This is a genomic window from Sphingomonas yabuuchiae (assembly GCF_001477495.1).
In the GTDB taxonomy this organism is placed as follows: Bacteria; Pseudomonadota; Alphaproteobacteria; order Sphingomonadales; family Sphingomonadaceae; genus Sphingomonas; species Sphingomonas yabuuchiae_A.
In genome coordinates this window covers 1-46832 of record NZ_LDTF01000097.1, presented here as the reverse complement: position 1 = coordinate 46832, position 46832 = coordinate 1, and the positions used below count along the sequence as shown (strand labels likewise).

Annotated in this window: 39 protein-coding genes, 1 tRNA gene and 2 pseudogenes; 13 read left to right on the top strand and 29 right to left on the bottom strand. The window is 63.0% G+C overall.

All coding sequences use genetic code 11. The features are described 5' to 3' along the window. Positions 1-120: 120 nt before the first annotated feature. On the bottom strand, positions 121-1551 hold the full coding sequence (locus NS355_RS15650; RefSeq protein ID WP_058746532.1) for a pyruvate dehydrogenase complex E1 component subunit beta: 1431 nt from the start codon (positions 1549-1551) through the stop codon (positions 121-123). Position 1552: 1 nt separating this feature from the next. Further along, the gene (gene pdhA, locus NS355_RS15645; RefSeq protein WP_056432896.1) at positions 1553-2596 is read right to left on the bottom strand and encodes a pyruvate dehydrogenase (acetyl-transferring) E1 component subunit alpha; all 1044 of its coding nucleotides are present in this window, start codon (positions 2594-2596) and stop codon (positions 1553-1555) included. A 171-nt stretch (positions 2597-2767) separates the two neighbouring features. On the opposite strand from pdhA, the gene NS355_RS15640 reads away from it, so the two are divergent. The 3 genes from NS355_RS15640 to NS355_RS15630 are packed head-to-tail and all read left to right on the top strand — an operon-like array spanning position 2768 to position 6317. Continuing rightward, positions 2768-4120 (top strand): MFS transporter, encoded by a 1353-nt coding sequence (locus tag NS355_RS15640; protein ID WP_058746531.1) that lies wholly within the window; start codon positions 2768-2770, stop codon positions 4118-4120. Then, positions 4117-5037, top strand: a complete 921-nt coding sequence (gene cysK, locus NS355_RS15635) for a cysteine synthase A (RefSeq protein ID WP_058746530.1) — start codon at positions 4117-4119, stop codon at positions 5035-5037. The genes NS355_RS15640 and cysK overlap by 4 nt, the downstream gene beginning before the upstream one ends. Continuing rightward, positions 5034-6317: a cell wall hydrolase gene (locus NS355_RS15630; protein WP_058746529.1), complete on the top strand. Its 1284-nt coding sequence runs from the start codon at positions 5034-5036 to the stop codon at positions 6315-6317. The genes cysK and NS355_RS15630 overlap by 4 nt, the downstream gene beginning before the upstream one ends. A 163-nt stretch (positions 6318-6480) precedes the next feature. Here NS355_RS15630 and NS355_RS15625 read toward each other — a convergent pair whose 3' ends face one another. The 4 genes from NS355_RS15625 to NS355_RS15610 all read right to left on the bottom strand — a co-directional run bounded on the left by NS355_RS15625 (position 6481) and on the right by NS355_RS15610 (position 8124). Next, a complete protein-coding gene (locus tag NS355_RS15625; RefSeq protein ID WP_058746528.1) occupies positions 6481-6891 on the bottom strand; it encodes a MerR family transcriptional regulator in 411 nt (136 codons plus the stop codon). A gap of 33 nt (positions 6892-6924) precedes the next feature. Continuing rightward, complete coding sequence (locus NS355_RS15620; RefSeq protein WP_244489709.1) at positions 6925-7425, bottom strand: hypothetical protein; 501 nt, start codon at positions 7423-7425, stop codon at positions 6925-6927. Further along, complete coding sequence (gene hisI, locus NS355_RS15615; protein WP_058746527.1) at positions 7422-7784, bottom strand: phosphoribosyl-AMP cyclohydrolase; 363 nt, start codon at positions 7782-7784, stop codon at positions 7422-7424. The genes NS355_RS15620 and hisI overlap by 4 nt, the downstream gene beginning before the upstream one ends. Positions 7785-7872: 88 nt before the next feature. Next, on the bottom strand, positions 7873-8124 hold the full coding sequence (locus tag NS355_RS15610; RefSeq protein WP_058746526.1) for a DUF7218 family protein: 252 nt from the start codon (positions 8122-8124) through the stop codon (positions 7873-7875). Between the two features lie 144 nt (positions 8125-8268). Here NS355_RS15610 and purF point away from each other — a divergent pair, with 144 nt between their 5' ends. Together purF and NS355_RS15600 are read left to right on the top strand one after the other, a co-directional pair. After that, positions 8269-9720 carry an amidophosphoribosyltransferase gene (gene purF, locus NS355_RS15605; protein WP_172839649.1) on the top strand — a complete coding sequence of 484 codons (1452 nt, stop codon included), beginning with the start codon at positions 8269-8271 and terminating at the stop codon, positions 9718-9720. Beyond that, positions 9720-10430 carry an SDR family NAD(P)-dependent oxidoreductase gene (locus tag NS355_RS15600; RefSeq protein ID WP_058746525.1) on the top strand — a complete coding sequence of 237 codons (711 nt, stop codon included), beginning with the start codon at positions 9720-9722 and terminating at the stop codon, positions 10428-10430. The genes purF and NS355_RS15600 overlap by 1 nt, the downstream gene beginning before the upstream one ends. A 123-nt stretch (positions 10431-10553) precedes the next feature. Here the strand turns inward: NS355_RS15600 and NS355_RS15595 are convergent, their stop codons facing one another. The 4 genes from NS355_RS15595 to NS355_RS15580 are packed head-to-tail and all read right to left on the bottom strand — an operon-like array spanning position 10554 to position 14444. Beyond that, a complete protein-coding gene (locus NS355_RS15595) occupies positions 10554-11528 on the bottom strand; it encodes an AAA family ATPase (RefSeq protein WP_058746524.1) in 975 nt (324 codons plus the stop codon). Positions 11529-11535: 7 nt separating this feature from the next. Continuing rightward, positions 11536-12708: a D-alanyl-D-alanine carboxypeptidase family protein gene (locus NS355_RS15590; RefSeq protein ID WP_058746523.1), complete on the bottom strand. Its 1173-nt coding sequence runs from the start codon at positions 12706-12708 to the stop codon at positions 11536-11538. A 31-nt stretch (positions 12709-12739) separates the two neighbouring features. Next, a complete protein-coding gene (locus NS355_RS15585; protein ID WP_084788022.1) occupies positions 12740-13417 on the bottom strand; it encodes a septal ring lytic transglycosylase RlpA family protein in 678 nt (225 codons plus the stop codon). Beyond that, complete coding sequence (locus tag NS355_RS15580; protein WP_058746521.1) at positions 13401-14444, bottom strand: lytic murein transglycosylase; 1044 nt, start codon at positions 14442-14444, stop codon at positions 13401-13403. Before NS355_RS15580 ends, NS355_RS15585 begins: the two co-directional genes overlap by 17 nt. A gap of 141 nt (positions 14445-14585) precedes the next feature. On the opposite strand from NS355_RS15580, the gene NS355_RS15575 reads away from it, so the two are divergent. Then, positions 14586-14675: transfer RNA gene (locus tag NS355_RS15575), tRNA-Ser, on the top strand. Between the two features lie 727 nt (positions 14676-15402). Here NS355_RS15575 and NS355_RS15570 read toward each other — a convergent pair. The 10 genes and pseudogenes from NS355_RS15570 to NS355_RS15525 all read right to left on the bottom strand — a co-directional run bounded on the left by NS355_RS15570 (position 15403) and on the right by NS355_RS15525 (position 24910). After that, a pseudogene (locus NS355_RS15570) lies at positions 15403-16502 on the bottom strand (IS3 family transposase). Between the two features lie 58 nt (positions 16503-16560). After that, a pseudogene (locus NS355_RS18410) lies at positions 16561-16710 on the bottom strand (transposase); the annotation flags it as partial. Between the two features lie 417 nt (positions 16711-17127). After that, the gene (locus NS355_RS15560; protein WP_084788020.1) at positions 17128-19593 is read right to left on the bottom strand and encodes a TonB-dependent receptor plug domain-containing protein; all 2466 of its coding nucleotides are present in this window, start codon (positions 19591-19593) and stop codon (positions 17128-17130) included. A gap of 50 nt (positions 19594-19643) precedes the next feature. Beyond that, a complete protein-coding gene (locus NS355_RS15555; RefSeq protein ID WP_242122336.1) occupies positions 19644-21074 on the bottom strand; it encodes an amidohydrolase family protein in 1431 nt (476 codons plus the stop codon). Positions 21075-21159: 85 nt separating this feature from the next. Beyond that, positions 21160-21669: an arsinothricin resistance N-acetyltransferase ArsN1 family B gene (locus NS355_RS15550; protein ID WP_058746517.1), complete on the bottom strand. Its 510-nt coding sequence runs from the start codon at positions 21667-21669 to the stop codon at positions 21160-21162. Further along, a complete protein-coding gene (arsH, locus tag NS355_RS15545; RefSeq protein ID WP_058746516.1) occupies positions 21666-22421 on the bottom strand; it encodes an arsenical resistance protein ArsH in 756 nt (251 codons plus the stop codon). The genes NS355_RS15550 and arsH overlap by 4 nt, the downstream gene beginning before the upstream one ends. Continuing rightward, positions 22421-22855 (bottom strand): arsenic resistance N-acetyltransferase ArsN2, encoded by a 435-nt coding sequence (arsN2, locus tag NS355_RS15540; RefSeq protein WP_058746515.1) that lies wholly within the window; start codon positions 22853-22855, stop codon positions 22421-22423. The genes arsH and arsN2 overlap by 1 nt, the downstream gene beginning before the upstream one ends. Then, the gene (locus NS355_RS15535) at positions 22852-24138 is read right to left on the bottom strand and encodes an arsenic transporter (protein WP_058746514.1); all 1287 of its coding nucleotides are present in this window, start codon (positions 24136-24138) and stop codon (positions 22852-22854) included. Before NS355_RS15535 ends, arsN2 begins: the two co-directional genes overlap by 4 nt. Then, positions 24138-24566, bottom strand: coding sequence for an arsenate reductase (glutaredoxin) (arsC, locus tag NS355_RS15530; protein ID WP_058746513.1), 429 nt, complete (start codon positions 24564-24566; stop codon positions 24138-24140). The genes NS355_RS15535 and arsC overlap by 1 nt, the downstream gene beginning before the upstream one ends. A gap of 11 nt (positions 24567-24577) precedes the next feature. Next, the gene (locus NS355_RS15525) at positions 24578-24910 is read right to left on the bottom strand and encodes an ArsR/SmtB family transcription factor (protein ID WP_058746512.1); all 333 of its coding nucleotides are present in this window, start codon (positions 24908-24910) and stop codon (positions 24578-24580) included. Positions 24911-25155: 245 nt separating this feature from the next. Here NS355_RS15525 and NS355_RS15520 point away from each other — a divergent pair, with 245 nt between their 5' ends. The 3 genes from NS355_RS15520 to NS355_RS15510 all read left to right on the top strand — a co-directional run bounded on the left by NS355_RS15520 (position 25156) and on the right by NS355_RS15510 (position 27387). Then, positions 25156-25638 carry a MarR family winged helix-turn-helix transcriptional regulator gene (locus tag NS355_RS15520; RefSeq protein ID WP_058746511.1) on the top strand — a complete coding sequence of 161 codons (483 nt, stop codon included), beginning with the start codon at positions 25156-25158 and terminating at the stop codon, positions 25636-25638. 13 nt (positions 25639-25651) lie between these two features. After that, entirely contained in the window at positions 25652-26509 is an 858-nt protein-coding gene (locus NS355_RS15515) for an SDR family oxidoreductase (RefSeq protein ID WP_058746510.1), read from the top strand. A 65-nt stretch (positions 26510-26574) separates the two neighbouring features. Next, positions 26575-27387: an SDR family oxidoreductase gene (locus tag NS355_RS15510; RefSeq protein ID WP_058736488.1), complete on the top strand. Its 813-nt coding sequence runs from the start codon at positions 26575-26577 to the stop codon at positions 27385-27387. Positions 27388-27490: 103 nt separating this feature from the next. Here NS355_RS15510 and NS355_RS15505 read toward each other — a convergent pair whose 3' ends face one another. Then, positions 27491-28009 carry a TetR/AcrR family transcriptional regulator gene (locus NS355_RS15505; RefSeq protein WP_167345474.1) on the bottom strand — a complete coding sequence of 173 codons (519 nt, stop codon included), beginning with the start codon at positions 28007-28009 and terminating at the stop codon, positions 27491-27493. A gap of 156 nt (positions 28010-28165) precedes the next feature. On the opposite strand from NS355_RS15505, the gene NS355_RS15500 reads away from it, so the two are divergent. The 3 genes from NS355_RS15500 to NS355_RS15485 all read left to right on the top strand — a co-directional run bounded on the left by NS355_RS15500 (position 28166) and on the right by NS355_RS15485 (position 34528). Continuing rightward, on the top strand, positions 28166-29155 hold the full coding sequence (locus NS355_RS15500; RefSeq protein ID WP_153008249.1) for an inositol monophosphatase family protein: 990 nt from the start codon (positions 28166-28168) through the stop codon (positions 29153-29155). Positions 29156-29847: 692 nt separating this feature from the next. Then, positions 29848-31668 carry a sensor domain-containing diguanylate cyclase gene (locus tag NS355_RS15490; RefSeq protein WP_084788018.1) on the top strand — a complete coding sequence of 607 codons (1821 nt, stop codon included), beginning with the start codon at positions 29848-29850 and terminating at the stop codon, positions 31666-31668. Between the two features lie 262 nt (positions 31669-31930). Further along, positions 31931-34528, top strand: coding sequence for a glycosyl hydrolase 115 family protein (locus NS355_RS15485; protein ID WP_153008248.1), 2598 nt, complete (start codon positions 31931-31933; stop codon positions 34526-34528). Between the two features lie 241 nt (positions 34529-34769). Here the strand turns inward: NS355_RS15485 and NS355_RS15480 are convergent, their stop codons facing one another. The 6 genes from NS355_RS15480 to NS355_RS15460 form a co-directional block, all read right to left on the bottom strand. After that, the gene (locus NS355_RS15480; RefSeq protein ID WP_058746505.1) at positions 34770-35219 is read right to left on the bottom strand and encodes a hypothetical protein; all 450 of its coding nucleotides are present in this window, start codon (positions 35217-35219) and stop codon (positions 34770-34772) included. 178 nt (positions 35220-35397) lie between these two features. Continuing rightward, entirely contained in the window at positions 35398-36387 is a 990-nt protein-coding gene (locus NS355_RS15475; protein WP_058746504.1) for an amidohydrolase family protein, read from the bottom strand. Positions 36388-36429: 42 nt separating this feature from the next. Further along, positions 36430-38796 (bottom strand): membrane-bound PQQ-dependent dehydrogenase, glucose/quinate/shikimate family, encoded by a 2367-nt coding sequence (locus tag NS355_RS15470; protein ID WP_058746534.1) that lies wholly within the window; start codon positions 38794-38796, stop codon positions 36430-36432. A gap of 425 nt (positions 38797-39221) precedes the next feature. After that, positions 39222-40175: a hypothetical protein gene (locus NS355_RS18795; RefSeq protein WP_153008247.1), complete on the bottom strand. Its 954-nt coding sequence runs from the start codon at positions 40173-40175 to the stop codon at positions 39222-39224. A 507-nt stretch (positions 40176-40682) separates the two neighbouring features. Continuing rightward, positions 40683-41792: an alkene reductase gene (locus NS355_RS15465; protein WP_058746503.1), complete on the bottom strand. Its 1110-nt coding sequence runs from the start codon at positions 41790-41792 to the stop codon at positions 40683-40685. Positions 41793-42063: 271 nt separating this feature from the next. Beyond that, entirely contained in the window at positions 42064-42789 is a 726-nt protein-coding gene (locus tag NS355_RS15460) for an SDR family oxidoreductase (protein ID WP_058746502.1), read from the bottom strand. A gap of 149 nt (positions 42790-42938) precedes the next feature. Here NS355_RS15460 and NS355_RS15455 point away from each other — a divergent pair, with 149 nt between their 5' ends. Then, positions 42939-43835 (top strand): AraC family transcriptional regulator, encoded by an 897-nt coding sequence (locus NS355_RS15455; protein ID WP_058746501.1) that lies wholly within the window; start codon positions 42939-42941, stop codon positions 43833-43835. A gap of 289 nt (positions 43836-44124) precedes the next feature. On the opposite strand, the gene NS355_RS15450 is transcribed toward NS355_RS15455, so the two are convergent. Both NS355_RS15450 and NS355_RS15445 read right to left on the bottom strand, forming a co-directional pair. Beyond that, the gene (locus NS355_RS15450; RefSeq protein ID WP_084788016.1) at positions 44125-46101 is read right to left on the bottom strand and encodes an alpha/beta hydrolase family protein; all 1977 of its coding nucleotides are present in this window, start codon (positions 46099-46101) and stop codon (positions 44125-44127) included. Between the two features lie 398 nt (positions 46102-46499). Next, on the bottom strand, positions 46500-46832 hold a 333-nt coding region (locus NS355_RS15445; RefSeq protein ID WP_153008246.1), incomplete at its 5' end, for an IS5 family transposase.

Below are 46832 nucleotides of genomic sequence, written 5' to 3'. Positions count from 1 at the left end.
GGGGCGGGGCGGCGGCGGAAGCGTCGGTCATCCCCTGCCCTTCGCACAGGTAGCGCCCATGAAAAAGGGCCTCCCGGTTTCCCGGAAGGCCCCTTTCAAACCAGAAGGTTACCCGATGGCTTAGCCGCGATAGGTCACCTTCTTGACCGCCGCGACGACCTTGTTCGCGTCGACCAGCGCCAGCTTTTCGAGGTTGGCGGCATAAGGCAGCGGCACGTCCTCGTTGGTCACGCGCAGCACCGGTGCGTCGAGGTCGTCGAACCCTTCCTCCATCACCACGGCGGTGATTTCCGATGCGATCGAGCAGGTCGGCCAACCTTCCTCGACCACGACCAGGCGATTGGTCTTGGCGAGCGACTTCAGCACCGTCTTGGTGTCGAGCGGACGCAGCGTGCGCAGGTCGATGACCTCCGCGTCGATGCCCTCGGCGGCCAGCTTCTCGGCGGCTTCGAGCGCGACGCCCACGCCGATCGAGTAGGAGACGAGCGTCACGTCCTTGCCCTCGCGCATGATCCGCGCCTTGCCGATCGGCAGGACGAAATCGTCGAGCTTGGGCACGTCGAACGAACGGCCGTACATCAGCTCGTTCTCGAGGAACACGACCGGATCTTCCGAACGGATCGCGGCCTTCAGCAGGCCCTTGGCATCGGCCGCGTCATAGGGCGCGATCACGATCAGGCCGGGGACCGAGGCGTACCACGGACCATAGTTCTGCGAGTGCTGCGCGCCGACGCGGCTGGCGGCACCGTTGGGGCCACGGAACACGATCGGGCAGCGCATCTGGCCGCCGGACATATAGTTGGTCTTGGCGGCCGAGTTGATGATGTGGTCGATCGCCTGCATGGCGAAGTTGAACGTCATGAACTCGATGACCGGGCGCAGGCCGCCCATGGCGGCACCGGTGCCGACACCGGCAAAGCCGTATTCGGTGATCGGCGTGTCGATGACGCGGCGGTCGCCGAACTCGTCCAGCAGGCCCTGCGTGACCTTGTACGCGCCTTGATACTGGGCGACTTCCTCGCCCATCACGAAGACGCGATCGTCGGCGCGCATTTCCTCGGCCATCGCATCGCGCAGCGCTTCGCGGACGGTGAGCTTCACCATCTCGGTGCCTTCCGGGATTTCCGGCGAGGCGGGCGCTTCCTGCTCGGCGGCGGCGACCAGCTTCTGCGTGCCGCTTTCCTGCTCCGCCGCAGCCGCGCCTTCCGGCATCGGCGGGGCGTTGTGGTCGGTCGCCTCGTTCTTCGGCGCGGCATTGGCCGCATCGCCCGACCGCGAGCCCGAAGCGGCGGCGGACGCGACGTCCTCGCCCTCTTCGGCCAACAGCGCGATGGCGGTGCCGACCTTCACATTGTCGGTGCCCTCGGCGACGATGATCTTGGCGATCACGCCCTCATCGACGGCTTCGAATTCCATCGTCGCCTTGTCGGTCTCGATCTCGGCCATGATGTCGCCGGACTTGACCGTATCGCCTTCCTTCACGAGCCACTTGGCGAGCGTGCCCTCTTCCATGGTCGGGGAAAGGGCCGGCATCTTGATCTCGATCGCCATCTCAGTAACGCTCCACCAGCACTTCAGTGTAGAGTTCAGCCACATCGGGCTCGGGGGTCTGCTCGGCGAAGTCCGCCGCTTCGTTGACCTGCTTGCGAATGTCCTGCTCCAGGACCTTCAGATCGGCCTCGGTCACGCCCTGCTCTTCGAGCAGACGCTTCACGTGATCGATCGGATCGGACTTGTCGCGCACGCCCTGCACTTCCTCGCGGCTGCGATACTTGGCGGGGTCGGACATGGAGTGACCGCGATAGCGATAGGTCTTCATCTCCAGGATGACCGGACCCTTGCCCGCACGGACCCAGGCCAGCGCCTCTTCGGCCGCGCCACGGCACGCCAGCACGTCCATGCCGTCGACCTGGATGCCGGGGATGCGGAAGCTCTCGCCACGGCGATACAGTTGGTCCTCGGACGAGGCGCGGTTGACCGCGGTGCCCATGGCGTACTGGTTGTTCTCGATCACGAAGATGATCGGGAGCTTCCACAGCTCGGCCATGTTAAAGCTTTCGTACACCTGGCCCTGATTGGCCGCGCCGTCGCCGAAATAGGCGAGGCAGACGCCGCCGTCATTGCTGTACTTGTGCCCGAACGCCAGGCCGGTGCCCAGCGACACCTGCGCGCCCACGATGCCGTGGCCGCCGTAGAACTTATGCTCGGTCGAGAACATGTGCATCGACCCGCCCTTGCCCTTGGAGATGCCGGCGGCACGCCCCGTAAGCTCGGCCATGATGACCTTGGGATCGATGCCATAGGCCAGCATATGACCATGGTCGCGATATCCGGTGATGACCGAATCCTTGTCGCCGTCGAGCGCCGACTGGAGACCCACCGCCACGGCTTCCTGGCCGATATACAGGTGACAGAAACCGCCGATCAGGCCGAGGCCATAGAGCTGACCCGCCTTTTCTTCAAAGCGGCGGATCAGGAGCATCTGCTTGTAGAAATCCAGCAACTGTTCCTTGGTAGCCTGGAACGGTTGCGGTTCGGCGGGACGCTCCCGATTGGGAATGGGGGGCTCGCTGGTACGGCTTGGAGCTTTTGCCACAGTCGGGAACACCTTTGTTTCCGTTAGGGAAGGATGCGAGCCTATTGGCGCGCTTTGTCACGAAACTCAATTCCCCCTTTAAATTCCCATCGGGACAGCGGGAATTTAGGGGTGAATAGCTTTGCCTCGGTTGCCTTGTCGGCGAACCACAGCCTACAACGCGCGTCAACCATGGACAAACCCCTACATCCGTTTCGCATCGCCAATTTCCGCAGCTATTGGCTGTCGCGGTTCAGCGGAACGATCGCCGTATCCGCCATGTCGATCGTGATCGGATGGCAGGTGTACAATCTGGCGCGCGAGACCATGGACGTGCGCCAGGCCGCGTTCATGCTGGGCATGATCGGCTTTGCGCAGTTCGTGCCGCTGTTCCTGCTGACCCCGATCACCGGGCTGGTCGCCGACAGCGTCGACCGCCGCTGGATCGTGCGGGCCACGACGACGCTCCTGGTCCTCACCGCCGCCGCGCTCTGGTTCCTGACATGGTCGGGGCATCTGACGCTGGGTGCGCTGTTCACCGCCGCCGTCGCCTTCGGCATTGCGCGGGCCTTTTCGGGACCGGCCTATTCCTCGCTTGCCCCCAATCTGGTGCCGCGTGAAAGCCTGCCGACCGCCATCGCGGTCAGTTCGATCGCGTGGCAGGTCGGCACCATCGCCGGACCCAGCGTCGGTGGCCTGCTCTATGCGGTGCATCCCGAATTCGCGTACGGCGTCGCGACCCTGTTGTTCGCGATCGCGCTGTTCTGCATCTTCCTGATCGGCCCGGTGCCGCAGCCGCCCGCGCAGACCGACCGTCGCCCGCTGACCCGAATCGTCGAGGGGTTCAGCTATGTCCGCCGCAATCGGCTGGTGCAGGCGGCGATCACCCTCGACCTGTTCGCCGTGCTGCTGGCGGGCGCGACCTCGCTGCTGCCGGTCTATGCGCGCGATATCCTGCATGTCGGATCGCAGGGGCTGGGCGTGCTGGCGGCAGGCATGGGGATCGGCGCGGCGACCACCGCCATCTGGTTCTCGTTCAAGCCGATGACGCAGAATGTCGGGGTCAAGATGCTGATCGCCGTCATCGTGTTCGGGCTGTCGATCCTGACCTTCGGCATCGCCAGCCATATCACCGGCGCGCTGGGTCTGGGCACGGGGACGCTGGCGCTGGGCGGCTTCAACATCTTCATCCACCCCGCCTTCCTGCTCAGCCTGATCGCGCTGATCTGCGCGGGCGGCGCCGACATGGTGTCGGTCTATGTCCGCCAGTCGCTGATCCAGCTTCATACCCCCGACGAAATGCGCGGACGGGTGAGCGCGGTGTCGCAGCTGACCATCTCGGCCTCCAACGAACTGGGCGAGTTCGAGAGCGGGGTCATGGCCTCGATCCTCGGCCCGGTCGGCGCGGTGGTGTTCGGCGGGCTGGGCGCGATCGGCGTCACCCTGCTCTGGTCGCGGCTGTTCCCGGAACTCCGGCGCGCGCGAACCTTTGATCCGCCTGAAATCCTTGCAACCGAACCTAGCCACGGAGAAGCCAAGCCATGAAGGCCAACACCATCCTGGAAACGATCGGCAATACGCCGCACATCAAGCTCCAGCGGCTGTTCCCCGGATCGGAGGTCTGGATCAAGTCGGAACGCTCCAACCCCGGCGGGTCGATCAAGGACCGCATCGCGCTGGCGATGATCGAGGCGGCGGAGGCCAAGGGTGATCTGAAGCCCGGCGGCACCATCGTCGAGCCGACCAGCGGCAATACCGGCGTCGGCTTGGCGATGGTCGCGGCGGTCAAGGGTTACAAGCTGATCCTGGTCATGCCCGAATCCATGTCGATCGAGCGTCGCCGCCTGATGCTGGCTTACGGCGCGACCTTCGACCTGACGCCGCGTGAAAAGGGCATGAAGGGCGCGATCGAACGCGCGCTGGAGATCGTGCGTGAGACGCCCGGCGCCTGGATGCCGCAGCAGTTCGAGAATCCGGCCAATATCGATGTGCATGTCCGCACGACCGCGCAGGAAATCCTGAACGACTTCCGCGATTCGCCGATCGACGTCATCATCACCGGCGTCGGCACCGGCGGCCATATCACCGGCGTTGCCGAGACGCTGAAGAAGGAATGGCCCGGCCTGAAGGTCTATGCGGTCGAGCCCGCCGCCTCGCCGGTGATCCAGGGCGGCCAGCCCGGTCCGCACCCGATCCAGGGCATCGGCGCAGGCTTCATTCCCGCCAATCTCCACACCCAGGCGATCGACGGGGTGATCGAGGTCGATGCCAATGTCGCCAAGGACATGGCGCGCCGCTCGGCCACCGAAGAGGGCATTCTCGTCGGCATTTCGTCCGGCGCGACGCTGGCCGCGATCCTGCAGAAGCTGCCCGACCTGCCCGAGGGCGTCCGCGTGCTCGGCTTCAACTATGACACGGGCGAGCGTTATCTGTCGGTGCCGGACTTCCTGCCCGAACAGTGAACGACACGTCCCGGCGGCGCGGCGGCATCCGCGCGGCGCTGTTCGCCATCGCCGGTACGGCCAGCGTCGTACCGGCTTTGCTCGTGGCGAATGCGCCCGACATTCCCCGCACCCAGCACGGGTCAGGACAGCGCACCCGACCGGTGCCGCGCGTCGTCCCTCCAGCCGAGCTGCCCCCGGTCGAGCCGGTCGCGTTCGTCGACATGAGCCCGGACGAGGCGCGCGCCTATAATGCGGGGGTGCCCTTCTCGACCGATCCCAATCCGGCCGCCCGGCCCTTTCTCTATCGCGGATCGGCGGAGGACAAGGCGCGCGCGCTCGACTGTCTGGCGGCGGGTGTGCTGTACGAGGCGGGCGATGACGCCAAGGGTGAACAGGCCGTGGCGCAGGTCGTGCTCAACCGGCTTCGCCATCCCGCCTTCCCCAAGACGGTGTGCGGCGTGGTGTTCGAGGGGCAGGAGCGCAGCACCGGCTGCCAGTTCACCTTCAGCTGCGACGGGGCGCTGACCAAGTGGCAGCCGCCCGAAGCCGCCTGGACCCGCGCGCGCCAGATCGCGGCGATGGCGCTGAACGGCAAGGTCGTCCCCGCGGTCGGCCATGCGACCCATTATCATACCGATTGGGTCGTGCCCTATTGGCAGGCGAGCCTGGACAAGGTGGCGCGGGTCGGCAGCCACCTGTTCTTCCGCTGGTCCGGCTGGTGGGGCACGCCCCCCGCCTTCAACCGGCATATGGTGGCGGGGGAACCGGTGATCACCCAGCTGGCCCCCTTCTCGCCCGCGCACCGGGCGGGGACCGATGCCAGCGACGATGCCGGGGCCGCGCTGGCCGAAGGGGCCGCCGCGACGGGGACCATGGCGCCACTGGCCAGCGAACCCGACACCTTCCTCATCACCCTGCCCGCCGGACTGTTGCCGGACGGCTTCCCGGCGCTGGCGACGACCCTGTGCGGGGCACGCAAGCATTGCACGGTCATGGCTTGGCGCGATGCCGCCGAGACGGCCTTCTCGGTGCCGCTCAATCCGGTCCAGATGGAGACCATGGCGTTCAGCTATTTCCGCGACGCCGGCATCGGGCTGGAGCGGACCTTGTGGAATTGCGGCGTCTATCCGGCGTTCAAGGGCGCGCGCTGCATGAAGCGCATGTCGATGACCATCGTCCCGTTGGCTGCTCCCACGCCGCAGCCCAGCCCGACCCCAACCCCCACCGGCGAACTGTCCGGCGTCCGCCGCGCCAGTACGCCGCCGATCGAGTCCAAGCCGAAAACGCCCCTGCTATAGGGGTTTCCCAACCCCAACAACTTATGACCACGCCGGCGAAGGCCGGGGTCCAGGTGCGAGACGATGGCAGGGTTCTCTCCCCTCACCCCACTGGATCCCGGCCTTCGCCAAGATGGACGGATGAGGCTTTCAGGATGGTTTTGCCGCTGTGACGCGCGTGTTCCTAACCCCGGTGCGATTCGACCAGCGCGACGAACTCGGTCAGCTCGGCGATCGCCGCGTCGATGTCCCGCTTCTGTGCCTGAAGCGCCTCGATCTTGGCGGTGCAGCGCTCCAGCGTCACCTCGCGCTGAAGACGACGGCCGTCACCCAGATCGTACAGATCGATCATCTCGCGAATATCGGCCAGACTGAACCCGACCCGCTTGCCCCGCAGGATCCAGGCGAGCCGCGCGCGATCGCGTTGCGAATAGATACGCTGCGTGCCCCGCCGCTGCGGCGAGATGAGCCCCTCATCCTCGTAGAAGCGGAGGGCGCGGGCGGTGACGCCGAACTCGGCGCACAGCTCCGTGATCGAATAATCGTCGCGATCGGCACTGGGCAGCGGTTCGGCGGAGGCGGCGACCTGGATCATGACACCGAAGGCTAAATGCCCTTTACGTGAACGTCAATCTGCACAAAGCGCGGTGCCGTTCGCACTGCGCAAGGCCTGCGCTTCGGCGACCGAGGCGCTGATCCGCTCGACATTCAGTGCCGAAAGCGTCGCCCGGCCGGTGCAGAACGCATTGCAGGTCGAGGGCAATGTCGCGGGGAATTGGATGGCGTCCCCGTCGAACCGCGCGGTGAAGCGGCATGACCCGAGCGTCAGCTTCAACGCCGAACCCGATCTCTCCATGGTGCCGATGGCGGTGCAGCCCTGCCCTTCGCCGTAATCCACCACCACGCCGACCCGGCGGGCCGGCCCCGTTCCGGCAGGCAGGATGCACATGCGATCCGTGTCCCGCGACCAGATGCCGTCCAGCGGTGCGGCAGCCGGATCGGCGACCAGCCCGGCGGCGATGCTCGCCGCCTCCAGCCTTTCGCCTGCCCCGTCGTCCGCGCCCTCGCCCGCTTGCCCACAGGCGGTCAGCAGCAACAGGGACGCCAGCGCGACTCTCCGCCGGATCACGCGACCGGCGCCAGCCCGTCCCCCTCGATCCGGCGATAGAAGCAGCTGCGCGCCCCGGTATGGCAGGCAGGCCCCGCCGGATCGCAGATCAGCCAGATGGCGTCCTGATCGCAGTCGATCCGCATCTCGACCACGCGCAACACATTGTTCGAGCTTTCGCCCTTCTTCCAGAGTCGCTCCCGACTGCGCGACCAGAAATGCGCCTCGCCGGTCGTGCGCGTCGCCTCCAGCGCCTCGGCATTCATATGCGCGACCATCAGCAACTCGCCGGTCGCACGGTCGGTGGCGATGGCAGTCAGCAAGCCATTGCTGTCGAATTTGGGATCGAGCGTCAGCCCGGTGTCGCGGTGATCGGCCATGCGGCGGGGTTAGAGCGGAATGCGGCCAAAGTCATCCGTTGCGAATGGTAGTCGACCCTCCACCGTCTTGAGCGATGATGGAGGGGCGTCACCCGTGCCCACGAATCGCCTCGATCAGCGCATCCTTGTTCATCTTCGACCGTCCCGCGATCCCAATCCTGCGGGCCTCGGCCAGCAGATCGTCCTTGGTCCGATCCTCCAGATGGGTGGCATTGTGGTCCAGACTGCCCTTCGCCTTGGCATTGGCGATACGCGCCGCCTTTTCCTTGGATTGACCCTGCTTGCGCAGCTCCTCGTACAGGGCATCATCCTTGATCTGGGCGCCGTGATCGCGTGCCATATGGCATCTCCTGCTTTCGGTCCCGAAACGCAGTCTTGGCGAAAATGATCCCGTGGATGATGACAAACAGGCGACAAACGCGGACGACATTCCTATATGCGCCCCGTCTGCCCCTTAGTTGCGAACGTTGCGAGCGCCTCTCCCATGCTGACCACCAACCCCTTCGACGACGATAAACTCCGCGAGGAATGCGGTATTTTCGGTGTGACCGGCGCCGATGGCGCAGCCGCGCTGACCGCGCTCGGCCTGCATGCGCTCCAGCATCGCGGGCAGGAAGCGGCGGGCATCACCAGCTTCGACGGCACGCTGTTCCATACCCACCGCGCGATGGGCCATGTCGCGGGCAATTTCGACCGTGACGACGTGATCCGTGGCCTGCCGGGCGAAGTCGCCTGCGGCCATGTCCGTTATTCGACGACCGGCGACACGTCGCTGCGCAATGTCCAGCCGCTTTATGCCGACCTGTCGACCGGCGGCTTCGCCATCGCGCATAACGGCAATATTTCCAATGCGATGAAGCTGCGTCGTGAGCTCGTCCGTCGCGGTTCGATCTTCCAGTCGACCAGCGATACCGAGACGATCATCCATCTGGTCGCGACCTCCAACTACCGCACCCTGCTCGACCGTTTCATCGACGCGCTGAAGCAGGTCGAGGGCGGCTATGCACTGATCGTGATGACGCCCGAGGGCATGATCGCCTGCCGCGATCCGCTGGGCATCCGTCCGCTGGTCATGGGTCGCCTGGACGGCGCGGTGATCTTCGCGTCGGAAACCGTCGCGCTGGACGTGTGCGGCGCGACCTTCGAGCGTGCGGTCGAGCCGGGCGAGTTGGTCATCGTGCAGGGCACCGAGATCCGCTCGATCCGTCCCTTCCAGGCGGTCGATCCGCGTCCCTGCATCTTCGAATGGGTCTATTTCAGCCGCCCCGATTCGATCGCGGGCGACCAGTCGGTCTATTCGGTGCGCAAGGAAATCGGCGCGCAGCTGGCGCATGAGTCGCCGGTCGAGGCCGATCTGGTCATCCCGGTGCCCGATTCGGGCGTCCCCGCCGCGATCGGCTATGCCCAGGCTTCGGGCATCCCGTTCGAGTTGGGCATCATCCGCTCGCACTATGTCGGCCGAACCTTCATCCAGCCGGGCGACAAGGTCCGCCATCTGGGCGTCAAGCTGAAGCACAATGCCAATCGCGCGCTGATCCAGGGCAAGCGGATCATCCTGGTCGACGATTCGATCGTGCGTGGCACCACCAGCCTCAAGATCGTGCAGATGATGCGCGAAGCGGGCGCGGCCGAGGTGCATATGCGCATCGCATCGCCGCCCACGCGCCACTCCTGCTTCTATGGCGTCGACACGCCCGAGCGTGCCAAGCTGCTGGCGGCCAAGCTCGACCTGGGCGGCATGACCGACTTCATCCATGCCGACAGCCTGTCCTTCGTGTCGATCGAGGGGCTGTACAAGGCGCTGAACGCATCGCGCGGCGACAAGCCCAGCTATTGCGATGCCTGCTTCACCGGCGATTATCCGACCACGCTGACCGACCATGACGAGACCGCGTCGGTCGACCAGTTCGCGATGCTGGCCGAGCGGGTCGCCTGATGGCGGGTGCACTCGACGGCAAGCTGGCGCTGGTCACGGGTGCCAGCCGGGGCATCGGCGCGGCGACCGCCATTGCGCTGGGCGCGGCGGGCGCGCATGTCATCCTGACCGCGCGCACGCCGAAGGGGTTGGAAGAGGTCGAGGAGACGATCTTCAACGCCGGGGGATCGGCCACCATCGCGCCGCTCGATCTGGCCGAGAATGAGTCGATCGGGCGGCTCGCGACGGCGATCGGTGAACGCTGGCAGGCGCTGGACGTGCTGGTGTTGAACGCCGGGATGCTGGGCTCGCTGGCCGCCGTTCCTGCGATCGATGCCAAGGAATTCGCGCGGGTCCTGACCCTGAACGTCAGTGCGCAGGCGGCGATGATCGCCGCGTTCGACCCGATGCTTCGCCGGTCGGGCGGTGCTCGGGTGATCGGCGTCACCTCCTCGGTCGGGCGCAAACCGCGGGCCTATTGGGGTGCGTATGGCGCGTCCAAGGCGGCGTTCGAGACGCTGCTCGGCGCCTATGGCGACGAGACGTCCGAGATCAGCGCGATCCGTACCGCCATCGTCGATCCTGGCGCGACCCGGACCCAGATGCGTGCCAAGGCCTATCCGGGTGAGGACCCGGCCTCGGTCAAGGCGCCGGAAGTGGTGGCGGAGCGGATCGCCACGCTGGCGATCGAAGGCTTCGCGCCTGGGCATTTCGAGCGGGTAGGTCTGTAACGGGCTGTTCGGTTGGCGGCAGGGCGTGGCCTTCGACTTCGCGCAGGCTGAGCGGATGTGCTCAGTTGGCCCCACTCGCCACCGCCGTTCAGCCTGAGCGAAGTCGAAGGCCAAGGGAAAGCTTCACCGCAAGGTCGCGATGATTCCCGCCATCTCGAACACCGTCCCCTGCGCATCGAGCGACAGCCCCCGCGCCGCCCCCGCCAGATCCTGCGCGGCGGCATAGGCGTCCAACGCCACCTTCAACCCCGGCCCCGACCGCCCGCGCGCGCGGCTTGCGATAAACGCGGGCACCCGGTCCAGAAACGCCTCGTAGCGCGCCTGCGACGCCTTGCCCGCCAGAGACTTGGCGAGCTTCACCCGCTCGGCATTGCCGGGATCGCCCGTCTCCGCGATCCGCGCGATGGCACCGTCCAGTCCCGCAATATTGAGCCCGGCAAAGCGCAGCGCCCGGCCCGGCGCACCATCGGCCACCGCGACCAGCGAGGCGATCTCATCCTCATCCGCCTCGGGCAGTTGCTGGCGCAGCACCCGTGCGACATCGGTGTCGGACAGTCGCTCGAACCGCAGCAACCGGCAGCGCGACCGGATGGTCGGTAGCAACCGCCCCGGTGCATGGCTGACCAGCAGGAAGACCGTCCCCGCAGGCGGCTCCTCCAGATTTTTCAGCAGCGCGTTCGCCCCGCCCCGCTCCAGATCGTCGATCGCGTCGATCAGGACGACCCGCGCCGGGCCCATGGCGGGCGCGGTCGCGAACATGGGTTGCAGCGTGCGGACCTGCGCGATGGTGATCGACCGCGCCAGGTCCTGATCCGGCTTCTCGGCATCCTTGGGCAGCCTCGCCATCACCCGGAAATCGGGATGCGACCCCGCCGCCATCAGCCTGGCGGTCGGATGGTCCTCCGGCACCGCCAGGCCGGGCGGCAAGGCCCCAGCCCCGCTCGCCCGCGCCAGCAGCCGGGTGGCCGCTGCGCGCGCGAAGCTGGCCTTGCCCACACCCTCCGGCCCGGCGATCAGCCAGGCATGGTGCAGCTTGGCCCCGCCCAGCGCGGCGGCGAAGGCAGCCTGGCCTGCATTATTGCCGACCGGCAGCATCAATCTGCGATCAACCGAAGAACGAGGTCAGCCCAGCCCAGGCGCGACCGAAAAAGCCCGCCTCGGAGACATCCTTGTCCGCGACCAGCGGCAGGCGCTGCGCGGGCATGTCGGGCGAGCTGACAACCAGATCGGCGATATGCTGACCCGCCTTGATCGGAGCCTTGATCGGGCCCTGATAGATGACCTTGGCGCTGATCGCGGGGTCGAGCCCGGCGGGCAGGGTCACGGTCAGCTGGCGCGGCGCGACGAGGCCGACGCTGCTCGACGAGCCCATCTGGACCTCGGCATCGGCGACCTTCTTGCCCTTGGCCACGACGGGCTTGGCCTGCCACGCGCGGAAGCCCCAGTTCATGAACTTCACCGACTCTTCGGCGCGCGCGTTCGAGCTGTTCAGCCCGGCCATTACCATCACCAGACGACGGCCATTCTGCTCGGCCGAGCCCGTGAAGCCATAACCCGCCTCTTCGGTATGGCCGGTCTTCAGGCCATCGGCACCGGCAACGCGGCCCAGCAGCGGGTCGCGGTTCGCCTGGGTGATGGCGTTGCCGCCCATCGTCTTGCCCCAGGTGAAATCCCGCTTCGAGTAGAATTGCTTGTAGAGCTGCGGGAAGTCCTGGATCGTGTGATCGGCCAGATCGGCCAGATCACGCGCGGTGACATAGGTCACGCCACCGTCCGGCCAGCCATTGGCAGTGCCGAAATGGCTGTTGTTCAGGCCGATCTGCTTGGCGGTGCGGTTCATCCGCTCGACGAAATTCTGCTCGGTGCCCGCGATATGCTCGGCCAGCACGACGCACGCGTCATTCCCCGACAGGGTGACGATACCGTACAGCAGGTTGGCGACGCTGACCTGTTCGTTCGGCGACAGGAACATGGTCGAACCCGCCTGCGGCCCATGCCACTTCTTCCAGGTCTCCGGCTGCACCGTGACCATGTCGTTCAGCTTCAGCTGGCCCTTCTTGACCAAGTCGAAGGCGACATAGACCGTCATCATCTTCGCCATCGAGGCGGGCGGCATCCGGCGATCGGCATCCCGCTGGAACAGGATCGCGCCCGAGGACAGGTCCTTCATGAAGGCGACCGGCGCGGGCGTATCGAATTGCGGCGCGGCCGCGACCGAGGGGGTGACCATCGCGACCAGGGCGAGCGGAGCGGCAAAAGATGCGTACAGGGTCTTCATGGGTGTTCCGTGACCAAAGGGAGCCGACAGGTCAATCCTGATGCAGGATGCGGGCGTCGTCATAACCCGCCTCTGCCGCCGCGTCACGCAGCGCTTTGGCGGAATCGGCATTCAGTCCGGCGCGCTCCACCCGCCAGACCCGACCGGCAGGTATCGCCTTTGCGGCGAAACGCCGGGCCAGCGCCTGCGCACGGGACGGGCTGGAAAAGCTGGCGATCTGCACGCGGTAATGGGCTTGCGGATCCAGCGCGATCGGGCGGGCGACCGGCAGAACCGCGCTCGCCCCCGCCAGGATCAGCCCCGGCTTGTCGCTGCCGGGCGACAGCGCGCGCAGCCGGATATGCGCGACGGACCGGCGGTTCGTGCCCAGCAGCTTCGCCGCGCCGAGCGACAGGTCCGCCACCCGGTCGGCGCGGCCCGGCCCCCGGTCGCCGACCCGCGCAACGATCGCCCGGCCGGTATCGACATCCGTCACCTCGACCATCGAATCAAGCGGCAGCGTGCGATGCGCGATCATCACGTCGTCGGGATCGAATCGCTTGCCCGTGGCGGTGCGCCGCCCGGCCAGTTCATGCCCGTACCAGCTCGCCTGGCCGGTGGCATCGTACTTGCCATAACGGACCGGCGGCGAATCCTCTGCCGCCACGGCTCCGACCGGCGCGGCAAGAGCCAGCGCCAGCAGCGCGATCGCCTCAGCCCGCAATCGCATCGGCCAGCAATCCGACGGACAATGCGTAGAAGTTCGAACAATTATAATCCAGGATAACCCGGTAATTGCCGGTCAGCAGATAGGCGGTCGCCCCCTGCCCGTCCGGTTCCATCAGCGTGGCGAGCACCTGGTCATTGGGCCATGCCGCGCCCTGCGGCACGATGCCCATCGCGCGCCATTCGGCGATGGTCCGCCAGCCGCTATGCCGCTCGAATACGCGGGGACAGCGGGGGCTGACCAGCCGGTTGCGCACCATCGAACGGTCGAAGCCCGCGGGCACCGTCACCGCAAAGCCCCAGGGCTGTCCTGCCCGCCATCCGGCATTGACGAAATAATTGCCGATTGAGACCAGCGTATCGGCCTCGCTGTTCCAGATATCGGCGCGACCGTCGCCATCGCCATCGCGGGCCAGGCGCAGATAGATGGAGGGCAGGAATTGCGGATTGCCGGTCGCGCCCGCCCAGCTGCCCTTCAGCTGGTCGCGGGTCACGCCCCGGTCCATCATCTTCAACGCGGCGATAAATTCGCCCTCGAACAGGGGCCGCCGCCGCCCTTCATAGGCCAGGCTCGCCAGCGAGCGCAGCAGGTCGAAATTGCCGGTATAGGCTCCGTAATTCGTCTCATGCCCCCAGATCGCGACCATGATCGATTCCGGCACGCCCGTCTCGCGCTCGATCCGCGACAGACGCGGGCGCTGCGCCAGATATTTGGTCCGGCCCCGGCCGATGCGCGCGGCATCGACATGCGCGGCCTTATAGGGCGCAAAGGGGCTGAACCCGCTATTGGCCGGGCCGCCGGGCTGGCGCCGGTCCAGTTCGATCACGCGCGAATTCAGCGTCAAGGTCGGCAGCACCGAGTCCAGGGTCGTCCGGCTGACGCCTTGCGCCATCGCGGTGCCGCGCACCTGTTGTAGATAGGCCTGAAATCCGGCCTCGTCCTGCGCGCAGGCGGGTGCTGCGCTGACCGAGGCCGCAAAGATCGACACGATGGCGAGGCGCTTCAGGCGCCGGGTAATGTCCCCCCACATGGGTACCTATGTGCCATAGCCGGGCCGAAGCCGGAACCTCGCACCACCGCAAGACCGGCACGCCCAGCCGCGCCGCCCGCCCTCAAATCGACAGTGGATTCGGCCCGCGGCTTGGCGTAGAGGCCCCTCCACCGCGATCCCGGAAGAGTGGCCGAGCGGTTTAAGGCACCGGTCTTGAAAACCGGCGATGGTGCAAGCCATCCGTGGGTTCGAATCCCACCTCTTCCGCCAGATCTAATTGTTTTTACTGCATTATTTTTATTCTCGACGAATGATGCCCACTTTCGTGCCCATTTCTGATTAGGTTTTCGGCGAGCACTGACGGTCGTCGATGAACCGGACCATGTGAGCTAATGCGATGCGTCCCGCCGCATCTGCCCCCCCCTACGAAAAATTTTTGCGCTACAGGTGACGTCAGATTGGCTCTGAACAACGTGCCGCAGCCGGCAGAATTGTAAGCTGCCACGCCGACGGGTGCTTCCTGATGCCTGGGCCCGCGTCATTGGTGATTATCCCCAGCTTGGCTACGCACCCAGCCGCATACGCCAGTGCCGTCACACCCTCACGGCATCCCGAGACTGACTGCCTTCAAACTTAGTGTTGGGCCATACGGCGCAACCATAGATTTTTGCAGTTTGCCACAAAGGCAGGGGCAGATGCACTTTCAGAGGGGGCGGTCGTTTCCGCCCCCTTTCTTACATTCGCCGCCGCTCAAATGCGCCTGCGCCGCTGCCTTGGCAGCTGCGACCGACTTGCCCTTGCGGGGGGTTTTAGCAGCTTCCGGTTTGGTGCCCTGCCCAGCCTTGGGGCTTTGTCCCGGCTTACGACCCAGGCCAATCCGCTTGGCCATAGTGAGTTGCCCCCTTCTGAGTGGTCCATCGACTATGACAGTCTGGATCAAGGTGAGCCTCACCCCATCTTAGGTCCGGTCTTTATGAGAAAACCGGCTCTCTTTTCATCAGGGCAGGCATGCCTGCCCTGATGAAAAAGCGCGCTCCATCGGGGTCTGGTTGCCGAGGGAGCTATGCGGACGGTGCTCGTTGTAATCGCGCCGCCACGCCTCACATTTTATCCGCGCGTCGTCCAAGCTCAAGAACCAGTATGCGTTGAGGCATTCGGCCCGCACCCGGCTGTTGAACGCCTCCGCGAACGCATTGTCGGTTGGCTTCCCAGGCCTGCTAAAGTCCAGCACCACGTCATGCTGGTATGCCCACAGGTCGAGATCCTTCGAGATGAATTCCGGGCCATTATCCAGACGAACGCGCTTGGGACGACCATGTACCGCGGCAATGCGCTCAAGCGTCTCGACCACGTCAGAGCCGCGGTAGCTCGTCCGTACGTCGAGCGCTGGCGACACACGGGTGAAGTTGTCGACGATCGACAGCACGCGGATTTTGCGCCCGTCGAACAGCTGGTCCGATAGAAAATCCATCGACCAGCACTCGTTGGGCGCCGTCGCTGGCGTCCGGTCATCGCGCAGCTTCGCCTTCACCTTGCGCTTGGACGTCTTGTTGCGCAGCTGCAGCCCGAGTTCGCGATACAGCCGATGAGTGCGCTTGTGGTTGATCTCCCAGCCCTCCCGTCGGAGAAGCACATGGATGCGTCAATACCCGTAGCGAACACGGGTTGCAGCCAACTCCTTGATCCGCATCTTGAGGCCGGCCTGATCGAGGCGGCGGGACTGATAGCGCTGGGTCGATCGATTGATCGGAAACGCGCTACAGGCTCGCCGTTCGCTGACCTGGTAGCTCGCCTGCAAATAGCCGACGATCTCCCGGGCTCGACCAGGCCCTACATTTTTCGGCGGATGACGTCCTGCAGCATCTCCTTGTCCAAGCTGAGGTTAGCCACCAGCCGCTTCAGCCGGACGTTCTCCTCCTCCAGCACCTTCAGGCGTTTCATCTCCGACGGCATCAGCCCTCCGTATTTACTACGCCATCGGTAGTAGGTCTGGATTGATATGCCGGCCTTCCGGCACACTTCCTCGACGGTTGTTCCATCCTCGGCCTGCTTGAGTATGAACGCTATCTGCTGCTCACTGATCCTCGACTTCTTCATTGGCGGATTCCCTCGTCCGGCACCTGCCAAACCTAACCGGGAATTTCTCACAAAAAACGGACCAATCCGGAGGGCTCAGGTCACTGAGCCAGCAGCCACGGTGCGACCAGCGGTTGAACCGGTTGTAGATCGTCGTCGATGGCCCATAATCGGCCGGGCAGTTGCACCAGCGACAACCAACCTTCAGCACATGCACGATCCCCCCAATAGGAGACATGCGGCCGCCCAACGTTGCCGTGAGTGGACCGTTTTCGCGAGATGAACGAATGGCAGAAAGTGGGAAGCGAATAGCGGGCTTCCAATGGCCGCTTCTGGGTCCTTGCTGTCTCAGCCTGGCGTGCAAAACCGACCCGTTGTTCGCCGATTTAGCATGCGGCGCGGCATCCCGAAACCATCCGTTCGAACTACTCGCAGCAGTCCCGTTTCTCCATGTCCGGCAGGCAGTTTCGGGAAAATGCAATTGGGAACAGGTTTTGGAAAAAGGGCTAAATCAGGAGGCATCTGGAACGTGAGCCTTCCAATGCTGTCCCTCTGAACCTTCGTTTGAGGGACGCTTTGCTCAATGAGACGTGCCACCCATGAGCGGCACGTCTAAATCGCCTCTCAAAAAACTAAATTGGTGCGGTCAATACCGCAAAGACAAACGGGCGTAGTAGTAGCCGCCGTAAGCCCCGAATGGCGAATTACCACCATAGATTGAGCTACCGATGGTGTTGGGGACGGTGCTCTTGTCAGGGTAGGTGTCAAAAATATTATAAGCACCTACCGCTACACGAGCTGCACGTGTGACGTCATATCCAACCTCTAGGTCAGTGATCCACTTCGCGCCATAAAACTGGTCCAGGCTGGGTGTATTGTTGAGCGTTGCCCAGTTTCCGTAACGCGTCTCTCTAAGGTTGATCCCCAAGCGATCCAGGTTCCAGTCAAGACCGAGGATCAGCTTATCCTTTGGCGTTCCGACGGTGAAATATCCCTGCGTCTGCCGGTCGAAGAGTGTCAGACCAAGTCCCGAAAGCTGGGTAGGCGTCGGGGCGATGTTTTTGATGTTCGTGACATTGTGATTGTAGCCGATCGTCGTGCGAAGCCGGCCAAACTCTCCAAGGGGCAGGTTGTACGAACCAACGATATCGATACCGCGGGTGCGGGTGTCGATCGCGTTGGTGAAGAAGCGCACATACTGGTCGCCCGAGAGGCCATTTGCGCGCAAAATGGCGCGTACCCCTGCACTGGAAAGAAGGCCAGTAAGCGTAATCCGATCGTCGATGTCGATCTGATAGGCGTCCGCCGTCACCGACAAACCAGCTATCGGCGTCAGCGCAAAGCCGACGCTGTAGTTGCGGGATTTTTCCGGGGTCAGGGGCGCTGCCCCGAGTGCAGCAGCGATTGGCGATCCGGTACAAACGATCTTGGATTCGATCAGCTGATATGCACCGCTGACGAGATTGAACTGGGTCGACGTCTGCGCATAGGCCTGCTGCGCAAGGCTCGGGGCACGGAAGCCGTTGGAGAATGCGCCGCGCAGATTGAGCCAATCTGCGACCTTGTAGCGCGCTGACACCTTGCCACTCCACACGTCGCCCGAGCTGTCGTCATAGGTTTCATACCGCACCGCGCCCGTCACGAGAAGGCGACTGGTGACATCAAGAGCGAGGTCGACATAGCCAGCCCAGACATTGCGTTTGATGTCAGCCTGGTCGCTCGGTGTCACGATGATCGCACCTTGAGCACCGACTGCGCCCGGCTGTCGGGCGAGGGGCGTTCCTGCCGGGAAGACATATCCGCCATTGGTGTAGGCCGCTGGATCAAGTGCCTTGGTGACATAGCTTTCGTAGCGGTATTCGGCGCCGGCAGAGATCTGGAGATTGCGCCCGCCAAGGATGGCATAGCTTTTCGTCAGGTCGAGATTGTTGGTCCACTGGTCGAAAGCCGCGCTGAACGTATCGAACGACGTCGGGCTGCTGGCACCGAGCGAAGCGTTGAGCGAGTTGTCCGCGCCGCTGCGTGCATAGTCGCGACCATAGGTGCTGCTGAGATCGAGCTTCCATCCGCCGACGTTTCCGCGCAGTCCACCGGTGAATTGGCCGTCGGTTTCATGGAGGGTGTAGAACGGTGTGAAGCCGTCCGGAAAGATCGCGAGGATATTGCTGGTGGCATTGGGCTTGCGGCCTGCCTGCCCAACGCGAGCTTCGCGATACCCCAATGTGGCGGTGGCATAGGCCTCGACATTGCCGAGGTCATACCGCCCATTCAGCGCCGCCTGGATTTGCCGCAGCTGAGGCAAGCCGCCTTGATAGGTACGGCGGTTGACCGTGGCTTCCCGCGGATCAGGCTGGCCGTTCACCGGAAAATAGAAGGTGCCGGTCACGTCGGAATTGCGGACCGTCGCATTCTGATATTTGCCGTCCACCGACAATGCCAGCGAGCCCCGATCGCCCAGCGCGAAACCATGTGAGAGCTGCGCGCTGACGGTTTCGCCGTCGCTGCCGTTGACGCCGTCGTGGTAACGCTGGCCGACCTCGACGTTGGCCGTACCGCCGGTCGCATTGGATTTAAGAATGATGTTGATGACGCCGGCGATCGCGTCCGACCCGTACTGCGCAGCCGCGCCGTCGCGGAGCACTTCGATGCGTTCGATCGAGCTGGCCGGTATCTGGTCCAGATCGACGGGGTTGCCCCCTGCCGAGACGTTACCGGAATTGAGGTTGATGAGCGCGGAATTATGTCGCCGTTTGCCGTTCACCAGCACCAGGACATGCACCCCGGACAGTCCACGAAGACCGGCAGGACGGGCTACGCTGTCGAACGACGAGCTGCCGACCTGTTGGGCCTGAAAGGACGGCACCAACTGGGTCAGGACGTCGCGCAGCTGCAAGCCACCTGACAGGCGAGCAATGTCCTCACCGCTGATGACGTCGATCGGGGTTGGGCTGGACGCGACCGTGCGCGGTTGCCCGCGCGAGCCGGTCACGACGATGTCGCTGCCTTCGCCCGTGTCAGTTGGAGCGGCAAGAGCATCGCTTTGCTGCGCCTGAGCGAGCGCAGGCGTGAGCGAGGCAACGGAAAGCGCCAGAAGGCTAGGTACGATATGCATGGAAATCTCCGCTGTGCAGCGTGATGGGGAAGAGCGCGGGCGCGCAGCTGTCAGCGGACAGCGTCGAAGGGTGGTGCTTTTGTCAGCGGCTTGGGCTGATGTCGCGGCACGACGATCTGGCCAGCATCGACGAGCAGGATGCCGTCGCGAAACACCTTGTCGACCTTGCGCAGCGCCTCGATATCGACATCGGGCCGACCATCGACGACAAGAATGTCGGCAAGCTTACCTGCTGTGATGCTGCCCAGCTTGTCGTCCATGTCGAGGATTTGGGCGTTGGTCAGCGTCGCGGTACGAAGCGTCTCCGCTGGCGAATAGCCGCCGTGGATGAACCATTGCAGCTCGGCGAGGTAGACGTTGGGGACCAACTGGTTCGCATCGCCGATCGTGTCGGTTCCGATCCCCATGACGATCCCGGCCGCCTTCATCTTTCGGAAGACGTCGAAGTCAGCCTGCGCGGATAAGGTGAAACGCCTAGAGGTCGACCCGTAAAAGCCACCGGAGCGATCAAGTACGTTCTGGTAGACCTGGAGCGTCGGGACCGATGCCGTATGATGCCGCGCCATGGCCCGGATTGTGTCGTCCGTGCGGGGCAAAGGATGCTCGATGATATCGACGCCGGCATCTACTGCGAGGGCGGTGTAGACCGTCTCACAATCACAGGTGACTTTCAGGCCTAGGCGATGCGCCTCATCGACGGCCGCTGCAATCTCGTCGGGTGAGAAGTGGCTTGCCACCTTGATGATGGTGGCGCCGCGCTTGAATGTTTCCCGCACGGCGCCCCGCCAGGCATCAGCGCCGTTGCGTTCCCAAGCATAGTCGGGGCCGTGGCTGGGCGACACCGGCCGTTCGGTCGCGTGGCCCCCAGTCCCCGTGATGATATGCCCGGCAGTGAACACGCGCGGCGCTGGAATACGATTGGTCGCACTCCAGTCTGCCAGAATGTACGGAGCATCCGCGACGCCGTTCAGATCGCGAACCGACGTGATGCCGGCTTCCAGCATCCAGCGCAGGTTTCTAGCCCCCCGCAGCACGCCGTCACCTTCGCTCGCCTGTAGGTCGATCGGCGTCGTGCTATCCGGATAGGTCAGATGGACGTGAAGATCGATCAGGCCAGGCAGGACCGTCTTGCCACCGACATTGATAACCCGGGCGTCCGCCGGCCAGTCACGACGGCCCGCCGGCCATATTGCGGCGATCTTGTTGCCCTCGATGAGCACGGTAGCAGGTGCTGACCGGGCGGATTTAGCATCGAAAACCAAGCCACCGACCAGAACGGTGACGGCTTTTGCAGCGGTGCTTTCCTTGACCGGGATTCGCTGAGGGTCGTCGGTCGTAGCCGTCTGAATGATCGAACGACGATCGTTCAAAGGCGTCTGCGCAATACCACCCGTCGCGCCTAACGATGCCGCACACATGGCTAGGAGGGCTGCTACCCCCGTTTTTTGGCGGCGTAGCGATGCGATGACGCTGATATTCAAATTTCTACCTTTGCCCTTTTAGAGTTAATTCCCCCATATCGAGTAGGGATTACAGGTAGTTTTGCTTGAAGGGCGCAAGCCAGCGCTATGAAAGCCGCGGTAGAAGCCGCTGCCACCAACCGACGTCGTGCCACTGCCCGAACTTCTGCCCTACCTCCCGGTAGATACCCAGCGGCGTGAAGCCCATGCTCTCATGGAGCGCGACGCTGCCGGGATTAGGCAGCGCGATGCCCGCAAACGCGGCGTGAACTCCGCGCTCGGTCAACTCCGCGATCAGCCTTGAATAGAGGGCGCGTCCAACCCCCGTCCGGTGGGCCTGATCGGCGATGTAGACCGTGACATCGACCGACCACCGATAGGCGGCGCGGGATCTATGCTGGCTGGCATAGGCGTATCCGATGACTTCGCCGTTTCGCTCGGCGATGAGGTACGGATAATTTTCCAAGGTCGTGGCGATCCGCTCCCCCATCTCAGCGATCGAGGGCGGGACCTCCTCAAAGGAGATAGCAGTGCCCTTCACGATGGGCGCATAGATCGCCTGGACGGCAGCCGCATCCGCTACATTGGCCGTGCGAATGGTCGGGATGGCTGTCATGAGACTTGGCATTGTGGAGCAATGGCGATGCTGGACAAATCTGTCGCTGGGTCGACCGGCACGCCGGCTTCCTTCCGCTCGGAATAGCGATCGACCAATTGCGCGGTATGTGGGCGCAGCAGCACCGTGAAGCGCACCAGCTCCTCCATTAGGTCGACGATCCGGTCGTAATAACTCGACGGCTTCATGCGGCCGGCATCGTCAAATTCCTCGAACGCCTTGGCTACCGATGACTGGTTAGGGATCGTCACCATCCGCATCCACCGACCCAGCACGCGCAGCGTATTGACGCTGTTGAATGACTGCGAGCCGGCAGACACCTGCATTACGGCAAGCGTGCGGCCTTGCGTCGGACGCATCCCGCCCATCAAGAGCGGTAGGTGGTCGATTTGCAGCTTCATGATGCCGGTAATCTGCCCATGCCGTTCGGGGCTGCACCAGACTTGCCCCTCTGACCACAGCGACAGCTCGCGCAGCTCGCGGACGGCCGGATGATCGTCACCGGCGTGCTGATCGGGCAGCGGCAGAGTGGACGGATCGAAGATGCGGGTTTCGCATCCAAAAAACCGGAGCAGACGCGCCGCTTCCTCGACACATAGGCGCGAGCAGGATCGCTCGCGCAGCGATCCGTAGAGCAGAAGGATACGCGGCGCGGGATCGAGCGGGCCAAGACCCAAGGCTGGCCGCTGGATGGCATAAGCAGGGTCAAGCGCTGGCAGGCTATCGGGATCAGCAACGGTACGGAGCGGCATCAGAGGGTTTTCGCAAGATAGGAGGCCGAGGCGGGGCACAGCGACGTAAATTCGCGTGAGGCGGCTATTGCCGGGGGCGCGGCGTCGCGATCGGCGTCGATATAGCCGAGCGCCCGAAAGAACGGTGCGGCCGTTGTCGTCAGCAGATGGAGGCGGCAGATACCAAGATCGCGTGCCTGTTGTTCGAGAGTGGCGACCAACGTTCGCCCCAAGCCATGCCCCCGATGATTGCCCAGGATGACGATCGAGCGAAGCAGGCGATCGGTCCCCCGCCCCTCAAGGCCACCGCAACCCACGAGGCTATCGGCATCGAACCGGAAGAACATACGATCCGGCTCAGCGAGATCGGAGTTGGGCAGAGCAGCCATATCCAGAGCCTGCGCCAACCCACCCAGCTCGCTAGATTCCAGTGGCGTGATGGTCAGTTCTGTCATGCGATGCTGATCCTGATCGCCAGCGCCGCGAGCGTGATGAGCAGTACCGGCACGGTGAGCGTCACGCCGACGCGGAAATAATAACCCCATCCAATCCGCACGCCTTTTTGGCCGAGGACATGGAGCCACAGCAGCGTGGCGAGTGAGCCGATCGGCGTCAGCTTGGGGCCGAGGTCGCAGCCGATCACGTTGGCGTAGATCATCGCTTCCTTGACCACCCCTGTCGCGTGCGCGGCGTCGATCGACAGCGCGCCCACCAGCACGGTCGGCATGTTGTTCATCACCGACGACAGCACGGCCGCGATCACGCCGGTTCCCAGCGCTGCGCCCCACACACCGCCTTGCGCGGTGTAGTCGAGCAGCGCCGCCAGATGATCGGTCAGGCCGGCGTTCCGCAGGCCATAAACGACCAGGTACATGCCGAGCGAGAATATGACGACCTGCCACGGCGCGCCGCGCAGCACCTTGCCGGTCTGGATGACATGGCCCCGCCCCGCGATCACCAGCAGCAGGATCGCGCCGGCAGCGGCGACGGCGCTGACCGGCACGCCAAGCGGTTCAAGCAGGAAGAAGCCGGCGAGCAGCAGGGCAAGGACGATCCATCCGGCGCGGAAGGTCGCGGCGTCGCGGATTGCGGCACCGGGCGCGCGCAGCGCCCCCACGTCGTAATCTCGCGGTATATCACGTTGGAAGAAAATCAGCAGCGCGCCCAGCGTGGCGGCGATCGACACGAGATCGACCGGCACCATCACGGCTGCGTATTCGCCGAACCCGATCCGGAAGAAGTCGGCCGACACGATGTTGACGAGGTTCGAGACGACCAGCGGCAGGCTGGCGGTGTCGGCGATGAACCCCGCCGCCATGACGAACGCCAGCGTCGCCTTGTCCTTGAACCCCAGCGCCCGCAGCATCGCGATGACGATTGGTGTCAGGATCAGCGCCGCACCATCATTGGCGAATAGCGCGGACACTGCCGCACCCAGCAGCACGATCAGGACGAACAGCCGGCGACCATGCCCCCCGCCCCAGCGGGCGACATGCAATGCCGCCCACTCGAAAAACCCGGCTTCATCGAGCAACAGGCTGATGACGATGATCGCGACGAACGCGGTGGTCGCGTTCCAGACGATGCCCCATACCACCGGCACGTCGGACAGGGTGACGACGCCGGCAAGTAGCGCCACGACGGCTCCGCCTATCGCGCTCCACCCGATGCCGAGGCCCTTGGGTTGCCAGATGACAAGCGTGATCGTCGCGACGAAGATCAGGACGGCAAGCAGCATCAGACGACGCGCTGGCCTGAGGCATCCACCACCTGTTCGCCGTCTTCCTTGGCGAACGCGCCGAGCTGGCCGCTAGGCAGCAAATCAAGCACTGCTTCAGAAGGGCGGCACAGCTTCACGCCGAGCGGCGAGACGACCAGCGGCCGGTTGATGAGGATCGGGTGGGCCATCATCGCATCCACCAGCGCTTCGTCTGACAACGCCGTGTCGCCGAGGCCCAGCTCCGCATAGGGCGTTCCCTTCTCGCGCAGCAGCTCACGCGGCGTCATACCGGCGCGGTCGATCAGCTCGACCAACAGCGCGCGTGCAGGGGGCGTCTTCAGATACTCGATGACATGCGGTTCGATGCCGGCATTGCGGATCATCGCCAGCGTGTTCCGCGAGGTGCCGCAATCGGGGTTGTGATAGATGACGATATCGACGGCCACGGGGCGTCCTTTCAGCAGCAGGGGGCGAGTTCGGCGATGAGCGGCGCGCACAGTTCCGCGTTGCCCGCACAGCAATCCTTGACGAGGAACAGGGTCAGCGCCCGCAGGCCATCGAGGTCGGCGCGATAGATGATCGAGCGGCTATGCCGTTCGGAGCGGATCAGGCCAGCGCGCGCGAGAATGCCGAGATGCGCCGACATGGTGTTCTGGGGCACGTCTAGCTGACGGGCTATTTCACCGGCCGCCATGCCGTCGGGTTCGTGACGGACCAGCAGGCGGAACACATCCAGGCGCGTTCCCTGTGCCAGTGCACCAAGCGCAACAATAGCCGAATCTTTTTCCATATATCCAGCATAGCAGATACATCGATTGGCGCTACTGTCTCGCGCTTGTTAGTAGCTCAGGTGTTCCACCACTCACCCGCAACAGGTTTTCGGGAGGACCAAGAGCGTCCCAAAACTCGATCCCAATGAGAATCAGTCGATGCGATGATCGGGAGAACAGCGCTCAAGGCACGCTCAGCTTCGAGGAACCTTCACGCAACCACCGAGTTTGACAACGAGCTGTCGTATTGGAATGGTGCTGTCTAGTGTCCGAACAGATCACTGAAGTGCGTGAGCTGGCAATAGCGGTTTTCGCTTCGAGCGGTCGATTGATCGCGACTGGCAATGAACGCGTCGCGCATCTCGGTCTCACCAGCGCATGGTGGCAAGTCTTGGGTGCACTGCGTTATTCGCCTGTTCCGCTACCCACCGCGTCCATCGCTCGCAATATGGGCCTGACCCGGCAAGCTGTGCAGCGCATTGTCGATCTCCTTGCCGAGCGCGGCATGGTCGCGTTTGAAGACAATCCGCATCATCGACGCGCCAAGCTCGTCGTCCTTACCCGGGAAGGTTTGGCTGCTGTTACCAGTGCCGAACAAGCTGTCGCGACCCTCGACAGGGAGATCGCTGACAGGATCGGGCGTGAACGTATCAAAGACGCCACCCGCATTCTCGGCGAAATGAACGCCATCCTGACCGAGTGGCTGGACCGAACGGAGGCATCCCCTTCCCCCAACAACGCTTTGTGAAAGGAGTTGTGACGTGATTTTGATATCAGGGGCGACCGGTGGCATCGGTGGAGAAATTTGTCGACTGCTCAAGGAAACAGGTACGCCGTTTCGCGCCTTGTGCCGCAAGGGCGAGCAGGTGCAAGACTTTCAGAAGAAGGGCATCGATGCCATAATTGGCGATTTCGACCGGCCAGAGACGCTGGCATCCGCCATGCGGGGCATCGAGACCATGTTTCTCATCACGCCGCCCACACCCCAGCAGGTCGACCAAGAGACAGCCGCGATCGATGCTGCTCGAAATGCGGGGGTTGACCGAATTGTAAAGATCTCCGCGTCTGACAGCAACGTGCTATCGCCCGTACCTTGGGCAAAGTCCCATGCCCTCATCGACCACCATTTGCGTGCATCGGGGATCAACTGGACGATCCTGAAGCCGACAGCATTCATGCAAAATTTTCTCTGGTTTAAAGATCCAATCACCAAGGGATTCCTGCCGCAGGTGACAGGCAGCGGCTCGGTTTCGTGGGTCGATACGCGCGACGTCGCTCGCGTGGCCGCGACCGTGCTGACCCAAGACGGTCATGAGGGCGCAACCTATTTTTTAACCGGGCCGGAGACGATCGACATGAAGGAAGCATCATCCCGCTTCTCCAAGGCTATCGGCCACAAGGTGCGCTACCTCGACCTTCCGTCACCGCTGTTCTGGCTCATCCTTCGCCTGACGGGAAACTCAAATTGGATGGCAAAGGGACTGGTAGTGCAATTCGCTGATGTCGTCGCTGGTCATCACGACATCGATCCGACCTTTGAGATCGAGCGTCTCACCGGCAAGCCACCGCACACGTTCGGAGATTTCATTCAGGATCATCGCAAAGAATTTGCGCGTTAGGCTCGAATCCTGAGCCAACTTTCTAGCAACCTTATCCCTATCCGCCCGATCCGGAGACATTTCCCGTGCCGTCTTCATCTGAACCGCTCACCGGCCACGCCGCAGTCGTCACGGGTGCCAGCTCAGGTATCGGCCTTGCGGTCGCCGAGGCGCTTGCGTTCGCTGGCGCTTCTGTCGCCATAACATACCATTCTCATGCCGAGCCGGCTGATGAACTTGCCGCTCGGATCAACGCTCAGGGCGGTCAGGCTATAGCCGTCAAGGCCGATGTCTCGCAGGAAGCGGATGTCCTTCGCCTTTTCGATGAGGCGGTGTCCGCTTTCGGTCGTGTCGACGTGCTCGTCTCAAACTCCGGAGTACAGAAGGATGCCACCGTTGCCGATATGTCGCTCCAGGATTGGAACATGGTCATCGACATCAACCTCACCGGGCAATTCCTGTGCATGCGCGAAGCCGTAAGGCGGTTTCGCACACAACCAAAGGGCGGGCGGCCGGCGCGTAGCGCTGGCGCGATCATTGCGATGAGCTCAGTGCATGAGATCATTCCGTGGGCCGGACATCTCAATTATGCTTCGGCCAAGGGCGGTGTACGGATGCTGACGCGGTCGCTGGCACAGGAAGTCGCAGCCGATGGTATCCGGGTCAATGCCGTTGCGCCCGGTGCTATTCGCACGCCAATCAACAAAGAAGCGTGGGACAGCGAAGAGGCGCTGACTAAGCTTCTGCGTCTTATCCCCTATGGCCGTATCGGCGAGCCCGAAGATGTTGCTCGAGCGGTCCTCTGGCTGGCTTCCGATGCAGCGGACTACGTCACCGGAACAACACTCTTCGTCGATGGTGGCATGTCGCTCTACCCGGAATTTCGCGACAACGGCTGACCCGCTTCGATCATGACTGGTCCGGCTGGTGATACCCCGAATTGCTGGCGTGTCCGGGTCGGGTACATCGGTGGTAATCTCGGTTCGCTGACGTGTTGTTAGATCAGGGTGTCGACAGCCTGGCCATCACCACAGCCCGCGCGCGCATTTCGAGACGAGCACGGTCGTCATCGCCGCGCGTCGCTGCCGGATTGACGACAGTGGCGATCAGCGATGCGATATCCTGCGCTAGCTCGCAGCTCGCTGCGAAGCCGGCCGACTGCAGAATGGCGCATATCATGACCACCACTCGCTCATAGACCGGAGTGATATCAGCGTCCGCCCCAAGACGTTCCTGCTCCGCCTCAAGAATATGGGCAAGCCGGGGGCGTTCCAGCTGCTGACCGACAGCGACGGTGATCAGCCGCGCTAGCGGCGACGGGTTCGTCGAGCCGATGTTGATTGCGGCGATCTGTGCCTCGAGTATGGCGAGCTCCCGGCGGATAAGCGCCCGCGTGATCGCATCCTTATTCGGGAAATACTGGTACAGCGATCCGACGCTGACGCCGGCCCGTTGGGCAATAGCGTTCGTCGTGTAACCTGATGGTCCAGCCGCCTCCAGAATGCGAGCTGCGGCTTCCACTATCGCGTCCACCGTGGCTGCGGAGCGGCCCTGTCGCGCGGTTTTCCGCGGGTTCATCGCTTTGGGTGGCACGGATGTCGTCATCAGGAAGGCGAGTAGTGGAGGCTGTGGGTCAAGGCTAGTTTCCCCCCATAGATCAACACGAGGCCAGCAACCATGATACGCAACGAAGACGACGCGCTGCTCGCTGAAACTATCCGCGCGGTCGAGACGGCCGGAAAAACGCTTCTTGCCCGTTTTCGCACAACACCTCCGCCGACGACGTTGGCGGATCTGCTCGCCGGTATTGAGGCCAATGATGCCGCCGTCGAAGACGAGCTCCGCCAGGCGTTGCTTGCCTCGCTTCCGGGATCGAGCTGGGCTTCCGACGAGGAAGAACAAGGGAAGCTGCCGTCAGGCGATTGGTGGGTGGTCGACCCGGCCGAGGGCAACGTCAACCATTTGCACGGACGATCGGGCTGGGCCGTCACTGCGACCCTTGTGCGTGAGGGGGAGCCGATCTTGACTGCGATCTCGGTTCCGTTGTCCAAAGCCATCATCATGCTGGGCGCAGGCCTCATCCTGCTGCCCGGCTGCAAGCCTGCCGCAAACGACGCCACTGCGCTCCTCAAAGCCGGTGACGCACGCATCTGCGTGGCGCCGGAAGTCGAGGATACGCTGCGCGAGATGATCGCACCCAAACCCGATCTAGCCAAAGCCTATTCGGTCACCTTCAGCGATGCCACGCTGGAGAGCTACGATCCTCAGGTGCACAAGGCCCTGTGCAACACCCGCGTGACGGTCCAGGGTCCCGGCGGAGGGCTGATCGACCATGCCCCGCTCAACATTTCCGTCTCGCCCTCGGCGAGGGACGACGGGCAGTTTCTCGTCACCGCCCAAGGCATCGACGCCTATCATCAGCAATTGGTCGACGATAACGCCGAACGGGCGGAACAGGCCGCGTCCGAAGAAGCCGACAAGGTTGCCGAAGAGAAGCTGACCGCGCTGGTCAAACCCGGCTGGCTGATTGGGCGCTGGGTGGGGGCAAAAGCTGGCAGCGATGCCTGTTCGCAAAAAGGCTATTTCGGCTTCGTCAGAGGCGGCGTCGCAGACTTTGGCGACGGAGCCAGCTTCCGCTGGACGATGCAGGGCCGCCGGTCAGCATGATTGGACCGAGCGGCAGTTTGACGTTTGATATCACAGACGCAGACAACGACACCATGTCCACGCTCTACAACGGTAGCGAAACACAGGACTTCCGACGCTGCGCACCCAGCGAGATTCAATCCGCGGAGCAGTTTGAAAAGGCTGTTGACGCTCTTCCCGCAGTCGAAACGTCTGACGACGAAAGCGCTATGCCGAGCCAGGAATAACGTCTGGCCCGACCCAGATCGGGTCATTCCTGACGTCCTGCTCGCTTCCCAAATTCTGCCATTCGTTCATCTCCCGATTACAGGGAGCATGCACAGGCCAAGGACGATCCGATTTTGAAGATCGCCAACACTGCGATGTTGGCGAACGCCTGCCGTCCTGCTGGCGTACCGGTCGAGTGCCAAGTGCTGGCGAGCGGTGGTCATGGCTTCGGCATGGGCCATCCGGGTAGCCCGCCGCCCGCCTGGCCCGGCTGGTACAAATGCGGAGGCCGGACGTTCGCATGGGAAAGACCCAAGAGCGGGCATACGCGTCCGGCTGTTCCGCTAACGAAATCAAACATCTATTCAGCCAACATAGTCTGCCGATATCGGTTTTGGCCGGGCGGCTTAGGGGTCTGGCTCCCGCGATCAGCCTGTCGTTTAGGTAACGATCTAGTCCGGGATAGCGGTAACGAACCGCTAAGTAACTCTCATTAGTCCGACGAAATGTTCGCTTCGCTTTCCTCCCGAGTGGCTGCGCTCGGCGTCACCGTGGTTATCGCCGTCGCCGGGCTCGCCGGGCTCTTAGTGGATGCAGCACGCCAGACGCGGGACAGCTTTTTATGGGTAGAGCATTCCGCAATCGTGCTCGAAATTACTTCGGAGGCCGTGGCGGATTTGCGCGATGCGGAATCTGGCCAGCGCGGGTTCGTGCTGACCCACAACCCGGTCTACGCTTCCTCATTTGCCTCTGCCATCGCAGATGCGGAAACGAAGATTCGGCGGGTCATAGCGCTGACCCGTGACAACGCTGTGCAGAACGCTCGCGCCCGAGAAATCGCCGATCTCATGGCACAACGTATCGTCTTTCTTCGGCAGCCGCTTGACCGCGGGCGGCGCGGGGATTTTGTCGGCGCCCTGGCGATCATTTCCAGCGGCCGCGGACGCGAATTGATGGATCAGCTTTCCGTACGCACACGCGCCTTCCTTGATCAGGAACGTATTCTGCAGGGCACTCGCCAAGCAGCCGCGGAGCAACGACTGACGATCGGCAAATGGTCGGCAGTGATCGGCGCCGCCTTTGTCGTTCTGCTCATGCTAGTCGGCATGTCTCTGCTCGTCCGTGCCATTCGCAGGCCGCTGGATACCATGCTGAAGGCGATGACCGACCTTGGCGACGGCGAACACACGCGTATCGAGACGGCGATGGGGTCGAGTGAATTCACGAGACTGGCGCGCGGCTACAACACGATGGCCGATCGATTGGCCATGGCCGTTGCGGATCAAGCTGGCAGTGAGCAGCGACTGCAGGTTGCCAATTCGTCCCTTGAAAAGACAGCGGCCACGCTCCGCGAACGCGGTGACGTCATTGAGCTGTTAGGCGGAATGGCGCACCGTATGCAGGCAGCTCGTACCGACGACGAACTGGCACAAATCATTCGCGTCTTCGCGCCCCGGGTCTTGCCAGGAATTCCTGGCGCCCTTTATGCCCATAATAATTCTCGGAACCTGCTCGTCCCCGTCGCCGATTGGGGCGACCTCGAAACCGCAGTGGACAGCTTCGCGCCCGATCAATGCTGGGCCCTGCGCCGCGGACAGGCGCATTGGGTCGCCTATCCCGGCCATGATATCGTCTGTGCACATGTCCAGCACCCGGAGACGTACCATTGCGAGCCGTTGCTCGCCGGCGGCGAGGTGATCGGCGTCCTTCATCTGCGTGGCCAGATCGGCGCGGAAAGCCGCTTCCGGCTAACGGTGCTTGCCGAGAATATCGCATCCGCCCTTGTCAATCACCGCCTGCAGCGCAGCTTGCGCGAGCAGACGATCCGCGACCCACTGACGGGGCTCTTTAACCGGCGTTACATGGAGGAGGCGATGACGCTCGAGATTGCACGGGCCGCGCGTTCGGGTGCCCCGCTCAGCCTGGTCATGTGCGACGTCGATCACTTCAAACGCTTCAACGACGACCACGGACACGAGGCCGGCGATGCCGTGTTGCAGGCGGTGGCGGCGGAGATGAAGAGCCGCTTCCGCGACGGCGACGTGGTATGCCGCTTTGGCGGAGAGGAATTCACCGTCATCGCGCCCGGCACGTCATCGGAGGCACTGCTGACGAGAGTCGAAGCTGTGCGCCAGGCGATTGCGGAACTCAATATTCATCAGAACGGCCGCACCTTGGGTGCCACCAGCATGTCTTTCGGCATCGCAAGTTGGCATGAGGCGATGGCGCGGGACGGCTCCTCCCTCATCCAAGCGGCGGACGCGGCGCTATACCAGGCCAAGCGCGAAGGCCGAAATCGAGCCACCATATCTACGATGGCCGCATAAGACGTTGGCAGATGCGACCCAGATGCGGACGTTCGCAGCTTCCCGCCCGCTTCTCAACATTGGACGTTCGTTCACGTCGATCATGGCAGCGGCGTTGGCTTAGGTCAGCGAACGCAACGATGCAGGAAAAGGGAAAAAGCTCGGTCTATATGGCAGTAGATAGAAAGCGAAGGGTTGCATGCGGTCGGGTGGTATCACAGCCAAGAGCTTGCAATTACCCATCATTCTCCTGATGATAGCGATAACAAATAGGAGAGGCAGCATGGAGCCAAATTTTCGGGCGAGGATGGATCGGCGGACGCTGCTCGGTACTGCCGCGATTATCGCCGGTGGTAGTTTGGTCCTGGACAACACGTTATCGCCTGCCACAGCAAAGGCTCCACGGGCGTCCAAGCCTTTCAGCTTGGTCAGCAATGGTCTGCCAGCACAAATCATGGTCGACGCCGAGGCAGACACTGCGGTCCGACATGTCGCTGACCGTTTCGCCGAAGACCTGGCCCGCGTAAGCGGACAATCGGCGGGGCGGCCATCCGACACGATGACGGCCAGAGGGCCGCTGGTGATCATCGGGGCGATCGGTCAAAGCAAGATCATCGATCGCCTGATCGCGGATCGGCGCATCATGGTCACGGACCTCGAAGGCGAGTGGGAAGCTTACAGGCAGATTGTCGTCGAACGCCCGTTCCCTGGCGTGCCACGCGCGCTCGTCGTGGTCGGGTCCGACCGCCGGGGAGCGGTGTTTGGCACCTATGACCTGTCCGAACGCATGGGCGTTTCGCCTTGGCATTGGTTCGCTGACGTGCCCGTCATGCGCAGGCGCAGCGTCTTCCTGACGTTCGACGGACAGCGCGATCAGCCCAAGGTCCGGTACCGTGGCTTCTTTATCAACGATGAGGACCCGTGCTTTAGCGGTTGGGCGAAAAAGAAATTCGGCGGCATCAACGCCAAGATGTATGCCCATGTCTTTGAACTGCTGCTGCGGCTGAAGGGCAACTATTTGTGGCCCGCCATGTGGGCACCCAAGGCGTTCAACGACGACGATCCGAATAATATGGTGCTGGCTGATGCGATGGGCGTGGTGATGGGGACGTCTCATCACGAACCGCTCACTCGCGCCCAAGACGAATGGCACCGCAACAATGAGGCAGGCGTCACGGGCGGCAAGTGGGACTACGCCACCAATGGCGAAAACCTTCGCCGCTTCTGGCGTGGAGGCGTCGAGCGCATGATGTCGAAGGGTGACGGGCGCGGCTATGAGAGCCTGTTGACGGTCGGCATGCGTGGCGATGGGGACGAGGCGATGGCCGAGGGCACCGCGACCGGTCTGTTGGAGACGATCGTCGCCGACCAACGCAAGATCATCGCCGACGTGACCAACCGCCCGGTTGACCAGACGCCGCAGGTCTGGGCGCTCTACAAGGAGGTACAGGACTATTACGATCACGGGATGCGCGTCCCCGATGACGTGACCCTGTTGTTCTCCGACGACAATTGGGGCCAGATCCGACGCCTGCCGGTCGATACGACGCCTCGCAAGGGCGGTTACGGCGTCTACTATCATTTCGATTATGTCGGCGCGCCCCGCAATTACAAATGGATCAATACCAACCAGATCGAAAAAATCTGGCAGCAGATGGACTTGGCCTATCAACGTGGGGCACGTACCATCTGGATCGCGAATGTCGGCGACATCAAGCCGATGGAGTTCCCGCTCAGTTTCTTCCTGCGTCAGGCGTGGGACCCGGAAGCGATGACACCAGCCACCCTCGCGGCCTATCCGGCGCGATGGGCCAGCGCGCTGTTCGGCGCGGGCGAAGGGGAGCGCATCGGGGATCTGCTCACGACTTATGGCCGCTATGCCGCGCGCCGCAAGCCGGAGCTGATCGATCAGGACAGCTTTCCACTTGGTCCACCGACCGGTCGCGGGCCATTGGATGGCGGGGTGTTCGGCGGCCTGGTCGCCGAGTGGAACGCGCTCGAAGCGCAGATGCTTGATGTGCGTCGACGCCTGGCGCCCGAGCAGCACGACGCCTTTTTCCAACTGGTCGAGCATCCGATTTCAGCGCTCGCGAACCTGTACCGCCTCTATTACGCCGCCGCTTGGAACAAGCGGCTCGCATCGAGCAATGACCCCCGAGCCAATGCTTTCGCCGACCAGGTAGAAGCATCGTTCCGGCGGGATGATGAATTGACCGATCGATACCACAGCATTGCGGGCGGCAAATGGGATGGCATGATGGCACAGGTTCACATGAACTATGTCATATGGAACGACCCGGTGCGGCAGGCCATGCCCAGCATCACCCGGGTCGGCGGGGACGTCCCCGAAGCGATCCGCAATCGTCCCGCGCAGTTCGCCCCGCCGTCTCCTCCGCCCAAGGGGGTGATCACTATCGAAGCGGCCGCATTCAGCCGGAAGCGCGCGGCCGCCGGATTGGAATGGACTGCAGTCCCACATTTGGGGCGTGGCCGTGGTGCCTTGATTGCATTGCCGCAGGGGCATCACGCCACCAGCGTTTCTGACGGCATATGCGTCGAATATGACGTCGACTTGCCTGAAGCCGCCAATACGACACTGCAACTTCATCTCATACCATCGCTGGACGTGACCGGTGGCGGCCAGTTGCGGATTGGGATGTCCATCGATGACCGGCCAGTGCAAATTTTGCGTGCCCATCTGGAAGCAACAGGCGGCGAACAGGACACTCCAGCCAAGCAGCGTTGGGCCGACGCGGTCAAAAACAACGATATGGTGATGCAATGCAGTTTAGGTCGCCTGGCGCGTGGCAGGCATGTGTTCAAGCTCTGGAGGATCGACGATAACGTGGTTCCCCAGCAGATTGTACTTCAAACCGCCTAGCCGCCGCACGGGGAGCGCCAAGAGCTTTTAAAATCGCCGGTCAGGCGGTCAATTTCGAATTGGGCAGCGTTTCGTGTATGCCAGTTTGAAGCATGGGGTGTCGCGAAGACCCAGAAGCCGTCGTTCGAAGCTGCCAGACCGCTTCCCGGTTTCTGCCATTCGTTCATCACGCGAGACCAAGGCAGTGCCCCAGATGCTGGGCTGACTGTGTGTCGCCTATTAGTGGAGAGCGGGCACAGTCCTAGGCGAACCCGTCCCGCTTCTGCTTCGGGCGTAGCCGCCGCACTCTGCCAGCGTCGGCGTGCCAGAGGCGAGTTTCAAACCGCTTGCGTTCCTGCTTTGCTTCACCGTCACCAGCCTTGGCACCCTGACCGAGCCAATGCCGATACCCAGCCATGTCGTCCTTATTGAAGCAGGTCAACGCCATGTGTTGAGCTGCGCGCAGGTCGCCTTGCTTGTATGCGCGTCGATAAAGGCCAGCCGCGCTAAAGGCATCTGCGGGAGTGCCAAACGGGTCGGCGCTTCCATCATTCGAGAACCAGTCTGCAAGCTCGATCATCGCACCCGCGTGTTTGCGTAGAGCAAGGTGCCACATGATCGGCAGCCACTTACCAACGTGTCGCTCATACCGGATCGCCAAACCTTTGAGGTAAAGCCGGTCTGCTGGCGTATCGTCGTCAACGCGTTCCATGCCTCGACTTTCGCACAAGCTATGCACGTCTGCTATTGGGCGAGAGCAGCCGCCCTGCCCAGCCGCTGAGGAGACCCAATTTCAGTCATGCACGGCCGCTGAACGACGTGCCTAAATCTGCCGTTCGTTCATCCCAATTTGACGAACTCGCAGCTCGATCAGCGCATCCCGTTACGATCTACTTTTTTGCCGCTGTTGTCAGGCGTTCCCAGTTCGCGAATGCGAGGCTACGGCGCGTCGCCTCATCGATAGCCACGGTTTCCAGAAAACGTCGCGGCTCGCCACCCTCGCGATATTGATATGGGAAGTCTGTCGAGAACAGCAGGCGCTCGGGACCGACAATATCTAGGCACTGCTGAAGATAGGTAGCATTCCACATACCGCTGCCGGTGACATAGAGGTTGCGGCGTGCATATTCGATCAGCAACTGATCGAGATCGAGAGCGCGCTCCATGACGGCGGATGTGCGCTCAAGGTAGAACAGCACCACCTCGCCCCAATGGCCAAGGATGATCTGCAACTCCGGTAATTCGTCGAAGACCCCGGCCGCGGCAAGGCGGATCCATTCCAACCCCGCCTCATAATGCCAACCGAGGCCAAAGGCTGCGAGCGCGAGATCGGCTCGCTCGCTGATCCCCGCGTATTGGGCCGCGCGCACCGACGGTGCCGGCGTCTGAGGGTGGATGAAAAGCGGCACGCCGAGTTCGGTGGCCTTGGCCAGCATGGGCCGTAGTGCCGGATGGTCAAGGTGACGGTCTCGGGTGCGTCCACACAGCAGAGCACCCTTGAGGCCGAGGTCATTCACCGCGCGCTCGAGCTCGCGAGAAGCGGCATCGGGATCAGCCGTCGGCAGGGCTGCAAAACCCTGGAAGCGGGTGGGATGACGGACGCATGCATCGGCGATAAGGTCATTCACGCGCTGCGCCGTCTCAACAGCCTGTCTTTCCTCCAGATTGTGAAGACCAGGCGTGGTCAGCGAAAGCACTTGGATGTCGATGCCCTGCTCGTCCATTAAGGCCAAGCGAGCTTTACCAAGGTCCGCCAGACGTTCGCCCGTCATCCCGCCATCGGCGATGTCCGATACGGGATCATGTGGTGGAGGAGCGAACGCCCAGGCGTTCCGGACAAACGAGGGCAAGACATGTTCTTCGATGGCGATCAGGCGCATGGACTACCCACATCAGCTATGGTGGCGAACATCGCGGTCGTGTCAGCTTCTCGGTAGCGCGTAGGCGAGCGTGTAATCGCCGTACCGGGTACCCAGAGCGCCGTGTCCGCCCGCGGTGATCACGACATATTGCCGCCCGTCGCGCCCGCGATAGGTCATCGGCGTCGCCTGCGCGCCCGCTGGCAGCCGCGCTTTCCAAACCACCTCGCCTGTGTTGAGGTCGTAAGCACGGAGATACTGGTCCGTCGTCGCCCCGATGAACGCTAGGCCACCCGCGGTGATGATCGACCCGCCGAGGTTCGGCACGCCGGTCTTGATCGGCACGCCAAGGTGGGATCCGAACAACCCCGTATCGCGCGCGGTGCCAAGCACCTTCTTCCACAAGATGCGGCGCGTGTTCAGATCGACTGCGGTCAGATGGCCCCAAGGCGGCGCTACGCAGGGCGCCCCGAAGATTCCCACCCATGCCTTTACTACCGCGACGTAGGGGGTGTTGTACTGGGTTTGCAGCTGCGCCTGCATGGCGTTCTCACCGCCCTGCTTCTGCTTCATCATCGGTGCCACGCGCGGATCGTCGCGGCGCATCAGCCACAGCTTGAACGGCATCTCCATGGTGTTGACGGTCATCACCCCGCGGACGGGATCGACCGCAGCGCCGCCCCAGTCGGTCACCCCGTCGAATGCCGGATGTCCGATGATCGGGTTCAGCCCCATCGGCTGGTAGATGCCGGTGCCCTGCGCGCGGCGGATGTCGATGCGGCAGAACAGCTGGTCGATCGGCGTCGCGCCCCAGGTCGCGGTTTCGGTCGGTGCCGCCGGGGTGAAGCTCGGCATGCCGGTCGAGAAGGGCTGGGTCGGTGAGACCCGCACGCCCGAGGTGGCACCGTCAGTGCGCACCGGCCGTTCGGTGATCGCAGCGAGCGGCGCGCCGGTCAGGCGGTTGAGGAAGAACACCTGCCCCATCTTGGTGGTCTGGATCAGCGCGGGGATGACCTGTCCGTTCGGAGCGCGGTAATCGAACAGTGAGGGCCCGATCGGCAGATCCATGTCCCACATGTCGCGGTGAACGAGCTGCCGCGTCCAGCGCAGCTTGCCGGTCGCGACGTCAAGCGCGACGATCGACGAGCCGAACCGGTCATCGAACGGCCGGCGATAGCCGATCCAGTAATCGGGCGAGGCATTGCCCGTCCCCAAATAGACGAGGCCGTTGGCGGCATCGGCGGTGATTGCTCCCCACACATTCGGCGTGCCGCGGGTATAGGTCTGTCCTGCCCGCAGCGGCGCGATCGCATCCTGCGAACGGCCGACGTCCCAGGCCCAGACCGGCGCGCCCGACACCGGATCATAGGCGCGCACGACGCCCGATGGGATATCGCGATTGACGTTGTCGATGATCCGCTCGCCGATGATCAGGCGATTGTTGACCACCACGGGGGGTGTCGTACCGATCTGATCCGACGGCTTCGAGGTCCCCATGTTGGTGCGCAGGTCGATCGCACCGCCATTGGCGAAGCTCGGGCACGGCCGTCCGGTATCGGCATCGAGCGCGACCAACCTTGCGTTGAATGTGGGCGCGAAGATGCGGCGCGGGCACGGCGTTCCCATCGGCGCTTCGAAATAGGTGACCCCGCGGCAGACCAGATAGTTGTTGCCAGCGATGGCTGCGTCCTCGTGCCAGCTCCACTTCGTCTTGCCGGTGGTCGCGTCGATCGCCTGGACGAAGGAGTGCGGCGTGCAGGTATAGAGCGTGTCGCCGATGTGGATCGGCGTCGCCTCGGAATGATACTCTCGCTTATGTTCCTGGGTCTCAGCCGCCATCGGCAGGTCGCCGGTGCGCTGCGTCCAGGCTAGCTGCAGCCGCCCGACATTCTGAGGCGTGATATCGGCCAGCGCGGAGTAGCGGCGCCCTGACAACGTGCCGCCGTAATCGCGCCAGTCGCCGTCGGCTTCGCCGATCGGCGCCGGCGCGATCGAGGGTACGGCTGGTGCGTTCTGCGCTTCCACGCCGTCACCATGCAACACCAGCCCAGCTAGGCCTGCCACGACCAGCGCCGCTGCGACCGCGGGCACGGCATGCGCGCGTGATCGCCAGGACCGCGCTCGCCAGCCCGTCAGCAGCACAAGAATCAGCAGCACCGTCGGCGCGACTACGCGAGGCACCAGCTGTAGCCCGTCGAGCCCGACCTCCCACAGCGCCCAGACCAGCGTCGCGACCCAGATGGCGATGAATAGCCAGCGCCCCAGCGGGCTGCCCCGCCCAAGCAGCGCACCGCTTGCCACCATCGCGATGCCGACGATGAGGTAATAGGGCGACCCGCCGATCGATGCGAGGACGGCGCCCGCCACCGCAAAGAAACCGCCGAGCAGGGCGATCACCCATGCCAGCACCACCCGATAGACCCGCGCCATCTTCTTCCCCTTCACGTCGTCTTGGCTGAACGCGTAGAACGGGCGGAAGTCTCAGAGGGAGAGCCCCGGCACGTGGCCATCCTTGCTCATTGTGCGGCTCCCGGCTCCATGATCCAGCTTCAGTATCTGCGCTGGATCGAGCGATGGCGTTGGCGATCATGAACCTACGAACGCAACCGGCTAGATGACCCACAATCGGTCATTCAACCCATCCATCCCGCTCCCCAACTTCGGACGCTTGTTCATCGTCGCGAACGACCGGCTTGCTACCCGGTCATCCACTGACGAATGTCGTGAACTGGTGGGGAGCGGAACGGCAGCTTTCGGGAAGGCGGGTGTCAATAGCCGACATTGCATCCGGCGCTTTTCATCGATTGACCATAGCGAGGCAGTACAAGGCTCTAAGCGAGGCCGCTCAGGGGCGCTTACCCGTCAGACAGTAGATCTGCTGGATTCCAGCGGGACATCAAGATTGCAGAATGCAAAACAACTCGCGACGCCTCCTCGGGCGTGAGTTCATTTTGCGAAGTTTGGATCGCCCTGATAGCCCTTGCAATCACGAGATGCCAAGATGCTGATGGGACTGCATTGGCGTCAAGGAGCTCCGCAGCGACAGGCCAAAGACGCTTTGTTGCAGATACAATCGACCTTAAATAAGGTGACGGTGCGCTTGTTAGGATAGCGATGCCTTCTGCAACCATTTTTTGGACCTCGGCCTTTGAGATGCCGTCGCCCGCGATGCTCCAGATCGATGTCGTATTCTCAAACAACGGTCCATTCAGGGCATCACCGAAATATAGCAAGCGCCCGTCTTTCAACGTGATTTCTGTCAAATCGATCCGTTGCTGCTCAGAGTCGGCCGTAATCCGGAGAGCCATATGGCAAGCGAAACCGACAAGTCCTCCAGAAACAGATAGTATGTGACTAAACCGGTCCAGTCCGGTGTGCCATTCGAGCCAATTTTGGATTGAAGCCGTTGCCGCACCCATCGTATCGTCCTGGGCAGGTATACTCTGCTCGCCTACCGGTAACTTGATCATTGACCGGGTGTGGGTAAAAACCCAGCCCCAGAATATAACGCCAAATAATGAAAAAGCTCCTCCCACGACTATGAGGAAATGTTCAAAACCAGATTTTTGGCTTAAATGAAAATAAAATAGAGACGGAACCAGAAATCCGACGCATGGTATGACGCAAAGCCAGCTTAGTTGCTTTCTCATGCGGCGAAACCGTGCCGTTGTTTCGATAATATAGCTCCCACCCCATTCACCATATGGCGCGAAGAGCAATCGGCCATCACGCGTGCGACTGAAGCCAGTATCAGCAATGGCTCCCGGCAATTCGATTAGGCCGCGCAAGCCTTCCATTACCGCCCGCATCTATTATTCCTTATAGCTTCATCTGCCCGCATCCGATTGAGTAAGACCGTAAGGTTAAGGATGTGCAAGTTGCCCGTTTTGGGGATACGAGAGCCCCGATGACGGCCTGGATACGGGCAAGTATCTTGGCCGTTTTCCGGCGGCTGGGCCGAAAGCGCAATGGCGGCAATTGGGCGGAGCTACCGCCCTCCCCTGCGCCGCCATGACCCAATCCCGGACATTCAGGTCTCATCTTCGGAGCTCCAACTTCGGACCCCCATTAATGTCCGAAGGGGGGACTGCGTCATAGGCGCTTTCCCCGCCGAACCACACGGCAGCTTCCCGAGGAAAAATTTAGAGAAGCAGCGCCAATGGTAGCTCCGTCGGCGCGGCAGCTGGACTTGCTATCGCCCCTGCGCCGACGGTGGCCACAACCCCGACCCCGCTCACCGACTCCCGGAGTCCTCATCGCGATTAACCTGCGGTATGAGCTCGATCATACGGCTGGCTCTGATGTGGGGGGCTGGCTCAGCCGCGATCCGGGTTTCCGCGCATCGTCGGCCAGTCGGAATAGCCGACCGACCCGCCGCCATACCAATATTCTTTTGGCGCCTCTGCAAGCGGCGCGCCTGTGCGCAGGCGATCAACGAGATCGGGGTTGGCAATGAAGGGCCGCCCCATGCTGAACAGGTCAGCATCGCCACGCTCAAGAACCTCCTCGGCCAGCTTGAGCGTGTACTGGTTGTTCGCGATATAAGCCCCTTTAAAGCGCTTGCGCAGCGCAGCAAAGTCGACGCCATCTGCGTCACGTGTCTGCTGCGTCACGCCCTCGATGTCGTGGACATAGAGCAGGCCGCGCTGAGACAGCGCATCAATATAGGTGCCGAAGGTTTCCATCACGGTGCTGTCGAGCGGCGTCTCGCCGGGCATTGTCGTTGCTGGCGACAACCGGATGCCGACACGCCCTGCGCCCCAAACGCCGACGACCGCATCGACGACCTCGAGGGGGAAGCGCAGACGGTTTTCGATTGACCCGCCATAGTGGTCGGTTCGCCGGTTGGTGCTGTCGCGTACGAACTGTTCAAGTAGATAGTTGTTCGCCGAATGGACTTCGACTCCATCGAAACCTGCCGCCTTGGCGTTGGTGGCGGCGCGGCGATAATCCTCGACGATGCCAGGAATCTCGTCGGTTTCGAGCGCGCGCGGCGTGACGTGGTCCTTCATCCCTTCTTTGGTGAAAGCCTGTCCGACCGGCTTGATCGCAGATGGCGCGACTGGCGGCTCTCCGCCCTGTAGGTCCGGATGTGAGATGCGGCCAGTATGCCACAATTGAAGAAACATCACGCCGCCGCGATCATGGACAGCCTGCACGATCGGGCGCCATGCCTCGATTTGCTGGTCGTTCCAGATGCCCGGTGTCAGCGCGTAGCCGACTGCCTGTGGGGAGATGTTGGTCGCCTCGCTTATTATGATCCCAGCGCCAGCGCGCTGTGCGTAATAGTCTGCGGCGAAAGCGGGCGGAATCCCGTCGTCGTTCGAACGGCTGCGCGTCAACGGCGCCATGACGATGCGGTTGCGCAGCGACAGGTCACCGATCTGGACGGGCTGCAATATGGGCGATGCGGAATGGTCGGGCATGGTCGGCGATATCCATCAAGCAGTGCAAGATCAGGAACGCTGAACGGACAAGCTGCCGTTACGGTCCGGCGTTCGGCCGCATTCATTGTCGGTTGAACCGATCTGGAAGAGATGCTGGTGGCGCGTTGACGGTCGCAATGGCCTCCTATGCGATCATGACCCAACCCCAGTCGTTCCCGATCCCCTCCTGGCTACCTGATCTCAGCGCTCGTCAATGTGTACGAACCCGTCGTTTGGGCGTCCCCGCTTCGGCACCGGCACGCCCAAGCACTCACATGTCCGCTGCGGTCGGGCGAACGATCACCTCATTGATGTCGACACCATCCGGCTGCTCGATGGCATAGCGAACGGCTCGCGCGATCGCATCCGGCGTCAGCGACTTCTTGCGCCATCCGGTCAGGGCCACCGCAACCTCAGGATCGGTGATATCATGACCCAGTTCGGTGGCGACTACGCCTGGGGAGATTAACGTCGAACGGACCTCGTCATGCTCCTGCCGCAGCCCTTCAGTGATGGCGCGTACGGCATGTTTGGTGGCGCAATAAACCGCGGCGGTCGGCATCACCATGTGCGCGGCGACCGAGGCGACATTGACGACATGGCCGCTTCGCTGAGCCACGAACCGCGGCAGGACCGCGGCGATGCCGTTAAGGACGCCGTGGATGTTGACGTCGACCATCCGCTTCCACTCGTCGCGCTTGAGCGCAGCGAGCGGCGAGAGCGGCATCACACCCGCATTGTTGACAAGCACGTCGATGCGACCGAAGCGTGCTTCAGCGGCCTCGACGAACGCGTCGAAGTCGGCGCCGTCGGTGACGTCGAGTTCGCGCCAGGCGACGGTCTCACCCAGTTCCTCCGCCAGTGCCTTGAGACGCTCTCTGCGACGCGCGCCGATGAACAGCCGGGCGCCGGTCGCAGCCAATTCCCGCGCAGTTGCCTCCCCGATCCCGCTGGACGCGCCAGTGATGAGGACGACCTTGTCGATATTTCCTGCCATGATGCAGTCCTTCCGTTGTGGTGACGGGACGCAGATGGGCCATCGCCCACGCCGAGCGGTAGAGCGATCGCCCGAATGGCTTGCACGATCCTCCAGAATTGATGCCGGGCGCTTGCCCACAGCGCGCGAGTGGGGGAAGGATCGTCGCCATGGACCGGGTCGCTCAACTCTCCACCCTCATCGATCGACACGTTGTGGGCACAGGCATTTGCAGCACGGCGATGCCGCGTGTGTCGCTCATCCGGGCCGACGCGCCGAGCACACCCACGCCTGCCGTCTACGAGGCCTCCCTTTGCATAATAGCCCAGGGATCGAAGCGGGTGTCGATCGGCGAGCACAGCGTCGTCTATGACGCGGCCCATTACCTCCTGGTCTCGGTCGACTTGCCGCTGGTCGGTCATGTGCTCGATGCAAGCCCCGAGCGCCCCTATCTCTGCTGCAAGATCGATCTCGATGCCGCGATGCTGGCCGATCTCATGGCGAGCGAGGGCGGCGGGGTCGCCCGTACGGATCTGCCGGTGCTCGGCGTCTACCCCGGCGATCCCGACCTGATTGACGCGGCATGCCGGCTGGTCGGGCTGCTCGACCGACCCGACACGATCCGCGCGCTGGCGCCGCTGATCGAGCGTGAGATCCTCTATCGTCTGCTCACCGGGCCGCACGGTCCGATGCTTCGTCACGTCGCAACCGCTGGCAGCCATCTCAATCAGGTCAGCCGCGCGATCGCCGCCATCCGCCGCCGTTTCGATGCGCCGATCCGCATTGACGACGTCGCAGCCGAGGCCGGGATGAGCTCCTCCTCGCTCCATGCACATTTCAAGGCGATCACCCGCATGACGCCGCTGGAGTATCAAAAGCAGCTGCGGTTGCAGGAGGCCAGACGCCTGATGCTGACGGAGGGCGCCACGGCGAACACGGCAGGCTTTGCCGTCGGCTATGAGAGCCCATCGCAATTCAGCCGCGAATACAGACGACTGTTCGGTGCGCCTCCACGTGCCGATATCGAACGACTCCACGCCGCGCCAGCAGACGCCATGGCGCTGTAACGATGGCTCGGGTCGGACGGTGCTGCGGGCTACTGGGATCGGCTGAGGCTGGCAAGACGACCCAAACCCAGACATTCATTGCCCCCTGCCTGCTTTCGCACTTCAGACGTTCATTCATGTCGACCTTCGAGACAGTATCGGCTCGAATTAGGCATGAGAGCGCTGCGAATGCGTGAAGCCAACCATCCGCTTTGGGCGTAGAGGTGATTCAATGGTCAGACGGGCGGCCCCTAAGTAATGCGCGCTTATGCGACGTTCACCTCGCTCGCTCCCATGTCCTTCCTAAGAATTAGTCCTTCATCCCAAGTGTGGCACGCAGGAACGTGTCGCTCTTGCCGAGCATATCGGTGCGCACGTCCGAGTCGTCGAGCTGATGCGTCAGTCCCTTATACTCGACGAACTGCACCTGTTTACCGGCAGCGCGAAGCTTGCTCTCCATCAGCCGTGACTCGCCGACCGCGACATTCTGGTCAAGATCACCATGGAACAGCAGGACGGGCGCCTTGATACGATCGGCGTTCTGCGCGGGCGATCCGGAGCGGACATGCTCGCCATGCCCGATAAAGGCATCGACCAGGCGATAGTCGACGAAATCGTTGTGCTCGGTGCGCAGCGTCTCAAGGTCGGTCACCGGCGCTACGGCGACGATTGCCTTGAATAGGTCGGGATCAAGCACTGCCGACTGCAATGCCGCATAGCCGCCATAAGACCAGCCGAAGATGGCGACCTTTCCCGGCGCGGCGATGTCCGATGACAGCAGATAGCGCCCCGCATCGTTGACGTCGCCGATCGCAACGCGCCACGACTGGAAGCCATTCTTTTGGAACCAGTTGGAACCATAGCCCGTCGAGCCGCGGAAATTGGGCTGGAGCACCGCATAACCGCGGCTAGCGAAGAATTGTGATAGCCAGTCGAAACCCCATTCGTCGCGAGAACCCGGTCCGCCATGCGGTAGCACGATTGCTGGCAGCCCCTTGTCCGCGCCACCCGACGGCAGCGTCAGATAGGCGGGGATCATCGTGCCGTCCGCCGCCTTGAAGGTGATCGCCTTCACCGGCGACAGCGTCTTGCCCTCCAAGTCTGGACGCGCCGGCAGGATCGGCGACAATTTGCGCGCGGTACGGTCGAACAGATAGAAATGGCCCGGGTCGACGTCGCTGCCCGCGAACAGCACCAGCTTCTGTTCGTCGGCGGTCGCATCGACAATGGTGACGATCGGCTGCTTAGGCAGAGCCTTGCTGAGCGAGGCGGCGATCGCTTTCAGCGTAGGGTCGAAGATCACCACCTGGCGTCGGTCGGTGGCGAAGCTGGCGCCGACGACGCGCCGCTGCCGACCGATACGGACGATGCCGTCGACGTCGACGTTCGGATTGTCGAGAACAAGCTCGCGCTTGAGGCTGCCGTCGAGCGAAACCTTGAAGAGTGCACTGCGATCGCCCTGCGCGTCGAAGCCATAGGCGACGTTAAGATCGCGGTCGACCGCCCAAGGATCAAAGCCGGTGGCCACGCCTGCGCCATTAGATGTCACGACCGATAGCGGCAGCCAGCTGCGATCACCGGGCTTACGATAGAAATAGGTGGTCTTGCCGATGAGCATGCCACTGTCCGCGGCGCTCGCGACGCCCATGATGCGCACCGTGCCGTGACCGTCGGTGATATATTGATCGGCGTGCCCGTTCGGCCGCTCGACCGCCTGTCGGCGTAAGGTGGTGGTGTCGACCCGCTCGACGCCCAATCCGGCGACCGTGGCGGCGAGCAGCGTTCCCGTCTGACTTTGTGTCCCATGGACACGCGTCATTAGCACCGATCCGCCAGCGCCGTCATCACCAAGCAAATCGATAACCCCGCCGCCGAACTGTGCCGGACCGTAGACGCTGTCGCGCGTTTCGCCGCTCAGTTGCTTGAGGTCGCTGCCGTCGGAATTGAGCGACACGACGCGGCTGAACCGCAAGCGCATGCCGTTGGACATCATCAGCGTCGAGATATTGCAGATCAGCCGCTTGGGCGTCGACCAGTTGCAGGAGGAAATCTGGTCCGGCCGCCCGGTCGCGCTGAGTACGGTCGACAGCCGTGAGCCGGCGACGAGGTCGAAGACGAAAACCGCACTACCCGCACCGGCGATCGCGCGCACCAGCGCGAGCTGCGTTCCGTCGGGCGAGATGCTGACCTGCTGCACGTCCTCGCGCATGCCGAACGCCTTGGCGGCATCCTGCGCCGTCTGCGCACTAGCGGCGCTCGCCAACATGACCGCAAAACCTGCGAGCATTATCGTCCTGCGCTTCATCGTCGTACCTCCCCCGAATTTGGGTCCTTGCTAGCCATGGGCGAGGACGGGCACCAGCCAATTAACTGATTTTATACGTCTGTATCACGGTCGTGACGCGAACGGTCGCGTGAAAGTGACGCCGAGGTTGGTCGTGATAACGTTTGCCTTCTAAGCACCGCGCTACTCCCCCGCCCCTTGCTCAATTTTTTCGGCTTGATGCGACTTGCAGACCTAATTCAGCTGCAGTGCGCCTTCCGCGACCGGCAAGACCCAATCCCGGCCGTTCGCACGTGCCTTCTCGCTTCCCGAAAGCTGCCGCTCGTTCATATAAGCGGATCGGCTGCTTGAGCGAGCCCGATCGGCCACCCGGAACGGCGGAGATGGATGGAAAACGGTCACTAGGTAGTAGACTCATAAGCGCGCAGCCACAGCCTCATGGAGGCGAGCTGGACCATCGCGAGGAAGTTGCCGGCGAGCTTGTCGTAACGGGTGGCGACGCGGCGGAAGTGCTTCAGCTTGGAGAAGAAGCGCTCGATGAGGTTGCGCTCGCGGTAGAGCCGCTTGCTAAAGCAGATTTTCCAGCGGCGGTTGCTCTTGGGTGGAATGTTGGGCGTGGCGCCTTGGTGCTGGATCAGCTCGCGGATGCGGTCTGCGTCGTAGGCCTTGTCCGCCAGCACAATGGTGTGCGGACCGAGATGGTCAAGCAGGGTGTCTGCGATCTTCCCGTCGTG

Coding starts and splice junctions, on each gene's coding strand:
- arsH (WP_058746516.1), bottom strand. CDS start 22,421: ATGCCGCTCCGTACCGTTGCTGATCCCGATAGCCTGCCAGCGCTTGAC.
- NS355_RS15600 (WP_058746525.1), top strand. CDS start 9,720: ATGGCGGGTGCACTCGACGGCAAGCTGGCGCTGGTCACGGGTGCCAGC.
- NS355_RS15470 (WP_058746534.1), bottom strand. CDS start 38,796: ATGGCGCGGGTCTATCGGGTGGTGCTGGCATGGGTGATCGCCCTGCTC.
- cysK (WP_058746530.1), top strand. CDS start 4,117: ATGAAGGCCAACACCATCCTGGAAACGATCGGCAATACGCCGCACATC.
- NS355_RS15500 (WP_153008249.1), top strand. CDS start 28,166: ATGATACGCAACGAAGACGACGCGCTGCTCGCTGAAACTATCCGCGCG.
- NS355_RS15590 (WP_058746523.1), bottom strand. CDS start 12,708: ATGAAGACCCTGTACGCATCTTTTGCCGCTCCGCTCGCCCTGGTCGCG.
- NS355_RS15610 (WP_058746526.1), bottom strand. CDS start 8,124: ATGGCACGCGATCACGGCGCCCAGATCAAGGATGATGCCCTGTACGAG.
- NS355_RS15480 (WP_058746505.1), bottom strand. CDS start 35,219: ATGGAACGCGTTGACGACGATACGCCAGCAGACCGGCTTTACCTCAAA.
- NS355_RS15490 (WP_084788018.1), top strand. CDS start 29,848: ATGTTCGCTTCGCTTTCCTCCCGAGTGGCTGCGCTCGGCGTCACCGTG.
- NS355_RS15465 (WP_058746503.1), bottom strand. CDS start 41,792: ATGCCCGACCATTCCGCATCGCCCATATTGCAGCCCGTCCAGATCGGT.
- NS355_RS15585 (WP_084788022.1), bottom strand. CDS start 13,417: ATGCGATTGCGGGCTGAGGCGATCGCGCTGCTGGCGCTGGCTCTTGCC.
- NS355_RS15625 (WP_058746528.1), bottom strand. CDS start 6,891: ATGATCCAGGTCGCCGCCTCCGCCGAACCGCTGCCCAGTGCCGATCGC.
- NS355_RS15460 (WP_058746502.1), bottom strand. CDS start 42,789: ATGGCAGGAAATATCGACAAGGTCGTCCTCATCACTGGCGCGTCCAGC.
- NS355_RS15485 (WP_153008248.1), top strand. CDS start 31,931: ATGGAGCCAAATTTTCGGGCGAGGATGGATCGGCGGACGCTGCTCGGT.
- NS355_RS15525 (WP_058746512.1), bottom strand. CDS start 24,910: ATGGAAAAAGATTCGGCTATTGTTGCGCTTGGTGCACTGGCACAGGGA.
- NS355_RS15560 (WP_084788020.1), bottom strand. CDS start 19,593: ATGCATATCGTACCTAGCCTTCTGGCGCTTTCCGTTGCCTCGCTCACG.
- arsN2 (WP_058746515.1), bottom strand. CDS start 22,855: ATGACAGAACTGACCATCACGCCACTGGAATCTAGCGAGCTGGGTGGG.
- NS355_RS18795 (WP_153008247.1), bottom strand. CDS start 40,175: ATGCGGGCGGTAATGGAAGGCTTGCGCGGCCTAATCGAATTGCCGGGA.
- NS355_RS15535 (WP_058746514.1), bottom strand. CDS start 24,138: ATGCTGCTTGCCGTCCTGATCTTCGTCGCGACGATCACGCTTGTCATC.
- NS355_RS15450 (WP_084788016.1), bottom strand. CDS start 46,101: ATGCTCGCAGGTTTTGCGGTCATGTTGGCGAGCGCCGCTAGTGCGCAG.
- NS355_RS15475 (WP_058746504.1), bottom strand. CDS start 36,387: ATGCGCCTGATCGCCATCGAAGAACATGTCTTGCCCTCGTTTGTCCGG.
- NS355_RS15650 (WP_058746532.1), bottom strand. CDS start 1,551: ATGGCGATCGAGATCAAGATGCCGGCCCTTTCCCCGACCATGGAAGAG.
- NS355_RS15640 (WP_058746531.1), top strand. CDS start 2,768: ATGGACAAACCCCTACATCCGTTTCGCATCGCCAATTTCCGCAGCTAT.
- NS355_RS15580 (WP_058746521.1), bottom strand. CDS start 14,444: ATGTGGGGGGACATTACCCGGCGCCTGAAGCGCCTCGCCATCGTGTCG.
- hisI (WP_058746527.1), bottom strand. CDS start 7,784: ATGGCCGATCACCGCGACACCGGGCTGACGCTCGATCCCAAATTCGAC.
- NS355_RS15550 (WP_058746517.1), bottom strand. CDS start 21,669: ATGACAGCCATCCCGACCATTCGCACGGCCAATGTAGCGGATGCGGCT.
- NS355_RS15455 (WP_058746501.1), top strand. CDS start 42,939: ATGGACCGGGTCGCTCAACTCTCCACCCTCATCGATCGACACGTTGTG.
- purF (WP_172839649.1), top strand. CDS start 8,269: ATGCTGACCACCAACCCCTTCGACGACGATAAACTCCGCGAGGAATGC.